This is a genomic window from Porcibacter vitabionis (genome assembly GCF_046263795.1).
Taxonomy (GTDB): domain Bacteria; phylum Bacillota; class Clostridia; order Lachnospirales; family Lachnospiraceae; genus Lachnocurva.
On record NZ_JBJYZD010000002.1, the window covers coordinates 288,357 to 346,027 of the forward strand.

Consider the following 57,671-nt stretch of genomic DNA (forward strand, 5'->3'; position numbering starts at 1 on the left):
CCATACTGGATACGGATCTTCTCGGCTGTATCGGTATCATAGACCTCAGCGATGGTCTCACGGATCGCCTTGCAGACTTCCTCAGCCTGATCTGCTGTTGCAGTCTTACCGGTTCCGATTGCCCAGATCGGCTCGTAAGCGATGACCATGGATGCAGCCTGTTCTGCTGTTACGCCCAAAAGATCAGACTTGATCTGAAGGCGGATCCAGTCAAGGGTCACACCTGCTTCTCTCTGCTCAAGAGACTCGCCGCAGCAGAGGATCGGAGTCAGGCCATGCTCGAAAGCCTTTAAAACCTTCTTGTTCAGGAATTCATCGGTCTCGTTGAAGTAGCCGCGTCTCTCGGAGTGACCGATGATGACATATTTAACGCCTGCATCAACCAGCATAGCCGGAGCGATCTCGCCGGTATAAGCGCCGCTCTCTTCTACATACATGTTCTCAGCACCGACTTTAACATTGCTTCCCTTTACTGCCTCTACAACAGGAACAATGTCAATGGCAGGTACACAGTAAACGACATCGACATCCGGATTCTGAACCAGAGGAGCCAGAAGCTCAACCAGAGCCTTTGCCTCAGACGGAGTCTTATTCATTTTCCAGTTACCGGCAATAATTTTCTTTCTTGCCATGATTATCTCCTTCGTGTTTTTTTCATGTATTTTCAATCATAGAGAGGGCTGGAAATTTCTTTTCAGCCCTTGAAATAAAAAATATCAGCGATCGTTTGCTGCTACGATACCAGGCAGTTCCTTACCCTCCAGGAATTCCAGAGATGCGCCGCCACCGGTAGAAATGTGAGTCATCTTGTCGCCGAAGCCAAGATTATTGACTGCAGCTGCGGAGTCACCACCGCCGATAATGGTTGTTGCATCAGAATCTGCCAGAGCCTTAGCTACAGCAATGGTTCCTGCTGCAAGGGACGGGTTCTCGGAAACACCCATAGGTCCGTTCCATACAACCGTCTTGGCATTGGCAACAGCCTCAGCATAGAGAGCCTGAGTCTTCGGTCCGATATCACATGCTTCACGATCCTTCGGAAGATTCGTAACATCATAAACTTCAGTCTCACAAGGTTCACTGATCGGATCAGGGAACTGGGCAACCGTTACAGAGTCAACCGGAAGAAGCAGCTTCTTACCAAGTTTTGCAGCCTTATCCATCATTTCCTTGCAGTAATCGATCTTGGAATCATCGCAAAGAGAAGTTCCGATCTCATAGCCCTTTGCCTTGATGAAGGTATAAGCCATACCACCACCGATGATCAGGGTATCACACTTATTGAGCAGGTTATCGATAACAGCCAGCTTGTCAGCTACCTTAGCGCCGCCAAGGATTGCAACGAAAGGACGAACCGGATTCTCAACTGCATTTCCAAGGAATTTTACTTCCTTCTCCATCAGATAGCCGATCACACAAGTCTTAACATACTTGGTGACTCCGACATTGGAGCAGTGAGCACGATGAGCGGTACCGAAAGCGTCATTTACGAATACATCAGCGATGGAAGCCAGATCCTTGGAGAAAGCATCTCCGTTCTTGGTCTCTTCCGGTCTGAAACGGGTGTTCTCAAGAAGAATAACGTCTCCGTCCTTCATCTCTTCTACAGCCTTGCGGACGTTGGCGCCGACAACTTCCGGGTCAGCAACAAACTTAACTTCCTTGCCAAGAAGCTCAGACAGACGCTTTGCTACAGGAGCAAGAGTCTTGGTCTTCTTATCCTCTTCGGTCTTGACCTTGCCAAGATGGGAGCAAAGGATGACCTTACCGCCATCGGCAATCAGCTTCTTAATGGTAGGAAGTGCGCCAACCAGACGGTTCTCATCGGTAATCTTGCCATCGATGATCGGTACGTTGAAATCGCAGCGGCAAAGGACTCTCTGGCCCTTTACGTTGATGTCATCAACTGTTTTCTTATTGAGTTTCATAATAAACCTCCAATTAACTTCTGGAACAAGAAAAGGCCCGGTCCTTTAAAGACCGGACCCTCTCTAGGTCTTCATTTACATCAAGAAGCTAAATTACTTGTTCAGGAACTTAGCGAAGTACTTGATGGTTCTGCACATGTTGGATGTGAAGGAGTTCTCGTTATCATACCAGGAAACAACCTGTACCTCAGTATTGCCATCGCCTACAGGAAGAACCATGGTCTGAGTAGCATCGAACAGAGAACCATAGGTCATGCCTACGATATCCTTAGATACGATCTGGTCTTCGTTGTAACCGAAGGACTCGTTGGTAGAAGCCTTCATCTTAGCGTTGATCTGGTCAACAGTTACATCACCCTTAACAACAGCGGTCAGGATGGTGGTAGAACCTGTAGGAACAGGTACACGCTGAGCGGAACCGATCAGCTTGCCGTTCAGCTCAGGAACAACAAGTCCGATTGCCTTTGCAGCACCGGTGGTGTTGGGAACGATGTTCTCAGCGCCGGCACGGCTACGACGGAAGTTACCCTTTCTCTGAGGTCCGTCAAGGATCATCTGGTCACCGGTGTAAGCATGGATGGTAACCATGATACCGGACTGGATCGGAGCCAGCTCATTCAGAGCCTTTGCCATAGGAGCCAGGCAGTTGGTTGTGCAGGATGCTGCAGAAATGATATTGTCATCAGCTGTCAGAGTCTCATGGTTGGTGTTGTAAACGATGGTAGGAAGATCATTTCCTGCAGGAGCGGAAATAACGACCTTCTTAGCGCCGGCATCGATATGAGCCTGTGCCTTAGCCTTAGAGGTATAGAAACCGGTGCACTCAAGAACTACATCGATGTCAAGCTTGCCCCAAGGAAGATTGTGAGCATCAGCTTCCTTGTAGATCTCGATCTCATGACCATCAACAATGATGGAGTGATCTGTGTTCTCTACTTTGTCAGCCTTAGCATAACGTCCCTGAGAAGAATCATACTTCAGAAGGTAAGCCAGCATCTCAGGAGAAGTCAGATCGTTGATTGCAACGATATCGAAACCTTCTGCCTGGAACATCTGACGGAATGCAAGACGTCCAATACGACCGAAACCATTAATCGCAACTCTTACTGCCATATTAGTTTCCTCCTAATACTTTTAATAATTACTATTAGAGCTTTACGCTCAAACCGTTACTATTGTAGCGGATACAAGGGCTAAATTCAAGGCTAAGTTCAAAAAAGCCTCGTTGCGGCTTGAAAAGCCCATAAACTACAGAATTGTTCCGCCTCCGGCAACAATGTCGCCGTCATAGAGAACGATGGCCTGGCCGGGAGTCGCCGCCCGAACCGGTTCCTCGAAGATCGCCTTATATTTCCCATCTCCCAGAGCCTCGATATGACAGGGACTTACTGCATGGGCATAACGGACCTTGGCCCCGTAGGCAATGCTTGTGTCCAATGTCTCATTCTCCATGGAATTGACCTGGTCGAAATAAACTTCCCGGGAGAAGACATCTTCTGCCTCTCCGATCACGACCTCATTGGTCTCGGGCCGGATCTCTGTTACAAAAACCGGATGGCCCATGGAAAGATTCAGGCCCTTCCTCTGACCGACCGTATAATGAGTGATGCCCTTGTGACGGCCCAGAACGATTCCATCCTTTGTCACGAAATTACCCGGTCCTGGGATCTGATCCGGCACTTCTCTTTCCAGATAGCCGGCGTAATCATGGTCCGGAATAAAGCAGATGTCCTGGCTGTCATGCTTATGGGCTGTCGGAAGACCTGCATCAAGAGCAATTCTTCTCACCTCATCCTTGTGATAGGACCCGATCGGCATCAGGGTCCGCTTCAACTGATCCTGAGTCAGATTATAAAGGGCATAGGTCTGGTCCTTGGACGCAGTTACCGAATTCTTAATCGCAAAACGCCCGTTTGACAGCTCCACCACCCTGGCATAATGCCCGGTCGCAATATAATCCGCCCCGATCTCAACTGCCCGTGTCAGAAGAGATTCCCATTTGACATAACGATTGCAGGCAATGCAGGGATTTGGTGTCCGGCCGTGCAGATACTCACTGGTAAAATAATCGATGACATACTTCTTAAAGTCATCTTTAAAATTCATAACATAATAGGGAATTCCGATATGATTGGCCACCCGTCTGGCATCATCCACCGCCGACAGGCCGCAGCAGCCGCCCTGGTCCTCCAGGATTGCCTGCTCTTCGGTCTGCCAGATCTGCATGGTGACACCGATGACACGATAACCTTGCTTTTTCAAGAGATAGGCAGCTACGGAAGAATCCACGCCTCCGGACATGCCGACCACTACGGTTTTCTGTTCTGACAAAGTATTTCCTCCAAATATAGACACATCTTTAGCGGTCCTTACGTTTCGAATCAGATAATAGCGTTATGGCTCTGATCTTTCAAAGCCCTGATCTTAGGTAACAAGACTGCATTTCATGGTCAATATTTTCTTAATCTATGAACAATTTCCTTCAATGCATCGACACATTGATCGATGTCTTCTTTCGTTGTTGTATCTGAAAGAGTCAGGCGAAGTTCCCCTAAGGCTTCTTCTTCAGAAAGTCCCAGAGCCAGTAGAACATGGGAAGGATCCAGTGACCCGGCCGTGCATGCGGAACCGCTGGATGCTTCGATTCCCATCATGTCCAGGGAAATGAGGATGGACTCCCCGCGAATTCCCGGGAATATTACATTTACATTATTGGGAAGTCTCTTCTTTGGATCCCCATTCAAACGGCAGCCCGGGATCTCTGAAAGCAGACGATCGGTCAGATGGTCACGAAGTTTTGTCTCCTCTTCCATCCGCTCGGTCAGAGTCTTCTCTGCCAGTTCACAGGCCTTTCCGAAACCGACGATGCCGGGGACATTCTCGGTACCGGCCCGACGATTCCGCTCCTGACCGCCGCCGTGGATCAGGGAACGAACCGGGATCCCCTCCCGGATATAGAGAAGGCCGATGCCCTTGGGACCATAGATCTTATGTCCGCTTGCTGAGAGAAAATCCACCGGGAGTTGGCTCAGATCCAAAGGGATCTGACCGAAAGCCTGAACGGCATCGCTATGGAAGAGAATACCATGTTCTCTTGCGATCCGGCCCAATTCCCGAATCGGCTCTATGGTTCCGATCTCATTATTGGCCGTCATAATACTGATCAGCACAGTTTGCGGCCGAAGGGCGGACAAAAGATCCTTCGGATCGACAAGCCCATAAGGATCCACCGACAGATAGGTCACTTCTGCTCCAAGCTCTTCCAGATAATGACAGGCCTTTAAAACAGCCGGATGTTCAATGGATGAAGTAATGATATGGGGATGCTTCTGTCCCTGAAGCAAAGCCCTGTGAAAGCAGTCCATGAGGACCCAGTTGTCGGACTCCGAGCCCCCGCTCGTGAAATAGATCGAAGTGGCAGGAACATGCAGAAGATCTGCCGCCTTTTGTCGTGCCAGGCTTACAGCCGCCTTCGCAGCATTCCCCATCTGGTAGACAGAAGACGGATTCCCGTAATCTTCCATGAGATAGGGCAGCATGGCTTGGACAACCTCAGCTTTCGGCCTGGTTGTCGCAGCATTATCCAAGTAGATCATGTCCTTCCCTTTCTATTATCTCTGATTTCCTTCGGTCTCTGTCTTTCCTTCGGTCTCTGTCTTTCCTTCGGTCTCTGTCTTTCCTTCTGTCTCTTTCCGTCGGTCTCTTTCCTTCGGAACTCGAAGCGTTCCTTCTTCGTTATTGTTATCTGCTCCGGAAACCTTGAAGTTTCTTTCGCACTCTCTGCAGGGCGTTATCGACAGATTTGACATCCCGGTCGAGGATCATAGCAATTGTCTTTCCCTTGTAGCCATCGAGATGGAGATAAAGGACCTGCCGTTCCAAAGGAGTCAGCCGCTCTTCCACTCTCTGCAAAAGGATCTTCATTTCTTCCGACTGAAGGATCATGTGTTCGGGGTCGGAAGTCTCTTCGCCGAGTTCCTCTCCCAAAGTCCGCCCTCCCTCTCCCGTCGAAGCATCGATCGAGAGATAGGAATTCAAAGGCTGATTTTTTCGACGGAATAATTTTTCTCTGGCATTTTGCATCTGCCGGTCAATACAAAGCCAGGCAAAGGGCGTAAAATTCTCATTTTTCTTTGGATCGTAGTCATTTACAGCCTGAAGCAGGCCGATCAGACCTTCCTGAATCAGATCCTGCTGTTCCGCCCCGGGAATATCTGAAGGAGATTTGGAAAGGCGGTTAGCGATCCGGCCTCGGAAACTGTCGAAAAGTTCCCGTTCTGCTTTTGCATCCCTTGCCTTGGCTTTTTTTGCAAGCCAGGTATCCCTTTCGTTTTCCGAAGTCATCATTTTATTTTCATTCGTCTCTGACGAACGATCTCATAAGTCAGAACAGCACAGGCAACTGACGCATTCAAGGAATCGATCTGTCCCTTCATGGGGATGGATGCGACCATGTCACAATTCTTCTTCACAAGACTGCCGACACCAGAACCTTCATTTCCGATCACAAGTCCGATGGGGCCGGTCAGATTCAAGTCATACATGTTCGTTCCGCCCATATCTGCGCAGACGAACCACATGCCGCGCTGCTTCAATTCTTCGATGGTCTGGTTGATATTTGTCACCTTGGCTACCGGGAGGAAATTCAGGGCGCCGGCCGAAGCCTTTGCTACCGTTGCCGTGAGTCCCGGGGACCTTCTCTGAGGAAGGATGACACCATGTGCACCGGCAACTTCAGCAGTCCGGATGATGGCACCAATATTATGGGGATCCTCGACTTCATCCAGGATGATGAAGAAAGGATCTTCATCCCGCTCCTTTGCCAAAGCAAACATATCATCAATGGTAGAATAAGAGTAGGCTGCCGTATAGGCGATGACACCCTGATGGTGGCCGGTTTTACTCATTTCATCGAGACGATCTTTATTTACAAAGTCTATCACGACTTTCTGCTTTTTGGCTTCCCTTACAATGGTCCGAACCGGGCCGTCTGTCAGACCGTCCTGAACAAAAAGCCGATCGATGGTTCTGCCGGAGCGGAAGGCTTCCAGCACGACATTTCTGCCCTCGATAACCGAATCGTCATCTCTCATATAAATTTTCCTTTCTTAAGGCCTGTCTCTACCAGGGAAAGGATCCTTTCATCCTCTCCTTTCAGATAGAGATAGCCGAGTAAAGCTTCAAATGCGGTTGCTTTCCGATAATCCATGACCGAGGCATTCTTGGCATGGGTATTGGACTTGGCATTCCGTCCCCGGCGGACAATATCCTTTTCTTCCTCCGTCAGATCCTCTTCCAAGAGGTCGATCACCTGAGCCTGAGATTGTGCTTTTACGATATGGGCCGACTGCTTGTGGAGTCTGGACGGAGACGTATTGCCTTGATCAACGATCAGTGTCCTTATAATGATCTCGTAGACGCCGTCCCCGAGAAAGGCCAGGGTCAGAGGGGAAAATGTAGACAGATCCCTCGAAGGAATCTCGAATCGTTTCCGGATCAAAGCATTTAAATCCTCTGCCACTTGACGCCCTCCCTGGTATCCTTGAGCTGAATGCCCATAGAAAGAAGTTTGTCACGGATCTCATCTGCCTTGGCAAAATCCTTGTTCTTTCGAGCCTCCTGGCGTTCTTGGATCAAAGATTCGATCTCAGAATCCAGATCGTCCTCCTTCTTATCGAGGATCAGTCCTAAGACATCGGAAAGCTGGTAGAAGACACTGTGAATCTTCGAGAGATAAGCCTTGGTCGATTGCTCATCCGTCTCCGTATTAATGAATTTTACGATGTCGAAGATCGCTGTGATTGCATCTGCCGTATTAAAGTCGTCATCCATGGCATCTTCGAAATTCTGCCGGCAATGATCAAGGGTCTTAAGCTTCAGATTCTCTTCATCCGTCATGGAATCTTCACTCGCATGAGCCAGACGATCCTGTAAGAGGCTTGCCGCCGTCGTGATCCGGGCAAGGCCTGCCTTGGCAGACTCCATGAGCTCTGCGCTGAAATTTAAAGCTTTCCGGTACTGGGTGGTCAGCATGAAGAAACGAAGCACCTGAAGGTCGTACTTCTCAGAGATCTCACGAACCGTGAAGAAATTGCCAAGCGATTTACTCATCTTCTCGTTATTGATCTTTAAGAAAGCATTGTGCATCCAGTAATGAGCAAAAGGCTTACCGTTGGCTGCTTCCGACTGGGCAATCTCATTTTCATGATGGGGGAAGATCAGATCCTCGCCTCCGGCATGGATATCGATCGTCTCACCCAGATAACGCTTACTCATAACAGAGCACTCGATGTGCCAGCCGGGACGGCCGTCACACCAGGGAGAGGGCCAGGAAGGCTCCCCCTCTTTTTTTGGCTTCCAGAGAACGAAATCCAAAGGATCTTCCTTCAGATCTCCCGTCACCTTAATATCCCGGTGACCGGCTTCCAGATCATCTATATTCTTATGAGAAAGCTTGCCATAACCCTGGAATTTCCGGGTTCTGAAATAAACCGTTCCATCTTCTGCAGGATAAGCATAACCCTTATCGATCAGGTTCTGGATCATACTGATCATACCGGAGATCTCCTGGGTCGCCTGCGGATTCTTGGTGGCAGGCAGAATATTCATGCCATCCATGTCTTTCCGGCACTCTTCGATATAATGTGTCGAAACTGCTTCCGCTGTTGTGCCCTCCTCAATGGCTTCCTTAATGATCTTGTCATCTACGTCTGTGAAATTCGAGACATAATTGACTTCATAGCCCTTATACATGAAATAGCGCCGTACCGTATCGAAAACGATCATGGGACGGGCATTGCCGATATGGATAAAATTATAAACGGTCGGTCCGCAGACATACATGCTGACCTTTCCGGGAACGATCGGCTTGAATTCCTCCTTGCTGCGGGTCAGTGTATTATAGATCTTAATCATTTCTTGTCTCCTTCTGTTGAAGTCAGTCGCAATTATTTGAAGTCGCTATTATTTGAAGTTGTAATTATTTGAAGTCACAATCATTTGTAAAGCTGAAATTACTGTTTTGAACAGCCGCTGCAGCCGCCGCAGCTTCTCCCATTATCAAAAACCGTCCGGCTGGCCTCTTCGAAACTTTCTAAGAGACAGACTGCCTGAGCGCTGATGCCGAGACCTTCCCCGGTAAAGCCCAGTCCTTCTTCGGTCGTTGCCTTGACATTGACCTGGTCCGGGAAAATACCAAGCACATTGGCAATATTTTCCTTCATGGTATCAATGTAAGGCCGAAGCTTGGGTGCCTGACAGATCACGGTACAGTCGACATTAGAAACCATGTAGCCTTCGTCATTTACCATCCGGCCAACTTCTTCGAGAAGCCGAATGGAATCCGCGCCTTCATATTTCGGATCCGTATCCGGAAAATGAAGACCGATATCTCCAAGTCCTGCTGCGCCTAAGATGGCATCCATCAAGGCATGCAGGAGGACATCTGCATCGGAATGTCCGAGCAGGCCCTTCTCATAAGGGATCTCCACGCCGCCGAGAATCAATTTTCGATCCTCTACCAGACGGTGGACATCATATCCTGTTCCTATTCGCATAAAAAACTCCTATCCTGCTTTCTTAAGGCAATAGCAAACCAGTCTTACTGAGCCTGTACCAGGCCGGTATTGCTGTTTGCATTCGTCATTGTTTCAAAGCAGGTCACATTCATACTGACTGATACGGAATTCTTAGAGATCGAGCCATCGCCGGCATTGATCGAAAGATCCGAGATAATACATCGATACGGGAAACTTGAAATTGCATTGACAAGACTCCGTGCCGATTGATAAGTAGCCGTATCAAAAGAAACCGCAGCTACCCGGCGGACCGTATCATCGGTCTGAGTCGGATCACTCCAGGTAATATTGATATTGCTTGCCTGGCCATTTAAGATATTACCCATGGCAAGGACTTCGGCCGGCATATTATTATAAGGCATCAAAGCACCATAGGAAACATTCTGATGCGACTCGAGATAGTCCTGCATTTTCTTTTCCTTGATGACTTTGGTCTGTTCCGTTGTAATCTCAGTCTCCAGCTCCGAAGTATCATACTCACTCATGGCATTCGAATACATGCGGAATACCAGTTCGTAGTAGACGACAGCAAGCAGAAGGACTGCGAAAATAATCAGGAGAGTTTTTGTCCGCCTGGAAAGAGTAATATTTTTCATACCTTTTTCTCCTTACTGATTGCTGTTCGATGCGGTCGTTTTCGATGACGTATCAGATGCACCTGCCTTGGAAGAATCGGTCGATGAATCCTTGGATCCATCGCCTGTTTCCTTTCCGGTCCCCTCTGCCTCATTGGCAAAACGGATCGTATAATTTGCAATGACGTGAACAGTATCCTGATCGGATGCCGCAGCTGTTGTAACAGTAGCATAAGAATTCCTGGGATCCTTCTGCAGAATGCCTAAGACATGGCTTACAACATCCAATGTCGTCGTTCCGGTCACCAGAGTGATCTGATTTCCACTGACAGAAATAGACTGAACGGAAACCGAGGGGAAGACATCTTCTTCAATCATATTCAAAAGATCCGGTCGGTCCAGACAAAGTCTCTCATCGTCTGTAAGAAAGGATCCGATCTTCTCATCATAGGCTTTCTGCACATCCTTGTAATTTGCCGACTCTTGTTTCAATTCTTGCAGAGTCTGTTCTTTATTGGCATAATCCGCCTGTTTCTCATTCACTTTCTGAATGGGAAGGAGGACTGCAAAACGAACAAAAACAGCAAGCAGGACCAGGAAAACAAGGAAGCCCTCGATCGCATGCCGATTCTGAACTGCTACCTCATTTCGGATAAAATTCATCGACTTCTTGGTCGGATATTTTGCTTTCTTCCTCAGAGTAATTTCTTTCTGCAGAAGCCGGTTTTTTGAATCAGCCATTGTTTAAAGTCCTTTCTTCACTCCAGGCAGATGCCAAGTGTCGCAGGTCCGTCCATCAGAGCTTCTGCCGAGAATCTCTGAAAACTCGAAAGGGGAAGCATCTTCAGGTTGACATTTGCCGCAATGGCCCGCATGAAGGGCTCGATGTGACCGCCACCCCCGAAATAATAGATCTCCTCCAGAGAATTATCCCTGTTCTGGAAGGAATAATAATTCAGGGACCGGCTGACATTGACTGCGATATCATCATAGACCGCTGTCAGGGCCGGATCCTCCTGGACATGATTGGTGTTCGTCCGAATATATTCCTGTGCCAGATGGGGATCCATACTATTCTGTTCGGAAAGCGCCCGGATCAGGGCATTAACGCCGGAATCGATCGTATTCTTGGTATCGAAAATGCCATTTCGATAGATATCAAGCGTTGTATCACTGTAGCCTATGGACAGAAGCGCCGTATCGTGCGATAGGAAGTCCGGATCCAGATGATTCATCAGAGCCATAATGGCCATATCCCTTGGCGCTGCCTTTACCAATTTCAAACCGGCCCGGCGGAACAGATCCGAATAACGGCTCATCAATTCGCGTGAAATGGCTGCTCCGAAGAGATCCATCTCACCATTCCCCGTCTCATCCTGCCGGGTATCGATCATGGAATAGTCGAAAATATAATCGGATTTATCGCCATTTATCATATCATGGAATTCATAAGGCAGGTTCAGAAGGAGCTGCTCTTCTGTCATCCGGGGCATAGTCACCCGCCGAAGATAAGAAACCGCATCCGGAATGACCAGTGCCGCCTTCCTGCTGTGGAATCCATAGCGGCGGACAGATTCCCGAATCACGTCCACCATGCCCTCCCAGGCCACAATGCTCCCATCCTGAATCATATTATCGGGGAGGTCGATTGCCTGAAAGCGCACCGATTCGCCATTCACGACCTCCGAAATCTTCAAACGGGAAGATCCGATCTCAAAACCGAGAAAACTCTTTGCCATAACATCTCCACTCTTTTGAAACTTATTTATGATAATACGTGATTTCTTTGTCCTGTTATTCTCTCACGATTCGTTTGACACCCTGTGAGTGCAAATCACGTGCAAATCATTCTTTATTATAGCAGAAATAGACCAAGATACCAACGAATTACATAGGGTCCAATCAGGAGCCCGATCATGGTAGCAAGACTGATGGCAGGTCCGAAGGGGATCTTCGACTTTCGAAGGATGCCGACAAAAAGAAGTCCGATCAGGCAGGCCAGGATCAGAGTAAAAAGGCCATTGGCAAAGCCCAGATAGAGATTGGTCATAAAAAGGAGCTTGATGTCACCTCCGCCCAGGCTTTCCTTCTTTAGAACCCGGTCCATAATCAGTGACAGACCAAGGAGAGCCAGAGCAAATGTAAATCCGGCCAGAAGATTCTTATAAGACGAACCAAGAAATTCGTTGAAGAAATAAGAAAAACGGGCGTCCTCACTCTGAAGCGTTTTCCGGACGGCATTCAGGATCTGAAAAGAAAGCCACCAGAGGATCCCGAACCACAGGAAGCCATCCGGGATCTCATAGATCTCGAGATCTACCAGGGACAGGCCGAGCAGAATGACAAATAAGCCAAGGCTTCGAAAGAGCCAGAGATTCAGATCTCCATAATAAAAAAGGAGGAAAAGGAAGGCTCCTCCTGAGAAGAGTTCCGTCAGCATATAACGGGGCGAGATCTTCTCTTTGCAATAACGACACTTTCCCCGAAGGAAGATCCAGCTCAATACCGGGATCAGGTCCAAGAAATGCAAGGGATGGTTACAGACTGCACAATGACTTCTTCCGGTCCACCACTTCTCCTGATGGGCGATCCGCCAGGCAACACAATTGATAAAGCTGCCGAAGACAGCCCCCAGAAAGAAAGTCAGAATACTGATATAAATTGTGATAAAGGTCGAGATGTGTAAGATATCCATTTTTTCCGTTTCTAATCTTACGCCTTCAGGCTTGCTCCCAATAAGTTCTTCTTTTTCTTCTTGGGATGCATCCGCCTCCAGCGTCGGAATTTTCTCCATTCGAATCTTCCGACAAAGAAAACGATCGCTGAAATGGCAATAAAATAGCCAAAGAAGCCAAGGAAAGGTATGCCGAAGATCCTGGGCTTCATCTGTGTGGTGCAAAGAATGGAGGATCCGACCAGAAGCCCTGCAATGCAGAGGCCGATCACCAGATTTCTTACAGCCCGGTCTACGACCTGAACGAAATGATCTGTTGTATCCAGATTCAGATTGACCCGGCTGTGCCCGCGCAGATATTCCCGCATGATCTCCGATGCCAGAGTCGGGATCTCAATGCTGTTGACGCCGGCCCGGTATAATTTCCTGGAATCTCTTGACAGTTCTTCCTTCCAGTTGGTCCGAATCTTCTTGAAATAATCCTCACTGACACGAGTATAAGCGATATTCATCATATTGATGTCAGGGCTAATGACGGAAAGAACTCCTTCTACATGCGTCAGGCCGCGGGCCAGCATAGTCATGCCATGTGGAAGGCTGATGTGATTATTCTTCATGATATCCATCAGACTTTCCATGGCTTCCGCCAGATCCACGGATCCCATGCCCTGAGATTCATATTCCCGGAGAAAATCCCGAAGATCCGCATATAACTGATCCCGATTGGGTTTATCCCAGAAATCACCGAGGTCCAACACCGCATCCGTTACTTTGGAAATATCATGCATGGCGATGCCTTCGACACCGCGGACCATAATCTTACGATCCTTTTCCGTCAGCCGACCCATCATGCCCATGTCGAGCCAGACGATCTTACCGTCCCGGATCTTGACATTGCCCGGATGTGGATCCGCATGGAAGAAACCGTCGTCCATGACCTGCTTGATAAAGCTGTTGACGAACTTCTTTCCGATCTCATCCAGGTCATAGCCCCCGGCCTTCAATGCATCGGCATCCGTAATGGACAGACCGTCGATGTATTCCATCACAAGGACATGACCCGTCGTATATTCACGATATAATTTGGGAACTGCGACATATTTTATGTCTTTATTCAGTCGGGCGAACTCCTCCATATTCGAGGCTTCCTTCAGGAAATCCATTTCCTGCTGGGCAACGGTCCACATTTCATCCAGAACCATATCCAAATCAACGATATTCCGAAGCGAAGGAACGGATGGAAGAATTTTGACTGCCCGATGGAGGAGACGGATATCCCGGGCCATGGTGTCATAGATGCCCTTGCGCTCGACCTTAACAATGACTTCCGATCCATTGCTTTTAAGAACAGCCTTATGGACCTGGGCAATGGAGGCAGAGCCGATGGGGTTCGGATCAATGGAAGAAAAGATCTCCCTCCAATCCATTCGATAAGAATGATTCAGCACCTCTTCGACCATGGAAAAAGGCATGGGCCTGACCTCTGTGTTCAACTTTAAAAGTTCATCACAGTAAGCCTTGGGCAGGATGTCCGAATGCAGGGACATGATCTGCCCAAGCTTAACATAGGTGGGGCCCAGATCCTCTAAGATCAATCGCAGTTTCTCGGGCGTTACGCCCTTTGCAACCTGATGGCGGCGGAGGACATCGGTGATCTCCCGCAGCCTGGACCGGGAATCCTTCTTGGCAGTGGATGTGGTATCTATTTCGATTGTCTCATTCGTTTCGTCTGCCAAAAGATCATCCTCCGGTCTTTAGTCTTCTGTCTTCTCTTCTTTTACTTCTTTCGAAGTTTCCTTCGTAGCTTCCGCCGCATCCGAAGGTTTTGCACCGGCATTCTTGAAGTTTTCCTTGCTCTGCTCCATGGTATGACGGAGCTCCTGATTCAAAGCCTTGCCCTGTTCTACGGTCAGCTCACCCTTCTGAACGAGATTGTCGAAGATTTCCTGGCTCTTTTCAGCGGTTGTTGCAACAGCTCCAACACCTGCCAGGAAAAATTTTTTGATGCCATCGGAAAGAAAATTGTTATCTGCCATAATAGACCTCCTTATTTCTAACCCATCTTATCTTAAATCTTAAAGGTTCTGAAAGAAATGAGCGATTCTCGGGATGAAGATCCAGAAGCCGATGATTGCTGCCATGATCGCAGAAAAGAGAACCGCGCCGGCAGCTGCATCTTTTGCGATCTTAGCCAGAGGCTTTCGTTCCTCCGTAACCAGATCCACCACAGCTTCAACCGCTGTATTCACGAGTTCCAATGAGATCACCAAGCCAAAGAGTATAAAACAGATCAGCCATTCGGACTTAGAAATATGGACCAATAGCCCGCAAAGCACCACACAGACCAGAGCAAAGAGGTGAATCTTAATATTTCTCTCACGCTTGATCGTGCATCCGATTCCCTGAAAAGCATAGCCGAAACTCTTATACAACGGATCCTTCTTCACTGAAACCTTCCTTTCTAGACAGGTCTATTTTACTCCATTTCTTTCCTTCCCGTCTATGGATTTTACAGGAACATAATGAATATAAGCACCTTTTTTATGCTCCTTCCTGGGTCCATAAAAAATCCGGATCTCTGAAAGATCCGGATGCTAAAGCTTTATGCATTATATGTCTGGTTTATTCTTGTCAAAAGCCCAGAGAGTCATTGATCAGGATAACATTAATTCTGCCTTCATGATGGGAATAGCGGGTGATCAAAAACTGACAGCAGATGGTGTCCGGCTGCTTACAGTCATAGCACTTGCCCGTCTTCTTACAAGGGGTATTGATTGGGAATCGCATGGCATTCGAAGGAGCCGCTACGTTTCTTGCCCGCTTCATTGCAGAATCCAGATCCGGACAGATCTTATTCATACTGACAAGGAAGATGACCTTACGGGGGCCATTCGCAATACAGGAAACCCGGTTTGCATTTCCATCGATATTGACAAGGATCCCGTCAGTTGTCATGGCATTGGCGCTGGACAGAAAGACATCGCAATCATAGGTTAAGAGAAGTGCTTCTCTCGGATCCATCTGATCCCGGTCGATGAAGTGATACTTTCCCTCTTTCAAAGCGTTAATGAGCCCGATTTCGCGTGATGTCATGCAGCCGCCCTGACCGATGGAACTTCCTTCCGGAATCAGAGAAAGGGCGATCCTTTTCGCTTCCTCCTTGTCCCTGGCATAGAAGCCGGTCATGTTGCGGGAGGAAAGTCCCTTGATTACCGTCTGTGCCAAAAGTTCATTTCTTTGATATAAATTCTGATCCATCTTATTCTTCCTTTCCTTGATACAATGCCATGAATAAAAGAACATCAAGCCAAAGCCTTGTCCATATCCTCAACAATTCGGCCATCGATCTTATTCATAGATGCCATATTCCGCATAATCTTTATCACTTCATTATGGGGCAGCCCTTCTTTATAAGGCCTTTTCTCACTCAGAGCCTGATAGATATCCACGCAGGCCATGAGCCGATCTTCGAAAGTCAGCTGATCCGCTGTCAGGCCTCGCGGATAACCCTGTCCATCCAGTTTTTCATGATGGTTCGATGCCCATTCCGTAATGTCTTCCAGCCCACGGATCTGACTTAAAATATGAAGCGTTCCGGCAGCGTGATTCTTCATCTGATCAAATTCCTTACTCTCTAATTTACCGGGTTTCTCAAGGATGTCATGAGAAATGAAGATCTTCCCGATGTCATGCAAGGCGCCGGCAAAGAAAAAGCGAAGAACCTTTTCCTCTGGCCAGCCGTAAAAGCGGGCCATCCGCTCCGCTTTCTCAGCTACCCCTTTGGAATGGTCACTGGTAAAGCTGGACTTATAGTCGATGATCCGTGTCATAAAGCCTGCAAGACCTCGGATCTCTGCTTCCGAAAAGTCTGTCATGGTGCAGGGGACATCCTGGAAGATAGACGACTTTAAGCCCATCCGATCGGCTTTATGAAAAGTATCGATCGAAAGGGCTTTATGAAAGAGGTCTGCCGCCTGCCGACAGAATTCTGTACCTTTGTTTTTATCTACATAATCCGAAACCTTCTGATAGGTTTCCCACGTCATATTTTGAAGAGGAAAATGAATATCCAGGTTGTCCGCCAGATGGATCAGGGCAGAGCCCAGACGAAATTCCCCTTCCTTCTTTCCAAAGGGGCCCTTCCCGTCCGCCCTCTCATGATGATAGAGAATGATGGTTGAGGAATCCGATGGAAAGGGGATATATTTTAACTGCTCCTCTCCCAGAATACAGTGGTCCCTGATGGAGCTGGAATGCTTGTCTTCTTTTCCCTCTTCCACTGCCTTCCGTGCCGACATATATTGATAAAGTGCATTATCATGCAAGATGGCACAACCGGTCAGAGTCAGAAGAGCATCTCCGGAAATGCCGGCCGCCTTTGCCATTCTCTCTGTCAGAAAAGCAACTCGCAAGCCATGTTCATCCGACCGGCCTGCAACCGATTGCTCAATCGCATCCAGACAATAGGAAAAAGCAGACAGCATATCCAAAAGATTTAATTGCATCCAATTACCTGATTTACTTTCCAAACAATCATGCCTTCGATGGCAGAAGTCCGGCTCTTCGAAGCGGTGCCCGAAGGGCTGCATAGAGGAGGACAACAACTACCAGGGAGACAATCGAATTCAACAGAGTTACACCAAAATTGATGGCAAGGGATACCTCGGCTGCCGGTTTCCCTAAGATCAGGATCTTATAGAAATACCGAAGCAAAGGATCAAAGACCGCATTGAATGCCAGTCCGGCAGCAGAAGCTAAGAATACAAAAAGGCTTACCTTCTTCGGATCCTTTTCACTTGCAATATGTCCGATCTTGTGAGCGATCAGACCAGTGATGACACCGATCAAGAGCTTGATCAGGAATGTGATCGGCGCTTCTACAATATAAACCGGATCGATCAAATCTGCAATAGTAAGACCAATGGCTCCACCGATACTGCCATAACCGGTTCCAAGAAGCAAAGCACCGAGAACGACAAATGCATTGCCCAGATGAACCGAAACCTTGCCGCCTCCAACCGTAGGAATCGGAATCGACAGATAGGTAAATACAACAAATGTAATGGCAGCAAAAATACCAGCATAGACCGTCTTTTGAATCTTTTCGTTTTTCATAATCTCTTTTCCTTTCTCACAGTCAAATCTTAAGAGGCTATCGTTCATGAACTGTTACAAAGGATTATAATCGATTCTGATAATATCGTTATACCCAGTTTCTGATAATTTTATATAACCAGATTGTATAACCAGGATGGACTTCTGTCCTGGCATTTTCAGCGCCGCGTATGATGAAGTCTTTTATAGCAATACATATCGTGGTCCGCCTTCTGAATACAGTGATCCAGTTGAGTCCGCAAACCGTCCTGCAAGAGGTTTGGATTCCATTTGGTAAGATCCGGATAGCTGAGCCCGATGCTGACAGAAATATGATTTCCCTTCAAATGATTGATGATCCGCGCCTTGGTTTCCGGTGCCTGCTCAGGCTGGTCGATGGCCAGGATCATAACAAATTCATCTCCGCCGTAACGATATGAGAAGCTGTCCTGACTTGCTTCTTCCCGAATGGCATCTGCCACCTGCTTCAGGACCTGATCGCCGAAGGCATGGCCCCGACTGTCATTTATGGACTTAAAGCCGTCAATATCAAGGAAGAGAACGGCAAGCTCTTTCTCTTGGATCTTCTGACCGACCCAAGGCAGAAGCTTGGACTCAAAGGCTGCCTTGGAATACAGACCGGTCAGGTCATCGCGGTCATAGACATTACGAAGGCGCGTCAGAGAAAGCTGCAGCTTCCGATTGGTATCCCATTCGGAAATGGCATGAAGGACAATATCCTGAAACTCATAGAAATACCATTCTTTGCTGATAAATCGCGGATTGAAAAGAACGATCAGGCCTGCGGTCTGATCCAGAATATGAAGCGGGATCAAAATAAAACTATTGCGATTACTGATGGAATCCAGATGGTGTTTTAATTCCACGGCATTTTGGAAGGTCTGATTCTGCATTTCTTCCATTCTTGATCCATTATTGACCCATCTTCTCTCGCAGGCTGCCATAACCCTAAGATGTTCCATTTCATAATGACCTCTGGGCAAAGCCTCACTTCCGATCCGGTCATCCGTAACAATATAGACCCCATCGAGGTCCAGCATGGAATATCTCCTCATGACCTGATGCATGAGGTCTTGTAAAGACAGGGAAGGATTCAAGGATCTTGCAATCAAAGCAAATACTTCATTTCGATCATTTGTATGGATGATATCCTCCACGTGCCAGGACAGATAAGAGCGGAAATACACATCCTGATTGGTCGGACAGCCACAGCTCTCCGCAAGAACGATCTCTGCAGGAATATGGATGTCTTTTATGGTCTTATTTTCTTGGATCATGCTATCCAGAGCCTGCATGGCCCGATAAGCGATCCGCTCCCGATTCAATGTGACCGTGGTGATCTGCGGCTGGTAATACATGGCCTTGTCCAGATTATCAAAACCTGTGACCAAAAAGTCTCTCGGACAATCATAGCCATGTTTCCGCATTTCCATGATGAGTCCGATGGCAATATTATCATTGGCGCAAATAAAGGCATCCGGAAGGGGCTGAATCAGATTCTTGCCGGACAGATCGAAGAATTCCCTTGCGGTCAAAGCTCCGGTTCTTGTGCTATAGTCCATCTCCGTGATCATATCGTCTGTGACTTCAATGCCATGTCTCTTACAGCAATCCCGGAAAGCCTGTTCTCTCTCGATGGACTCGGTTACTTTCTGACTGCTTCCGCTGAAATGGAAGGTCCTGCAATTATGAACATTCCACATATGCTCAAACAAGCCGCATATGGCATGATAGTTATCATTTCTGACACAGGGAATTCCATCGATGGAATTGCAGAGTGAAATGGCCGGAACCTTACTTTCTATGATCCTCTTCTGCAGATCCCGGATCACCTTCTCGTCTTCCATGTTGGTAAAATCAACGACGATTCCATCATAATCTTTGAAATTGGCCAGGGAGAAGATGGAATACTCCCCTTCGTTGAATTTCTTATCCCTGCTCCAGTTCCCCCAGCAATGAAATTGAATGAGGGAATAATCCCTGTCATGCTCTTTCATATATTGCAGAATGCCATTGCTCCAGGCGGAGACGATAAAACGTCTCCAACCATCTGTCAGCAGCAATATCCGTTTCATATTTGCCCCCTGTTATTCGGAAATTCTAAAAAATTGCTATCTATCATTATAGCATTACCGTTTAATTGTTTGAGTCTTTATTCGAAACGTTGCCTGCGGCCTGATTCGAATGGCTGTCGTCCTGATTCAATGTCTGGCCGGCCGTCTGGTTTGCGGAGGAATTCGATGTTGTATTCGATGCATGATTCCGATTCTGATCAGAAGTGGCGTCTGCGTCTTGGCCGAAGGGGAAGGCAGATTTTGCTTGAGAATTCAGGCCTTTGACACTCGGATCAACTTTACCAGATTGTACATAGCCATTCATGTTACAATCAATAAAAGTGAGGTCATGAATACTTCCGCTATTTGTATTAAATAGATACTGACCCGTCACCTTATAAAAGTACAGATTTTCTAAAATCCCCCGATCCTTACATTCTTTGCCAAAAAGATTCTGATTTTGGCCATTTTCGCCCTTTCTAATCCAATTCTTCAAATAGTGCTGGTTACCATTATAATGGCATCTAAAGGTCATCTTAGTCGTATCAAGCTTTTGGAATTTGGACTGGTAGATATGGGGATCATTTTTATAGGGCTCATCTCGAATACCGAATTTATTTGTAAATTCCTGTTCAAAGTCAATGTCCATTTCCTGCTTTATGATGTATGTACTACTTGTTAATAAACCGGCTGTATTATTTACAGACTCATAAAACAGATTATAGAACTGCCTTGCACTCCGAATAGTCAGGGAATTATTAGGTAAATCCTTTGTAGAGGCAACTACCGCATTGGCGGAATAGAGATTAACATAGAAAGAAGCGTACTTCGTTTTCGACTTCGTTTTCGTTGTCTCATCAGAATTCTCCACATAAACATTCAATGTGTTTGTTGTTTTTACATTTTCATAAAATTGATAAAGATTGAGATTGTTATCATCCGGTTCCTTTATTCGGTATAATTTATAGTCATCCTGATTCAGTCCTATCTTACCGCCATCACTATTCACTGTCGCATCTTTTAACGATAGACTTTGGATATGTTTACCATCGGCACTTTCTGTACCAATAAAGGTGTTGGTATCGGATAGCGTTGTTCCATTCGGAGCCTTAATTGTGTTGTCTCTATTATGATCCACCTTCAGAACCAAGGCGTAGCCGTCTTCTACCACATAACCATCCGTAGGGAACTTGTCGCCTTCCAGTTTTGTAAATGGCTGTACATGATACTGATTAGGGTCCTTACTCATATTTTCCCAAAAGCCATTATAATAGACATCTGGCTTCTTATTATTGTCCTTTTTTATATACTCGTAATATATAAGTCCAACAGTTGCCGGTTCCTTCTCAATCGGCCAATCACCAACGTGGCCTATTTCAGATTCATCTTTTGATGCGTTTACTGTATTGTGCTGAAATAAATCTGACAACTGTCTTGTCGTGCAGTAAGGGTATTTATCCCCCAGAGATTTATCTACTGGAGCAGCTGTCGATTTTTCAGAAACAACAAATGGATTCTTTTCACCTGTTGTTGCCTGACCTAAACTGCTTTGAATTTTAATGTCATTGTCATACGCACTAGTGTTCTGCATACTATCATCCCAGATGACAGATATCTGATCACTGTTAATTCCTTTCAGAACAGAACAATTCTGAACTTTCACTTGTCCGCCTTTAGAATTTGTTTCTCCAATAAACTGTCCATAATCAGCCCATTTATTATTTAAATCAGTTGATGTCTCTTCTGCTAAATTAATAATCAAGCCAGTCGAATAACATCCTTCTACGGATGATGTTCTGCTTATAAAGCCTATGAAACCACCGCAAGATCCATTTGTCTTTCCGTTTTGTTTATTGGCACCGACGGAACATGTAGAATAGGAATATGTAACGGAGGTAGAGCCCTTGGCATTTCCAATCAAGCCTCCGACATTGCCATTTTGGACTGAAATATTGGGATGCTTTTCATCATAGTCTCCACCATTCACAGTTCTGCCGGAAGAATAGCATCGCAGTACATGAGCTCCATTATCTATGGATCCGATCAAGCCTCCTAAATTTGTCGCACTTATGATTTCTTTTTGATCCTGTCCAGAAGTATTGTCGCCAGCTATTCCGGAAACCGAAGCATAACAATCTGTAATATTGGCTTTAGATGAATTTGTAATGGCTCCAATCAAGCCGCCGGCTTTGATTCCTTGGTTTGATTTGAAGTCCTCTGTCACATTTTCGATGGATACCTTATTAACATTTAACGATTTTCCATCAAACTGGCCAATCAAAGATCCAGCTCCGATTGGCTGCTGCTTATTCCAATTTTGCGTAGTTGTATCGATCTTTTCCTTAACATTTGTGCCAATCTGCCCATCTGGCAGGACATTATTGGTCAGATAGAAGTTTTTCAAGGAGAGATTCGTAAGAGACAGGCTATCTGCCCCCATTTTTGCAAACAGGCCATAATATCCTGTCGGATCACTGATCATGAAATCCGAGAGAACCGGTGCCTGATTCTGCTTCTGATTCTGCTTAGAAGCGTCTGTACTCTCAACAGAACCACTAACGTTCGAAATCGTGCTGCTTTGGATGCCTGTGAAATTGGTCGTAACTACAGTAAGTGCGTTACTATCAAAGCCATACTCGTTGGTCGCCTCATCCTTCAATTTTTCAAAGTAGTCTTTTGTATCAGCCGCATCTGTTTGGTTTCCCTTATTTCCATTTGCATTCTGCTGCCCTGCAGCCTGAACGTCTGTTGTCTGACTCGATGCCGGCTGATCTCCCTTATGCCAGATGATATCGCTTAGAATCTTGACGTCCGTAATCTGATTGGAAACCATCGGATTGGTGTTAAGGGACACTACCGTTGTAGAGTTTGATGAAGCGGTCTGATTCGATTCAGAAATGGCCAGGTTCTGAAGGTGTCTGGCATTCGTGATACGGGCACTTGTATCGCTGGAGCCTTCGGCATAGGTACTGTTAAATCTCTCTGATGTAGCTTTGAATTTCTTTGTTTTATTAGTACTTGAACCGGAAATCTTATTTGCCGTGATTGTTACGCTTGCCCGCAGATTGTCACCGGCATGAAACTTCTCATTTGTATTCCCTGTATTCCCGTTGCTAGGAGAAGAGCTAGAATTATCAGATACTTTCCATTCAATATGAGAAGAATCCGTAATGCTATAGCCCTTTTCTACCGGGCTATCCAAGATATAATACCGAGTCTGGGACAAATCAGAAGTGTTTACTATTTTTACTGGCTCTGTTTTTAAGACACCCTGAACATTAGAAGCATCCGAACGAAGATCCTTCAAAGTTATTTTGATATTATTCTGATCTATCGTATATTTTTTGGTGATAGAACTCGGCACCGTCACGATCAGATAAAGACGGTTCTCATTTTTGACTTCAACAGTAACTTTCTGATTCTTCTGAAAAGCATCATCGGTAAGAGATGCACCACCATAATAACCAAGGGCGACCTTCTTGGATCCACTACTGAGAGAAACTGAGAATCTCTCTCTCAAATTTTTACTATCAGTACGGTTTGTATTGCTTCCAGAGTTTTGCTTGATCTTATCATCCAGTGCTGTTACCGTGTTCTCGTAAGTCAGCTTTACATCCCCATCCGTATAGAAGACATCATAAACCTGTCCCTGAATGGCATCATATTCAATGATATAAGCCCCTTTTCGGACTGTCTCATCGATGGCGCCCGTCGGAAGGAGCTGTGCCATGGCATTGCCAGTTAGATTCTTCTTGGAATTTACAATCAAATAATAAAATTCATGTTTCTTGCCATTTGTTGAAGAAGTTTCAGTGGAAGAGCTGTTATCATCTTTTACAAACGGATCTACTTTCGCGATCTTATCCCCAATATATGTCCCCAGATAGTTGGTCTTCGTTTCTGTGGAAGTCGTAGCAGACCCGTCATCCGCTTTCATCTTACCATACTTGTCGTAGATCTCTCCCCAGTCGCCGGTGGAGACACTATCCGATAGATGGTTCTGGGCTGCCATATAGATCTCGCGGGCAGCATTATCCATTTCGGTCAGCTTCAGCTTTCTCTGATAGCGGATGACATTCACAGCGACAAGAGCACCGAGAATGATAATAATCGAAACTGTCAGAAGCATCTCTGCTAATGTAAAGCCCTTATTATTCAACAGTTTTCTATTAACATTTCTCATAGTAAATCCTTCTAGCGCGAATCGATCCGAATGATCCCACATTTAATCAATCGAACGAATCTTCCAGTAGAGAGCGAATGGTCACCGTCTGCGATGCATAAATGTGACTTTCCTTCTGGTCCAGGATGGCAACCGTAAATGTATAGACGCCATTGGCATAAGAAACATAACCGGATTTCGTACTTCCTTCCTGATCCACCAGTTTTGCATGCAGTTTCAAGGACTGGGTCTTAGCTGCCAGAACAGGGTAGGTTTTTTGAAGCGTACCATCTTCCTCACAAACGACCCGCTCGATCTCAGAGTCCGAAGCGTCCGTTGCCGAGCCAGTATTCCGAAAATACATATAATAATCGCCGTAATTCCGGTTCTCCGATTGGAAAATGTAAACCGATTTCGAGCTTCCTGAACTACTGCCTGCCTGACTGTCATCTGAAATCGAAACCTTTTTTGGACCTTTGGCCCGATAGAGATCAGAAGAAATCGTATTGATGGCGGTCGAAAGCATGGTCTCAGATTCCGACTGCAGACGGACCCGTTGATATACCCGTAATGCTGCCTGGACACCGGAAACCACAGCCATCGTCGCCAGAAGCAGAATCAGGACAGAAACCAAGACTTCCCCCAGCGACACGCCCTTTCTGCTTTTTAGTTTTCGAAATAAAATATTTCTCATATGCATACGACTTCTAAGATTTATCTCTGGAATTTCTATCTTGAATTTCTATCTAAAATTTCTATCTGAGATTACTATCTGAAATTTCTATCTTGAATTTCTTTATGGAATTCTATTTCATAAAATAGCGATAGGTCTTTCCATCTGAGCCTACAGTAGTTACAGAAACTTTATTATTAGTTTGTAACTCAATCTGCTGATCCGGATCCGCTGTTGATGTTTCCGAATCTTTCTGCGTCGTGGAATCAATGCCATGTAATGTACCAGAGACAGTCACCTGTCCCTCTGCCGTTTGTACATTAGATGTACTACCTGTACTACTTGTTCCACTATTGCCCTTTTGATAAGCCTCCAACTCATTCTTTACGTTCATATTTTGGTGATAGGTCTTTTTCCCTTTTGATACGATTCGTATCGAAACAGTCAGCATGGAGGCAAAAAGCAGGGAGCCAAGTGCCACCACAAGGACAGCGACCAGGACTTCGCCCAGAGATTCCCCATGTTCGGATCTCAGCTTAGACAGCAAGTGTTGGCCATCCTTCTTTTTCTGTTTTATCAGCTTTCTTTGTTTCATAATAATCTGTCCTCTGCAAAAGCTCTATTCTGAAGATCAGTCCGAAGTTTTTAACAGATTTTCGTCTGAAGTAATGAGAGGCTGTCCCCAACTGACCTGAATTTTCATGGAACGAACATATGTGACCGATTTTTCCGTAGAGTTTCCAGATCCTGTGGCATCCACTTTTGGACTTGTGTTATAGGTGATACTCACATCCGACAAGGGATAAAGGATCCAAAGCTCCGGTCGGTTCGCATCGGATGCCGTCTTACCGCTATTACCACTATTACCGCTATTACCGCTATTACCACTATTTTCCTTACAATAGAGATGGATCTTGATCTGAAAAGAGGAATCCATGCAGACATCTGCATAGACGGTCGGAAAATTTTTATCGATATCCAGGTTGATCTCTAGTGGTCCACCATCCTTGGTCGTCTGAACAGTGTATTTATTGGCAAGAGCCGTATCTGACTTTCCTGAGCTGTTCGTCCCGGATCCGGTCGAACCAGATCCATTCGCTCCGCTTAAGACCTGGTCCCAATCTGTAATTGGGAATTCTGTCTGCCAGGGATCTAAATCCGTCGAAATGGCAGGCGGGACTTTTGATGAATCTTTGGCAGTTGCCGTTTTCCCACAAGCGAAATAAGGCCAATAATGTGCAATGACCTTCTCTGTCATATTCTTTCTTAAAGAGGTAAAAAGAGGATCCGAATTCGTGCTTGAAGTGTCCTTTATGGGTTTGGGTTGAAATGTCTGCGGTACATAAGCATTATCTTTTGAAGAGGAAAGAGACGTACTCCCGTCATCCTGCTCTACCAATGTGAAATCCCATGATTGTTCAAAACTTACCGAGGATTCTCCATCGGAAGCGGCGCCGGAATTTCCGCTTTGATTTACCTGACTTCCGCTCTGATCGCTTTCGCTCTGATTGCTTCCGTTCTGCGACGAAATCCCGCTCTTCATCTGTTCCGTGATCAGATCTCGTGCCGAAATCAAGGCATATCTCCTCCGATTGGCATCGGTATCAGGTCCGGACGTGCGACGGCTGGTTACCGTAGCTCCGGTTAAAACAACCGAACCGACCACTGCGCAGACAAGGAAAAAAAGCAGAGCGATCATCAGACTGGCACCCTGCTCCGACTTGATTTTATTTCGAATCCTGTTCTTGATTTTGTATCTTGTCATCATAAGTCTCATCCGACATTTCCCGAAAGGCATATTGATAATCGTTATTAGTATAGCACGAGATCAGTTCGGAAACAATGCAGGCTAGAGATCTGTCTTTTCCGCTTTCGATACAAATCTGCTTCCAATAATCTTATCCGGCTTTCCCGCCTTGGCCAGATAGAGATTCTCATCTGCAAGCTCTAACATTTCACGAATCTCAACCAACCCCTTCGTATGACCGTATGTAAAACCAATGGAAAGAGAGATCTTCCGGATGCCCTTCCAATTCCGGCATTTGTTACTCAGCTGGCCAAGTCTGTCTTGAAAGTCACTAAAATCCTTTGTTTCCGAAACGATCAGGAATTCATCTCCACCATAGCGATAACAGTGGTCCGTCTCCCGATCAAAGATCTTCTGCATAAAATGCCCGGTTGCAATCAGGGCCTTATCTCCTACGGCATGACCAAAGACATCATTAAATTGCTTAAATAAATCCAGATCGATCATGGCAAAACAGAGATCTTTACCGATATATCCATCGAAATCTTCCCGAAGACTCATTCGATTGGAAAGCCCCGTCAAACCATCTTTCCGGCTATCCAGATAAAACTCCATCTTCTGCTTTTCAATCAGATACTTGTTCTGTTCCAAAAGGACAAAATTCTTATAGCGGATTCGGTTGATGAAAAGGCAGATCACATGCAAAGCGATGATATCTACGATATCCTGCCAGGCGGTATTATGATGACTGATCTCGAGGATCAGAACAATGCTAAGCAGGTTGATGATCATATTCCGAATCTGACTTCTCATATCAAGATAGAGAAGCAGATAGACAATTACGGTGGTCAGGATATATTCAAAGAAAAAGCCGCTGTGTTTTTGCGTGGCAAGACAGGTCGTAGCCGCCAAGACCATATTGATCGCATTAAACCAATAGAAGATCCGGTGTGAAGTCTTGCTCTCATCTTCACGAAAGGCTCTGGCCCTCCGGTTCAAAAGAATAAGAGAAAACAGATTGAAAACAAGCAGCACCGCATAGACAAAAGTTGCATTGATATAAGAGACAACCAGCCCTTCGGAAAAAGGCGCATAGGTCCCGACGAAGCCGATCAGAGAAATAGTGACCAGCATGATGGCTGCTGCATGACCAAAGACCAGGTTGTTGCGAAATAACTCCGTCTGAAACCAGGAATTTTTCTCAAACTGATTCCATTTCATGTTTAATACATCATCCGAGAAATGATTCTTTATTTTATTTGTCTCTATCTTCATACCGGTTCGTCCTAATCTCCACAGAATCCTATGTCAATGTTCTACGCCTTACCTGCCAGAAAGTCTCCTTGATCTCTGTACCGGATTTCTGCCGTTTCATATACTTCTCGATATTAGTTTCATCCGGATAATATTTCAAGGCTGTCGAAGGGTCCCTATGACTGCCCGAATAGATGCGGCCATTTACCATGCCCTTTTCATCTATGGTAAATCGGATCATATACCAGTCCCAGCCGGCAGTTTTCTTAAGCTTCTGATCGGGATGCTTGCAATGAAGAACCATACCGCCCTTTCCAAAACAGTATCGCAGCTCATCTTGCAGAGTGATATCTTTCGATTGCTTGTCTGAGGACAGCCAGTTTCCGGAAATGCTGCCGGTAAAGCCGTGGACAATGACATTCTGATCCGAGTCCAGATAGAGATTTAATTCATCGGACGAGTTATATTTCAGCCGTCTCTTGGGATCCGAACTCTGCACCAGGACATAGAGGCTTCCGTTTGCCGTATCCCTTGTAAGATCCAGATCTCCTTCTTCCATCTTGGTTTCCAATGTCCGATAGATGGATCTCGCATTGTTTGCATCCAGATTTCTCCGGGACTCCTCGCCGTAGTTTCGAATCAGAGGGATACTGACCAGGACCAGGACCATAATGATTCCGAGAACGCAAATCAATTCGACCGGGACAAAGCCCTCTCGGTTCCCCCGGCTCCGTGTCCTGTTCTTCTGCTTGATCCCGGTCTCTTTCTTCATCCTCTATTCTCCTTCAGAGAAAAACGAAACATCAATCATAATGACTTTTACAATTCTTCCTGATCCTTACTGTTCATATAGATGAAAGACAGATCATCCAGATAAGAACTCCGGTTTGCAGTCTCCGGATCGCTGTAGGAAGCCTTGATGATCGCAGTGCAATTTCCACTCCACTGGCCGGCCTTTCGAAGCGACTCAATAGAAAAATGAATCTTTCGGGCTACATTTCTCACATCCTCTTTCTGATAATACTTCATCAGAATGTAGAAAAGACTATCATGAGTCCTTCCAATCACAGAGCCACGGCCGACACAGTCTTGCAGTCGCTCTCCTACAGACCTTAAAAGGCTGTTTCCGGATTCATCTCCATAGAGTTTTTGGATCTCCTGATATTCCGGAATGTTCACTTCAAGGAGGGCGAAATCCACCCTGCTCTGCCAATGTTCATTTAGGAAAGAAATCATTCCATCCGCCAGACTTCTGGAATTGGCAAGACCGGTGATCGGATCAATCGCGGCTGACTGTTCTTGTTGATCCGTGAATCGCTGTGTCATTGCGGCATCAAACATAATGCCCATCAAGCCTACGATCTTGCCATCCCGATAGATCGGGATCTTATTCACAAGGATATTCCGATTGGTGCCATTGATGATGCACTTTCCCTCTTTCATAAAGACTCTTTTGCCGCTTTTCAGGATCTCTTCTTCATCCTTCTTAAAAGGTTTGGGATCAATATGCCATCGCAGGTCTTCATCTGTTTTTCCAATCAGCTCCCTGTCGGTCGAAAATCCGAAATAACGGAGGAAGCTCTGGCTGACTCCGGCAAATCTCCTCTTTTCATCCTTCCAGAAAAACAAAGCTCCGGCACCCTGCTCCAGATTCTTCCAGAGGATCTCCGGCGTAATGCCCTCTTTTTTCTGGCCATAGATCACATCGCTCAGAGAGGATGCAAGCTTTATAATGTCCGATTCATGGAGATCCACCTCCAAGGTGACATGAACGGCACGTTTGAAATCCGACCTCTGCATGGGCGCGATCAGATGAAGGAACCAATGGTATTCGCCCGAAGATGTGAGGCTTCGGAACAACCCTGTCAGGGCATGCTTTGGATTATTCTTAAGTCTTGCCTGCAGAGTACTTACATCCAGAAAATCTGCCATCCGATCCTGATCCGGCAGATAGCAGTAATCCATCCTCCAGGCATCCATAACCGATGCCAGATCATTTAATTCCACCCCAAGGCTCATGGGCTGCTCCGCCATCGACGACTTTACTCCCAGTACAGTATTCTTCTCCAGGTCGTAGATCGCGACATCACTTGCCATAAAATAGAAATCGCTCATGGTCTCTATCTCGACCTGCTGAAAACTCTCTAAATTGATATCGATATACTGGATATGGATCGTATAGAGTTCATGTCTGCCCTCAATTGCTTCGACAGATCCGGTCAGCTGCATATAATGGTCGCCGGAGGGATAAGCAGTCACTTGAGGGCCGGAAAATCTCCTTAGCTGCTGATCCGCATACTGTCTGTGGAAGACATGGATCGGGTCGCCGGGCGTATTGATCTTCTTCTCCCAGTCTCTGACATCCAGAACATGGTCCCGATGCAAGACTTCCAGATAAGCATCATTGGCAAAGAGAATCTTCATCTCATCGCCGTCATCGTCCACAACACAAAGTGTCTTATCTGTCAGATAGTCGATCCGGCTGAGTTTGGTAAAATATGCTCTCCACTTGGAAGGTTCCAGCACCAGACCCTTTTCCTGCAGATGACTGAACATGGAAGAAATTTCCATGGGTTTTCCGAAATAATAGCCCTGGATTTTCTCACAACCGATTTTCCGTAAGAAGAGATATTGCTCTTTGGTCTCAACTCCCTCTGCAAGGGTGGAGATATCCAGTTCCTTGGCCATCTTGACAAAGGAAGTAATGATTCTCTTAGACTTGTCATCGAATTTCCGAAGAAAAGACATATCAAGTTTCAGCTCATCAAAGGAATAATTATTCAGAATTCCAAGGGATGAGTAGCCGCTTCCGAAATCATCCATCCAGACCTTATAACCCATTTCATGAAAACGCCGGATGAAAGGGTCGACTTTGTCCAGATTCTTCACAAAGGCACTCTCCGTGATCTCTAAACAAGTGAACTCTCTTGGCACTTCATACTTCGAGGAGATCCGGTCGATGGCCTCCGGAAGGTCATCATGCAGGAAGTCCTTTCGGGACAGATTCACGGAAACCGGAATCAGGTTCTCTCCCTTTTTCCATCTTTTGGAAATCTCAGCACATACCTCTTCAAAGACATAGAGATCCAGTTTGTAGATCTTCCCGGTCTCTTCCAGGGTTGGAATAAACTCGCCCGGCGAAATCATTCCATACGACGGATCCATCCAACGAACCAGAGCCTCCATACTGCAGACCGTTTTCGTCATGGTCCGGACAACCGGCTGATACCAGACCTGAATCCATTTCTCTTCTACTGCCTTATCAAAATTGGTCACGATATAGGACTTTAAAGAAGACTTCTTCAGCAGACTTTGATCAAACCATACGAAGGAAGAATGCGATATCTGCTGGATGGATTCACTCGCCAGTCTTGCTCTGTCACAAGCCTCCGTAAAACGAGTTCCATCCTTCTCATAGCGGTAGATACCTGTCTTAATGTTCAGACTTCCTCCCTGCTGTGCATTCTGAAAATCCCGGTAGAGAGCCTGCAGCCTGGATTCGATGTCATCCGCTTCGGAATAGACGACAAAGTGGTCACTTTCAAAACGGGAGGCCTGCTCTCTTTTGAAATACCGGCCAATTTGTTTGGCAAGTTCACAGATCTGCAGATCCCCCGCTTTCAGTCCGTGACGGCTGTTATAACTCTTGAGGCCACAGAGATCGAAATAGAGTACAACCGGAACCTTCCCCATCTCCCAGAGATTCTCTATTCCAGCAACAGAATCTGTGAGAAAGCGCTGCATATTCTGCAGACCGGTCAGGCTGTCAAAATGCCTGACATATTCACTGCTGTCATTACTGGAATACTGACCGGAAAGCTTGGTCAGGACCGCCTCCTTCTTCTGATTCGTCTCCTTGTCTGCGGTCTCATCGGAATAGGTAATGAAGGCGAGTTTCGTTTTACCAACCGTAGTATATTTTCCCTTTGCATGGATCAAATGATATTCTGTCTGATCGTCCCTCTTATTCCGAAAGAGGATATCATAGGAATCACCGTCGGTAGCGAAATGATAGGAAGCGCTCTCCATTCTGGCTAAGTCTTCCGGATGGATGTGGCGATAGAGGTCATGGTTCAAGCCGTAGACCGCTTCATCACAACTATGATAGCCGAAAAGTTCCAGATAGGATTTCGATACCAGAAGAGGCTGAATCTTATGATTCAGATACTGATAAACAGCGAGAGGAATCGGCATATTCTCCAGAAAAGATCTCGTTTCCGGTGAAAATTCATAAGTTGTCATTACAATTCCTCCGTTCGAAACCCATCCTCAGGTAGTAGTTTTTCTTGTCCTTATACATATGCCGATCGGCAACCCGAATGGCTTTCTCAATCTTGGCAGAGTCCTTGCAGTAAAAACTTCCAAAGGAGAAATGATAGATGTCGCTCTTTTTCAGCTCTGCCTGCAGGTTCTTTTGCATTTCCAGAAATTCGTCCTGGTCTATATTGGGATAAATGACTACAAATTCATCGCCGCCGGCCCGATAGACATGCTCACGGCCGAAATAACGGACCAGAAGTTCTGCTGAGAACTTAAGAGCCCGGTCGCCGGCCTCATGACCGTGCTTGTCGTTGATGAGTTTCAGTCCGTTGACGTCTGAATAAATCAGCCCGACCGGATTGTGCTTGACGCTGAGTGCATCGATTTTCTCAATCATGGCATTCCGGTTATGAACATTGGTCAGGGTATCAATATGGCTGAGCCGGTTCAGATCCTCCATCAGACGCTGATTTACGATTTTCGCCCCGATGAAGTAAGAGATCGACTGGAGAACGAGCTGGGTATTGATGAGATCGTCGGAATTGTAATTGTCTGCGCCCAGATAGCCGATCAGATGACCGCGATTATAGAAAGGTGCCGCAACCAGGCGATGGATGCCCTGTCGCTTCAGATTCTCGTAGTCCACCGGATCCTCATGCTTCAATTCTTCGATATCACGGATCAGTACCTGGGAATCCCTCTCCAGGTAGTTCTCCCAGCCGCCGATGTAATCCTGATAATCCAGTTTCTGCAAAGTATCGATCTCCGGCTCAACGCCCGGCGCACACCACTCAAAGGTATTGGAGACGGTCCGGCCGTCGGTCTCCAGGACATAGATGCGGTCCGGATGAATGAAGCGGCTCAATTCTGCCAGGGCATGATCGATACTTGTCCTGTAATCTTCATCATTATTCAAAAGCTTTGTGATCTTTAAGATTGCATTGTCCGTTGTCGTCTCCCGACGCACCTTATGAATAAAGGCATCTACATTGGTGAAGATAAAAGCGACCCGATCTTCACCGACCGCCAGTCCGACCGTAAAATCCAGCCAGTGCCCTGTTTCCTCGGAATAGAAGCATCCATGAAAGGGCTCTTTCTTCTCCCATACCATCTGACAATAGCGAAGCCAGCGACTGCCTGACGGATAGATCTCCAGAAATCTGTGATTTACAAGGTCTTCTCTCCTGTAGCCGGCCATCTGACAATATTCATCATTTACAAAAAGATAGACCGTGTCGACAATAACTTTATGTGCCGGATCAAAAATCAACTTGTAGATCGCATAAGGTACCGGAATATCTGTTGCAAGATCCGGAAAAAATTCCCTGGCAGCATCCATACAGAACCTCCTGTCTTAGCGTCTTGTAACAACCAGATAAAATATATCAGTCCATTCTGCTAATTAAAGTATAGCACTTGTTTCACCCAATCACCATTTGAAAAAAGGGAGGAAAAGTCAGGATTTTGCATTGTCAAAACCGCCATTGATCTCACCCGCAAAGGCGGATGGCACAAAAGCCCCGTTGACTATACCACAATTTTCTCTGCTGCAAAAATAGCAAGGACACCACAAATCAGACTTAAAAGGACATAAGCCAGAGCTACATTCATTGTACCCTTTGCCAGAAGTCCTTCTGTTTCCAGTGCAAAAGATGAAAACGTCGTAAAGCCTCCGCAGATACCGACCTTGATAAATAAAACAAGTTCCGGATCCATGGCATTTTTATCCGCCAGTGCTGCGACGATCCCAATAAGAAAACATCCAACCACATTGATGAAAAAAGTCTTTAATGGGAAGCCATTCTCAGGGCTCATAGGCAGAAGCCCGATCAGATATCGGCTGACTGCACCGATTGCTCCACCTGCTGCAACAATCAAACACTTTATCATCTGGCTTATCCTCCTATAGGTCTGTTATTTGAATCTATTTGTTAGAATCTTTTTGTTAAAATCTTTTTCCGAAATGCGCTTCAAGCCCGATTATCGTAAAATAGAAGGATTTTGAAAAATAAGATAGTCTGGACACGAAAAAGCACTCGAATTATCGTGATAGAGAAGAACTTCTAAGAATCCGATAGCGAAAAGACACATTCACTATCTTAAAAATGAATATGGATCTATATTACGATAATTTACCACAGGACAGAGCCTGGCACTATCCTAAAATTGAAAAATGATTTGTATGACGATAATTGTCCACAAGACAGGGCCTGTCTGTCGACGATACGAATGACCTGCTCTACCGCAATGGACTGCAAGTGTCAGGTTAGGATTGCCCAGGCGAATGCCTTGGCAGTTCGGATGTCGGAATCTCTGAAATGATTGCCCGAATTCCATTCCAGGGTGGTCTGAATACCTTCCTGACTTAGCAAGTCATAGGCTTCTTTGATTTTCACTCCAACCGACGCCATTACCGGATTCCTGGCTTTCTCTTCTTTATCTCCAAGACTAAGATAAACAGACTCAGTCATAGGCTTATGATTTTTCATATAGTCTATGAATCCCGGAAACCAGACGGAGGGCGATGCTGCCGCTGCAGATTGAAAGACATGGGTCTGGTAAACTGCCCAGAGCGAAAAGAGACCGGCGAGGGAATAGCCCCCGATGATATAGGTCTTCTCAGGGTCTTGGCAGAGTTTTAGAACCTCCTTCAAAGTTTCCGGGGCTTTGCCCCCGAAGTCCTCATTTTTGAATACAGCGGGACTCGGCCATGGAGATAGATCGCTATTCCAGTCAGAAACTTTTAAAGCGATAAGACAGAAATCCGCTTCCGTCCTCTTTCGAATCTCATGAACCTCAGACTCCATTCCTTCCAGATCATGGTCATCGACCATCTGAATCAAACAGAGTTTTGCATTCGGATCACCATAAACATACTTTTCCATATGAATTCCCTTTTCTATGATGCTGGTCCAAACTGAAAAAAAGTCGCCCAAACTTATGACCTGAATCACAAGTCGGGCGGCAAATGTTAATCTTTCTCTTTGGGTGGCTGCTCCATCAATCTTGTTCTGTCTCTGCTGTAATCCGGAACATCCTTCATCTGTTCCTTCTGGATGATGGTAAGCGTATGGTAGAAATCTTCAATTTCCTTCTCAGACATACTGCCTTCCACCCGGTCCATCACCTGATCTACATAAGAGGTACTGACATTGTAATAGTCGATATACTTTTTCGTGACCTGAAGATAATATTCCCTGCGGTCCAGTTTGGAGCGGATCTTCTTCAGATATCCTTTACGAATCAAACTGTTGACCTTATAGGCAGCATTCGGGGAAGAAATTTGAATAAAGTTAGCAAATTCATTGATCGTCGGATTCTTCATGGCATAGATCACTTCCATGCAGAAGGTCTCAACGGTCGTAAGGGTTGCTTCCCGATGATCAAAATTTCGGAAGACTTCCCGATAAAAATGAAGCTTGTAATTTGTGTATACTTCTGTAAAAAGATCCTTCGTCTTCCTTGCCTTCCCAGCAAGGTCTTCATTTTGCAATTCCATATGCCCCTCTTTAAACTAGTGTGTTCTGAAACGAATTTCGCAAAGGCATGCCCCAATTTCTCATACGCATGCCCGGTTTCACATAAGCATGCCCCGACTTCTCAAAGCTATACCCGGTTTCACATACATATGCCCGGTTTTTCATAGCAATGCCCGGTTTCATTTTGTATCCTTGCATAAATTGCTTATATAAGAAGATATTATCACATACAGAATCGCGGTGCAAACAGGCGAAGGCAGGCTGGGGCAGAGTCAAAAGGTTCACTGGCAGGCAGGTTTGGACCAGAGTTAAAAGGTACACTGGCAGACATGCCGGGACCAGAGCCAGAAGAACTTCATCGGCTTTCCTGTTTCGGATCCGTAATGGCAAAAGACAGCTCTGCCGTCACAGCCGTCTTACCGTCGACGGTCGCAACCGCTTTTCCAAAGCCGATTGGCCCTCTCCGGTCAATGATCTCACAATGCATTTCTATGACATCGCCGGGAATGATCGGACGGCGGAATCTGGCCTGCTTCACGCCTCCAAAGAAAACCAGTTTGCCTTTGTTCTCTTCTTCTGTCAAAAGTGCGACCGCTCCGGTCTGAGCAAGTGCTTCCAGAACCAGAACTCCCGGCATGACTGCCTGAACCGGAAAGTGGCCTAAAAACTGCATCTCATTCACGGACACACACTTTCTGCCATCTGCATATTGTCCCGGCTCACAGGCTGTGATCCGATCCACCAAAAGAAAGGGGTATCGATGCGGAAGGATTTTCTTGATCTCATCTGAATTTAATTGCATGTCTTGCCTCTTTCTCACAGATCCCCGGCCCGGCAAAAGACCAGGCTGACATTATGTCCTCCGAAACCAAAGGAATTCGACAGTGCATAACGAATCTCGGCAGAATACCCTTGATTCGGAACCAGATTCAAGTCACATTCCGGATCCGGAACCTGATAATGAATGGTCGGAGGCAAAAAGCCCCTCTCAACAGCTTCCACAGTGATCACAGCTTCCACTGCCGCACTGGCACCCAAGAGATGGCCGGTCATGGATTTGGTAGAACTTACGGCCACCCGCATGGGATTCTCTTTAAAGATCCGACGAATCGCAGCTGTCTCACAGGAGTCATTCATTTTCGTCGAAGTACCATGCGCATTGATATAATCAATATCTTCCGGCCCAATGCCTGCATCCTCCATGGCAAGACGCATGCATTGCTCTGCCCCCTTCCCTTCCGGAGAAGGAGCCGTAATATGGTAGGCATCGCAATTGGCTCCATAGCCGACGATTTCCGCATAGATGTGCGCACCACGATTCCTGGCATGTTCATACTCTTCCAGGATCAGGGCGCCTGCGCCTTCTCCCATGACAAATCCGCTTCTCTCTGCATCGAAGGGAATAGAGGCGCGGCTCGGATCCGTTTCGGTCGTCAGAGCTTTCAGAGAAGTAAAACCTCCCATGCTAAGCTGGGTAATGGCTGCTTCCGCACCTCCCGCGATCATGATATCTCCGTAGCCGTCCCGAATGTGCCGGAAGGAATCGCCGATGGCATTGGCAGCACTGGCACAGGCGGAAAGCACGGAAGTACACATACCATGCAAGCCATACTTGATAGCAATGTGGCCTGCCGCCATATTGGCAATCGCCATGGGAATAAAAAACGGAGACACCCGATCATAACCCTTCTCCATGCCCCGCACTTTCTCATTCTCGATCGTCCCGATGCCGCCGATCCCGCTGGACATGATGACACCCCAGCGGTCTCTTTTTTCCTCCAGATCTAAAAGGCCGGAATCCGACATGGCCTGTTCCGCCGCAACCATGGCAAACTGCGTATAGCGATCCATTCTCCGGCTCTCCCTCTTGTCCAGGTAAGCTTCCATGTTCAGATCCTTCACCTCCCCGGCAAGCTTGACCTTCTGTTCGGAAGGATCATAGAGAGTGATTGGCCCGATACCGCACCTGCCTTTTTCGACACTCTTCCAGACTTCTTCTTTATCATTTCCGATCGGACAAACAACTCCAAGGCCCGTAATCACCACTCTTCGTCTCATGATTCTCTCCTATATTTTTCTAAAAGTTCTAAAAGACCACTCAGCACCCCATGCCGCCATCGACGCCCAGGACCTGTCCTGTGATGTAAGACGCCTCGCGGGAAGCCAAAAAGGCCACCGGGGATGCAACTTCCTCTGCCCTTCCGGCCCTGCCCATGGGAATTTGACTAAGCATTGCTTTCTTCACATCATCCAGAAGATCTCTTGTCATCTCGGTATCGATCATGCCGGGTGCGATCGCATTGACGGTAATATTCCGACCGGCAAGCTCTTTTGCCAGTGACTTCGTCATACCGATCAAGCCGGCTTTCGCGGCCGAGTAATTCAATTGGCCTATATTTCCATGGAGACCGACGATGCTCGAGATGTTGACAATCCGGCCATATCTCTGCTTCAGCATGACCTTCGAAGCTTTCTTCATGCAATAGAAAGGACCGTAGAGGTCAACATGAATGACCCGATCGAAGTCGTCTTCCTTCATCATAAGGAGGAGCTTGTCCCTTGTAATTCCGGCATTATTGATGAGAATGTCGATCCTTCCGGAAAGTTTCAAGGCTTCTTCGAACATCCGGTCGCAGTCCTTAGGGTCTGAGACATCCGCCCGGACTAGAAGCGTTTTAGCACCTTTAGCCTGGCAAAGTCGCTCCGTCTCTTTTGCCGCCTCTGCGTTTGCGGAATAATGAATGACGACATCGCTGCCTTTCCCTGCCAGAGCACATGCAATTGCCCGGCCGATCCCGCCGCTTCCTCCCGTCACAAGAGCTGTCTGATGTTCTAAGTCCATTTTCATCCTCCAAAAACAACCAAATGGTTTCCGATTTCATTGCCCTATCCTGTCACAGGCTGGCATTCCCCTGACTGCCCGAAATTTCTTACAAAGCTTTCAGGTCCTCTGCCCGATCTAATGTCACAGTCTCGATCCCCTTGACCGTCCGGCTGACAAAGCCGGAAAGAACATGACCGGGGCCGATTTCTATGATCCTTTCTACTCCGGCAGCCTTCAGCCACTCGATGGTCTGAGCCATGCGGACACTGGTCATGACCTGCTTCTCCAGAAGCTTTCCGATCACTTGCCCGTCTGCCTTACAGCAAAGGGAAGGATCCGTGAAAGGATCCGCTATCCTCTTTCCTTCCCCATCCGAGGGGCCACCCAGAGTATTGAATAAAACCGGAATCGTCATGCGGCCGAAGGAAATGGTCTTAAAATAATCATGGAGTTCATAAGATGCAGGCTCCATCAGAGAAGTATGGAAAGCGGAGCTTACTTTCAGCTCCATACATCTTCTGGCGCCATATTCCATGGCAATCTTTTCTGCAAAAGTCACGGCATCCGAAAGCCCGGAGATCACATTCTGCCCCTTGGCATTAAAATTCGATACCTCGACAATGCTCCCGGTCTCTTTAGAAGCCTTATTTACAGCTTCTTCGGTTTTCTCCGCCGGAAGTCCGAGGATGGCGCACATTTTGGTATCTAAGCCCTGTCCGGCTCTGGTCATGGCCTGACCACGGAAAGCCGTGATCCGGATCAGATCCTTGGTAGAAAAGACGCCGGCTGCATGTAAGGCACTATATTCACCAAGACTAAGCCCTGCGACATAGGCCGGCCGGATCCCTCTTCCAGAAAGCACAGCCGACATTCCGGCAGCAAAGGCTGCCAATGCAGGCTGGGTATAAGCAGTCAAAGACAACTTTTCTTCCGGACCAATGAACATCAAATCCTTTAGATTGAAATCAACTTCGGCATCCGCTTCATCGATCACTTCGGCAAATTCCGGAAAAGTCTCATACAAATCCTTTCCCATGCCGGCATACTGGCTGCCCTGGCCGGCGTACAAAAATGCAGTCTTCATGACTTTCTCCTTTTCCTCCAGACTTTCCCTCCGGAAATTTCACTAACCTTATGATTCCTAAGCACTTTAGCAATCCTGACATCTCAAGAGATCTCCGGCAGTTCCAATTTCTTCACAACTTCTTCGGCATCCTTCATAAGCCCTGCAAAGATCTCTGCCACCGGCCGAATCTCCTTCAGCTGTCCGCAGACCTGGCCGGCCATCAGAGATCCTTCGTCAATATTCCCATCAAAAACTGCCTTCCGAAGGGATCCCAATGTGAATTTCTCCAGTTCCATCCGGTCAGCACCGGCCTTTTCTTTCCGGATATATTGACGCGCCATCTTGTTCTTTAGGATCCGTGTCGGAGAATTGACCGTTCTTCCGGTAACAAGGGTGCTATTGTCTCCGGCCTTGAGAAGAGCCGCCTTATAATTCGGATGGATGGGACATTCCTTACTGACCAAAAGACAGGTTCCCATCTGAACCCCGCAGGCACCGAGTGCAAAAGCCGCTGCTAATTGTCTTCCATCGGCGATCCCGCCCGCAGCGACCACCGGAACCTCTGCGGGAAGTGCATCCCGCATCTGGGGAAGAAGCGTCATGGTTGTCATTTCTCCGACGTGACCACCGCTCTCAGTCCCCTCTGCGATGATACCGTCCACGCCGGAGCCGACCAGCCGCTTGGCCAGAAGGACACTGGCCGAGACCGGAAAGATCCGGCAGCCGCTCTCCTTCCAATGGTCGATGTATTTCCCGGGGTTCCCGGCACCTGTCGTAAGAAAGGGGATATGCTCTCTTGCCACAAGTTCCGCCATTTGGTCCGTATCCGGATTCATTAACATCAGGTTGACCCCGAAAGGCCGATCCGTCAGAGACCGGCAGATGTGGATGTTTTCCTCGAGCTGTTCCACATTCATGCCGCCGGAGCCGATGATCCCGAGAGCGCCTGCATTGGAGCATGCTGCGGCGAACTCACCCGTCGCGATATTCGCCATGCCCCCTTGAATAAAGGGATATTTCGTACCAAGGATTTCATTCAGGAATTTCATTTGTTCTCCTTTTTCTAAATGTAGACCGGCCATGACAAAAGCTTAGAACTCCAGGAAGCATCCGCCCCAGGTCAGACCGGCACCAAAGCCGACACAGAAGATCTTCGTACCGGGTTTCAAGAGTCCTTCTTCTTTCATGTCCGAAAGTGCCAATGGAATGCTTGCGCCGGAAGTATTCCCGTAAGATGGAAGATTCAAGAAGAATTTTTCTTTGGGAAGGCCCATCTTTTTTCGGACATAATCGATGATCCTCACATTGGCCTGGTGGCAGACAATATAATCGATATCCTCTGCCAGGATCCCGGACTGTAATTCCATTTCCCGAATTTCATCCGAAAGAGCTCTTACTGCAAAACGGAAGACCTTCCTCCCATCCATTTGGAGAAATCCCTCCCGGAGGATTTGGTCGGATTCCTCTTTTGAAATCTGCAAAGGATTGGAAGGAACCAGCCTGTCTCCTTTCGAATTCATCGGAGGAAGCTGATTTCTCCCGACGGTATGGGCATATAAGGCAGATCGATCTCCCTTTGCAGCAGTATGACTATAGAAGGCTTTCTCCTCGGATCGATGAATCACTGCTGCAGCTGCTCCATCGCCGAAGAGGACACTGACCGACCGCTCGGAGAAATCCAGCATCTTCGATAACTGTTCGCCTCCAATGAGAAGGGCATAGGGCTTTTGGCCCATGCAGGCATTTCCTTCCTTCATCAATGCGTTGACCAGTTGAAGGCCATAGACAAAGCCGGAACAGGCGGCATTGATATCAAAGGCGGGAATGCCTCCCGGAATTCCGACAAGTTCCTGGACGGCACAGGCCATGGAGGGAACCATATAATCGGTCGTACAGGTTGCAAAAATGACAAGCCCGATTTGATCCGGATGGATCCCGGCATCTTTTATGGCTCTCCTTGCAGCCAGAACCCCGAGATCTGTCAGGCTCTCCTGATCCTTACAAAAAAAGCGGGCTTCAATGCCGGTCCTGCTTTTGATCCATTCGTCTGATGTATCAATATATTGTTTCAGGTCGTCATTTTTCACCCGAAGCTTCGGCAGGGCTTTGCCGAGACCGATGATTTCTATTCCCTTCATTGATTGATCCTTCCGATATCTCTGTACTTCTGATAGCGCTTTTCCAGCAGATCTTCCGTTGACATGCTTGTTAATTCGTTCAATTTGTCTATCAAAGCGGTCTTCATTGTCCGACACATTTGAGGTAAGTCTTTTTGTGCACCCCCGGCCGGTTCCGGAAGGATTCGGTCTGCAATCCCTTGTTTTAGAAGATCCTCTGCCGTCATCTTCATGACTTCGCTCGCTTCCGCGGCTTTCGAAGCATCCTTCCAGAGAATGCTGGCAAAGCCCTCGGGGGACAGGACGGAATAGACTGCATTTTCCAGCATCCAGATCTCATCCCCGACGCCGATGGCCAGTGCTCCGCCGCTATTTCCTTCCCCGGTGACGATAGAAATGACAGGAACTCTTAAAGAACTCATGGCAGCCAGATTCTCAGCAATTGCCACGCTCTGCCCATGTTCCTCTGCCTCTTTCCCGGGATAGGCACCCGGTGTATCGATAAAGGTCACAACAGGACGCCCGAAACGTTCTGCTTCCTTCATCAGACGAAGTGCTTTCCGATAGCCTTCCGGTTCCGGCATTCCGAAATTACAGGTCAGATTATCCTTCAGATCCTTCCCCTTCCGATGTCCGATCACCGTGACCGCTCTTCCTTCCAGAAGGGCGATACCGCCTAAAATGGCCGGGTCTTCTTTTCCTAACCGGTCTCCGGAGAGTTCCATAAAATCATCAAAGATCCCGTCAATATAGTCTGTGATCTTAGGCCTGGATTTGTCTCTTACGATGGCAATGCGATCGTAAACCGATAATGTGGGACATGTGCCGGCCGGATGGATTGGAAGGAAGGAAGAATTGGCAGATCCGGTCTGCATTTTATTAGAACTGATTTCTTTCTCTTTGGAATTGGTCTCTTTAGAATTAGTCTGCTGCTCGTTGGAATTGGTCTGTTTCTCTTTGGAATTGGTCTGCATTTCTTTGGAAGCATAGCCATGCATTTTGAGGATCTGAGTAATGACTTCTCTCTCATCCTTCCTCGGAACGATCCTGTCCACAAAGCCATGCTCCAGCTGAAACTCTGCCCGCTGAAAGCCCTTCGGCAGTTTTTCCCCGATGGTCTGTTCAATGACCCGGGGTCCGGCAAAACCGATCAGGGCGCCGGGCTCCGCCAGGATGAGATCACCAAGGCTTGCGAAACTTGCGCTGACGCCTCCTGTGGTCGGATGCGTCAGAACAGAGATATAAAGGCCTCCATGGTCGCGGAGTTTCTGTACTGCAGCACTGGTTTTTGCCATCTGCATGAGGGAAAACATTCCTTCCTGCATTCTGGCTCCGCCGCTGGCGGAGAAAATGATCAGCGGAAGTTTTCTTCGGTCCGCTTCTTCGATGGCAAGGGTCAATTTCTCACCCTCAACAGACCCCATACTGCCCATCAGAAAAAAGCAGCTGAGTTCCGCACCTACAGCAGGGATCCCATGGATCGTGCCAATACCGGAAACGCAGGCGGATGGCCGGTCGGCAGTCTTCCTGTTTTCAGAAAGTTTCTCTTCATATCCGGGAAAATGCAGAGGATCCCCGGACTGAAGATCCGTGGCAAATTCCTCTGTGAACCTCCCATTGTCGAAGATAGCCAGGAGATGGCTCCCAATCGAATGATGGGCCGTCCTCTTCAGGCGCATCCTCCGGTAGCCGAGAAGTGTTTCTCTCTTGTCTGTGAAATTTTTGGGGTTATTATTCAAATCTAAGACGACCGTAGTCATTACCATATCCTTTTTCCTTAACTGATAAATATAGACCGAGGCCTTATTAGCATCTTCTCCCAAGCGGCGAAGAAATCGTAATTTTTAAGGGCCTAAGCCTTCTTACCATCTTCTCCCAACCGGCGAAGAAATCGTAATTTTTAAGGTCCTAAGCCTTCTTACTCTCTTCTCCCCAGCGGATAATGGCATCGGTGTTCTTCTCCAGGAAAGCGGTGTCTACATTTCCAACCAGGAAATCATTATGAAATAAAATGAGATAGAGAAAGTTGATATTGGTTTCGATGCCGTCGACCGTCATTTCCTCCAGGGCCACCCGCATCTTTCGAATCGCCTCCAGGCGGCCGGGTGCATGAACGATCACTTTTGCAATCATAGAATCGTAATAGGGACTGACTTTGCAGCCGGAATAGAGAGCGCTTTCGACCCGGACACCCTTGCCGCCCGGGAAATGCAAGAAGGGGATTTGACCGGGACAGGGGGCGAAATGTTTCGCCGGATCTTCTGCATTGATCCGGCATTCAATGGCATGTCCGTTCAGATGGATGTCACTTTGCTTATAGGAAAGCGGCAGTCCTGCAGCGATCCGGATCTGCTCCCGGATCAGATCCACGCCTGTAACTGCTTCTGTCACGGGATGTTCCACCTGGATCCGTGTATTCATTTCAATGAAATAGAAATGCATATCGCGGTCCAAGACGAACTCGACGGTCCCTGCACTGACATAATGAACGGCTTTTGCGGCTTTTATGGCAGCCCGATGAATGGCATCTCTCTGTTTATCCGAAAGAATCCGTGCCGGGGACTCCTCCAAAAGCTTCTGATTTCTCCGCTGCATGGAACAGTCTCTCTCGCCGAGATGGATGATATTGCCCTGATTGTCACCGAGGATCTGTACTTCGATATGGTGGGGATGCTGGATCAATTTCTCGAGATAGAGAGAACCATCACCGAAAGCCGCCTGTGCTTCTGCCTCTGCACTCTCATAGGCGGTCTGTATTTCCGTCTCATCAAAAGCGGTCCGCATGCCACGGCCGCCGCCACCGGAAGTAGCCTTTAAGAGGACCGGATAGCCAACCTTCTTTGCGACTTCGGCCGCTTCCTGCCAGTTTTTTAAGATGCCGTCGGAGCCGGGAACCACCGGAACACCGTGCTTTTTCATCATGGCCCGGGCACTCTGTTTGTCCCCCATCTCTCGGATCATTTGGGCAGAAGGACCGATGAAGATCAGGCCGTTCTCTTCACATTTTTTCGCGAAGTCATAATTTTCGGATAGGAATCCGTAGCCCGGATGGATGGCCTCACAATGATATGCTTTTGCGGCTTCAATCAGGGCTTCCTGATTGAGATAACTCTGTGCTGCCGGAGCAGGACCGATGCAGACGGATTCAGTTGAAAACTGAACCGGTAGAGACTTCCGGTCCTCCGTTGAACAGGCAACCACAGTTTCGATCCCCATTTCCTGGCAGCATCTTAAAATTCGCATAGCGATTTCGCCGCGATTGGCGATCAGCACTTTCTTGAACATACTAAAGCTCCTCAAGAGTCATAAGAACCGCATCATATTCCGCATACTTAGCGTCTTCGGCCTGGATCTCATGAACGATGCCGTCGCAAGGCGCCGGGATCTCATTCATCATCTTCATAGCTTCGACAAGGCCGACAATATCGCCCTTCTTCACTTCCTGCCCTTCTTCGACAAAGGGCTTTGCTCCGGGTTTGGAAGCCCGATAGAAGACACCGGCCAAAGGAGCTTTCACTTCTACAAGCTTATGATCACTGCCTGCGCTTTGATCTGTCTCATGATCTGTGGCATTTACACTGCCTTCTGTGGCAGATTCCGGATCGACGGAAAAAACTGCAGTTTCCTGACCGCCGGAGAAAATAGTGGCAGATGGAAAGCCGGAGGGGCAATCTGTGGAGGGTTTCCCGGAAATCCGGGGCTCGCCGTGCGTCTCCTGTGAGAAGATGACCGGCTCATTCTTAAGTTCCAGCACTCCATCTGCATGTTTATAGCGAAAGTAAGTCAGACCCGATTTTGCAAAGCTTTCCATTAATTTCTGCAAATCTTCGATAGGATACATGAAAACCTCCAAAATCTTTTCTTGTCCTTATTGAAATCGTTAAAAATTGAAAACGTTAAAAACCTTGAAAACCTTAAAAACGTTTAAAACCTTGAAAACAATGAAATCTTCAGTTGGCCTTATGGGCATCGATATAATCAACAACACTCTGAACAGTATGGAGCTTCTGAACTTCATCATCAGGAACCTTGATTCCAAAATTCTCTTCCACTGCCATCATAAGCTCCACGACATCCAGAGAATCTGCTTTCAGATCCTGAAAGAAGTCGGATTCCGGCTTGATCTCATCTCCGTCATAGCTCAAGGTGTCAACAATGATCTCTTTCAGCTTTTCAAATGTATCCATGTGAATTCTCCTCTTCTTTTATCTCCAGTTATTTAGTTAAATATATTTATATAACTCGATGCTTACTATACTTCTATTGAAATCCCTTGTCAATATATTTCAATTATTTTATATAAATATTTTTAGCTGTCTCATAGAGATAAAAAAAACCGGCAGAGTTTCTTCCTCTGCCGGGACCAGACTTTATACTTCTGACATTACTCTCCCCATACTTCTTCGGCGATCTCCCTGACCAGTTTCAACTTCGCCCACTGTTCCTCCTCGGTCAGCTTATTTCCGATCTCACATGACGCAAACCCGCATTGAGGGCTGAGATAGAGACGATCGAGCGGTATATATTTCTCTGCTTCGCGGATCCGGGCGATCACCTGGTCCTTGTCCTCCAGTTTCGGAGATTTCGTTGTGATGAGACCGAGTACGACCTTTTTGTCACCGGTCACCTTCGAAAGCGGTGCGAATCCGCCGGAGCGCTCATCATCATATTCCAGATAGAAAGCATTCACATTTTCCCTGGCAAAAAGGAAAGAAGCTACATCATCATAAGCGCCGCTGCTTGCAAAAGTAGAATGGTAATTGCCTCGGCAAATGTGGGTATTGATGACCAAATCGTCCGGCTTCCCCTCGATGGCAAGATTATTGATCAAGAGATACTGCTCCTTGATCTCCTCCAGGCCTTTTTCGTCCGTCAGGAAGAAAGATTTCGCAGCAGGGCTGACCAGCATACCCCATGTACAATCATCAAACTGAATATTCCGACACCCTGCATCATAGAGCTGGCGGATGACCGTGCGGTAGCCGGCTACCAGGTCTTCGATCAATTCCCGGTCGGAATCATAATACTTCTCCGTATTCTCCCTGGCAAAAGGCATAATGAGCTGGGCCAGGAACTGAGCAGGTGCCGGAATGGTCTGCTTTGCGACCGTATGTTCATCTTCCAGCGCCTTCACAAAACGAAAATGTTCGACGAAGGGATGTTCCTTTTGCAAAGAAATCTTGCCCGTTAAGAAAGTATCGTCGATCATGGCCTGCTCGCCCTGGAAAGGCAGACCCGTTTTGGTCTTCTGGTGGCTGACCCCTTCAAATCCCCACATGAAGTCCAAGTGCCATGTCGCCCTCCGGAATTCCCCATCCGTGATGACATGATAGCCCAGAGCCTTCTGCTTTGACACAAGGTCCAGTATTGCCTCATCTTCCGCTTTTTTCAGCTCTTCCTGACTGATCTTTCCGGATTCAAATTGTTTTCTTTTGGTCTTCAGTTTCTCCGGGCGGAGGAAACTGCCTACATAGTCATAGCGAAATGGTGTCTGTAAATTGCTCATATATCTTCTCCTTTTGATTCTGTTTGATCCTTATTGGTCGAGCCGGCTGCGGCTATTGCCTCGCCGGTTACTTGATAAATTTAGGCCAATGCTTTCGTTATGTAAAATATCTGTAATTTATCGCCTGCTATAGGCTTTATCTATATTTATCGAAAACATTGCATATGAACAGATTTGTTTACCGGTATAGGATTGACGCTTTCTGATAACTAAAATATAATTGTATTGGAATCTGAAATTTCACCGGTTCTCATTTAAGAATCAAAGTGAAGGTTCTCGGTGGATAAGAAAAAAGGAGGTAAGAGTCATGTTATTTTATCGTTGTGAGTCATGTGGCAATTTTGTAACATTCCTTACAGAAAAGACAGCCTGTACACCGATCTGCTGTGGCAAGCCGATGACGGAACTTGTTCCGAACACCACGGATGCAGCCCAGGAAAAACACGTACCGGTTGTTTCTGTCGCTGGCAGTTCTGTAACGGTTAAAGTTGGATCTGTAGCTCATCCTATGCTTCCTGAGCATTACATCGAGTTCATTGTTCTGGAAACAGAGAACGGATTCCAGAAGAAGGACCTGAAGCCCGGTGATGCACCGGAAGCACATTTTGAACTGGCAGCCGGCGAAAAGGCTATCAATGCATACGCTTACTGCAATCTCCATGGTCTCTGGAAGGCAGAGATCTGACCAGTTTTCAGCTATGCTGATCTATCTGCTCCGGAGATCGGGAATACGAAGTTTTCGGACAAGGACAATTGACAATATATGTTGAGGAGGGAAAAATCATGGCAAATAAATACGCCGGTACACAGACCGAAAAGAACCTGGAGGCCGCATTCGCAGGGGAATCTCAGGCAAGAAACAAATATACTTATTTTGCTTCCAAGGCGAAAAAAGAAGGTTATGAGCAGATTGCTGCCCTCTTCCTTCATACAGCTGATAATGAAAAAGAGCATGCCAAGTTATGGTTCAAGGAGCTGGAAGGCATCGGCGATACGGAAGAAAATCTGGAGGCCGCTGCAGAGGGCGAGAATTATGAGTGGACCGACATGTATAAAGGATTTGCTGAAACTGCAGATGCGGAAGGTTTCCATGAGCTTGCTGCAAAATTCCGTTTGGTAGCTGAAATCGAGAAAACACATGAGGAACGCTATCGTGCCCTGCTTCATAATGTCAAGACAAAGGAAGTCTTTGAAAAGAGTGAAGTTAAGATCTGGGAATGCCGGAACTGCGGTCATATCGTAATCGGCACCAAAGCTCCGGAAGTATGCCCGGTATGCAAGCATCCGCAGAGCTTCTTCGAATTGCAGGCAAAGAATTATTAAGAGTCCACACATAAGCACAAACAGGTGTCAAAAGTCTGAATAAGACATAAACAATCATTCCTATATAAAAAAGCCGGGGTCCTTTAATGACCCCGGCAAATTTTATGCTCTTCTCTTCTTTTTAGAATTGGAAAGCATCATTGCGGCAAATTTTATGCTCTTCTCTTCTTTTCAGAAATCATCATTGCGGCAAATCCAATAATAACAAGTGCTATTGGCATGCCGGCAGCTTTTCCTTCCCCAGTCTTGGGCGAAGTCTTTGTTCCTTTCCCGGTTACCGGGCTTGCTAAAATAGCAAACGGCGACAGGGATGTCGTCTTTACGGTAAGACCTTCCTTCGTCACTTCCGGTTTCAGCGTTTCTAAGCTTCCATCGTCTTTCAGATGATAAACCAGGAAAGTATAACCCTTTTCGGATGTCCCTTTCGGGAAATCCAATGTGACTTCGATTTGTCCATTCACGGAAAGTTTTTCCTTGTCTTGATCTGTCAGATATACTTCAACCACGCTGAGACTTCCATTCGAAGGAATCTTGATACCTTTCTCTTTCAGAGCCTTCTTTATGCGTTCTGAAGCTTTTTCATAGATATCGCCGGAAGTGACAGCAATGGCTTTCACATCCGAAAGAGCTACTTCTTCGCCCTTTTGATTTTTCACTATCGTATCCGAAGATAGCTGTATTCCTTTGAGGCCGGACAATTTTTCATTCGATTCGTTTACCATCGGAATGGTCAACATTTCCACTTTTGTCTTAGACGGCTCCTCCGGAGCGGGCTTGGTGAAGTCGGTCTTAAGTCCCTTCGTTTCAACTCCCGTCAGAGCCAGATCCTTGGATGGCAAACCTCCAACCAGGCAGGCGTTCTCCTTACCGATGGTCTTGATTGCAAGATCGGTAAGTTCCAGAAGACCGTTCATACGGATCGTCCCATCTGCATTCCGGCTGACAGGAGTCTTAGAAAACGTATGCTTTGTCAAATCAAAGCCGGTCGCATCCGACTTGAACCATGCGTCACTTACCTCTTTCGAAGCATCGTGAGCGGCTTTTGCATCCTTCCAGAAGAAGTTGGATGCCTGATAGATCTTCTTAATATCCTGACTTCCCTTGGGCTTGATGGTCTCTGCAATGTCTGTTCCCTTGCGATAAGAAATAATTCCCCTGGCAGAGAAGTCCGTGTTTTTCGCATCCGTTGTATAGAGTGCAACATTTGAGCCGCCGTTATTGAAAGATATGCTGTTCTCGATCTCTATATCCGGGCAGCTGTTCGAATCGATTCCCTTGGCCTTGTTATTAAAAGCAACAGAGTTTACCAATCTGTGGTGACCGCTCAAGCTGGATCCACCCATCTTGAAGCCGTTGCCGTTTCCTTCGTCTGTGCCGTCTAGGCCATAACCATTTCCATATGCAAGGCAGTTTTTGATCGTAACAGAACCGATGGAACCGGTCTCCGGCTTTGCAAAGAGATCCCATCCGTCATCTGCATTGTTATAAGCAATACAGCCGTCAAAAATATTTCCCTCTCCAATGGTAAGCTTTGCTGCAAAACCATCGGCATCCTCATATCCTGCATCCGCATTTGCATAAGATGTGCAATTCAGGATCAGATTATGGGCCGGCCACTCTTCTTTTGCCTGCTGGTCGCCGATTCTGGAAATCTGGATACCGGTATTTCCATTATGATATGCATGAATCCGGTCTAAGGTATTAAAGGATCCGCTGACATGGATGCCATCCTTACCGTTCGGGGCATTTGTGACATCAAAGCCGGACAGATACCAGTAATCACCCGCGATCTCCAGGCCAATCGTATCCTTTGCCTGAGAGAAATCCAAGACCGGTCTGGATTCTTTAGAAGGATCTGCGATCATTTTGATCGGCTGATCCTTCGTGCCGTTCGTTCCGAGAGGGATCATAAGGCCACTCTTTAAATCATAATGGCCCGGAAGCAGAACGATCGTTTGACCGGGTGCTGCATATTTCACAGCATCATAGATGCTTGCCGGACTCTTCTTCGTACCCCTTCCCTTTCCGTCAGGACCGACATAGATCAGATCTCCGTCGTATTTGTAATATGAAACAGAAATCTTCGCCGTGTTCTCCTTGTAATTCGAAAGGACCGAGAATTTGTCCGGCTGATAGCCTTCATTCGGCTGGCTTACCGCCGTGAAAGTATTCTTGCCCGCTTCCACTTTGACAGGAAAACGAGAAACCTCGCCTTTATGAACCTCTCCAAAAGCTACTGCCTCACCAGAAGAATTCTTCACCGTCACCTTACCGTCATAATTACTGAGCAGGCGAAGGGTATAATCCGAACCATTCGAAGAAGCAGGGGAAACAATATTGAAAGAAGGGGTGATCTTCTTCATCTCGATTTTCTCAGCAGGAGCATCCTCTTTCGGATCACGTGTTGTAAGAGAAATATTCTTCGCCGTTACATCGCAATTTCTGGAAGCGAAAATACCGGCATAGACATAGTCGGGATCCAGCTTTTCCAGAGCCTTTGTATCATAATACTTCTGGGTCTTAGTCTTCCCGGACGGGTCTGTATAGGAGACAAAGTAACCCGTGTTATTCTTCTGGATCTGCAGTTTGAAACTTGTGTACTGTGCCAGATCCGGTCCGGCTCCGGCAGAGGAAGTATCACGATTTCCGACGATATTATAGGTCCCTGCAGGCTGACCGCTCTGTCCGGCCGCAGTCTCAAGCGTAGACATCTTACTGGTAAAATCTCTGTTCACGACCGTCGTATCGTTATTATTCAAAGCTGCCAGATTTTCCTTCGTGACACCGGACTTCTCCTGGGATCCTACGCCAAGCTTCATGGTGTATTGAGGAAATGCGGTATTATCTGTCGCACTTTCCTTGTCCTTATCATAGTTGTAAAGGACTTTGGTAACGCTGGCCATATAGGAATTGTTCCAGAAAACCGAGGCATCGCCATTTTCCCCAATATCATCCGAAGCCATGAGGCCAAAACCTTCCTGACCGTTGGAGTACTTCCAGGTGTTGACGTTCACATCCGCAGACAGCGTAAAGTTCTGGTCTGACGGTACTTTGGTATAGTAGAAAGAAAGACCATCCGTCGAGGCAGGAACCAGTTTTCCCTTTCCATTGATGTCGTAGACACGAGCAGAATCATCGCTAATCTTCTGATAACCACAATCCTTGGATGAGCCGGAGACTCCCTGACCAAATGCGGAGTATAACCAGGTAGCCTTCCACTGATCGTTAACCTGATGTCTCATCGGATCCGATACCGATTGATCATTTCCTCTTTCCGCAGTTACCTGGAAATAATAGTCCTTGCCAGTTTGCGGCACAGTCAATACGACAGAGTTTCCCTTGGAACTCTGGCCCTCTGTATAAGTCTTTCCATCCGTAGAATAAGAAACAAGGTATCTCTCAGCTTCTTTTACGCTGTCAAAAGTCACTTCAACCTTGCCGCCGCCCTTGTCCGTAACTGCTGTAATGGAAGGCTTGGAAAGAGGGAGAACAAAACCCTTCAAGGTGACACTCTCTCCCCGCTTATCTTCCATTTTTTCTCTTTTCAGAACCGGCTCGAAGGTATAGTCGCCTGATCTTAATGGCTGATAGCTTATGGATCCGGACTCTCCATTTGCCTTCGTTGTAAGCGTATCAATGATCTTTCCATCCAGAGAAACATTGACATCCAGCTTCTCTGCTCCCTGATCACCGATCGAAGCGGTATAGTTTATTGTTACTTTGTCTCCATTTACAGTAGGGCTTTCCAATTTCGGGGCAGCCACTTTGTCCCAGTTAATGGAGGGACTACCCTTGGTCAGGCTGATCCCATAAACTTTCGGCTTACTTCCATCGAGATAGAAATAATAGGTCTTTTGAGCTGTCAGCCGGAAAGAATAGTGGTCTTCTGTCAGAAGGCTTCCATCCGAATTAAAGTCTTTTTTCGTATCTTCCTCGACAAAATGCCATTTTTTATTCGCTGCCGTTCCTATGGCAAAATAAATCGTACTGTCCGCATTCGCCTTAATTTTAAAAGCAGAGCCACTTGTTGGAATTGCACCGTTATTTGGCTTGGCGTTATTTTTACACTGTATATAGTTGTCATAAGATACGCCGTCGATAGGCTGTTTGCCCTGTTTTACAGACATATCTTCCAGGACGCTAATCGATGCGATCTCATCATCCCCGTATGTCACTCCCTGTTTCAGGCCCTGTGACAGATCCACTGCGGTCTTCTTGTAGGCATTGTCCTCTGCCTTAACCGTGCTCGCAGTGAACATCTGCATCCCTGGTGGCATAACCGCCGGCACGGTTCCTGCTGTAAGCATGGCTGCCAGCAGGACTGCCGAAGCCTTCTTAAGCGACGGATACCTTCGGAACCAACTTTGATTCATTCTCTTTCTTCCCCCTTTTCTAAATGAAACGGCATATGCGAAAGCTTCCTCGTCTTGTCCCAAGTCCGGGAGTGTATCCCCTTACCCAGATTGACCGAAAATACATGTGTTTAGTGTAACCGCTTACATTTTTGGTCAAAAAAATACTTCAAATCTTAAAAAAGGCAACAAGCTTTTGCATCCTTCCTGATCAGCCGATCAGGCCTGTTAACAAAATGTAGTCTAGCATTTCATAAAGGAAAATAAAAGATAAGACTGTAAATTTTATATTTTGTACGGTTTTGTATATAAGATTTTGTGCAAATTTACAAGTGGACCACTTGTGCTTAAGATCAAATGAAAGTGGTTACATATTTAGCTCTTCATCATTCGATACCATATATATAAAGCTTAGAATTTGACCGATTGACCTTCTTTCAATACATTTTAACCTTTATATTGACTTGAATGGAATTCATCATTATAATGAATCCAATTCAATCTATAAGGTATTCTGTTTTTTCAAATACATAAAGCAGAGAAGAAAATATTATGAATGATAGGATTTGCGAAAAAATACTTGAATCTTATTCCGGTTATTACGATATCGATCGCAACGAGGAATTCGGTTCCACCGGATCTGCCTCGGAAAATCCGGCGCCAGATTCTCTGGTCGCCAGAATGGATCTCCATATCAAAGAATCTTCTTACGTTCTTCTAAAGAGAAATGTACTCTGGGAGGCCGGCAGCCATGAATACGCCTACCTCTTCAGGGTAAAGACCTTAACTTCGGATGATTATCAAAAGCTTGAGACATATGTCCTTTCGAACGGGATGAAGAGAATCAATCCGGGTCCCGGACACAAGTGCTCCATCCTCAGTATGATTATTATTGCTGATCATGCTGACAGTGGGGCAATCTCCCGAATCCGGCGCTGCCGGATTCATAAAAGTTTCAGATTTGCTCTGGATGGCTGGATGGATTTCCGTACCGGATTGGCTGTTTTATCTACCGGAAAGGCTTATTCCAATATGTCCGGTCATGAGAACCGCGGATTTCTAAAAAAGATTTTAAAGAATGCTCTTTAATATCGAGCTTAGCGGATGCGAAAATTTCCTGGGTTTACCAATGAAATGAATTTCAAATCCGTAATATGTAATATTGCAAAAATCCACACATCTACTGTAGTGTGCGTTTTTGAATCATACATTGTAGTACTAAGGAGGATTAACAAATGAACGCTGCATTACTATTGTTGATCGGCATAGCGGTCCTTGTTATGGGATACCTGTTCTATGGCAGATGGCTGGCAAAGACCTGGGGTATCGATCCCAGCCGTCCCACGCCGGCTCATGAATTTGAGGACGATGTAGACTATGTCCCGGCGAAGACACCTGTGCTTCTCGGACATCATTTCTCATCCATCGCAGGAGCAGGTCCTATCACAGGTCCTGTTCAGGCTGCAGTCTTCGGATGGGTGCCGGTTATGCTCTGGATCCTTGTCGGAGGTATTTTTTTCGGTGGTGTCCACGATTTCGGAGCCCTCTTTGCATCACTAAGGCATAAAGGTCAGTCCATCGGTGAGATCATCGCAGATACTATGGGATACAAGATGAAGAAGCTCTTCTGTATCTTTACTTATCTCACACTTCTTCTCGTGGTCGCAGCCTTTTCTTCCATGGTTGCCGGAACATTCACTGCTACCTATACAAAGTCCGGTGTACTTGACAAGGCTGCCAGCGCAACAAACGCTTCCACAGCCATGATCTCATTACTCTTTATCGTGATGGCCATCATCTTCGGCTTCATGATCTATAGAAGAAATGCACCTCTTCTGGTATCAACAATCGTTGGAATCATCGGAATCGTCGCAGTTATCGTTATCGGTCTAAATTTCCACCCCTTCTATTTCAACGAGAAGGTATGGATGATCGTTATCGGAGTCTACATTGCCGTGGCTTCCGTCGTGCCGGTCTGGATTCTTCTTCAGCCGAGAGATTATCTGAGCTCGTTTTTACTTTATTTTATGATGGCTGTAGCGGTAATCGGAATCTTCGCATCCCACAAGGATATGTCCATGATGCCTGCTTTCACCGGTTTCTACAATAAGACGCAGGGCTATCTCTTCCCGGCACTCTTTGTTACGATCGCTTGCGGAGCAATTTCAGGTTTCCATTCACTCGTCTCTTCAGGCACGACATCGAAGCAGCTGGATAACGAAAAACATGCTCTGCCCGTCGCCTATGGTTCCATGCTGATCGAGTGCGTGCTCGGTCTCTGCACCATCTGCGCAGTCGGTTATTACTGGAGCAAATATTCATCGGGCCAGGTTACAAACCCCATGCAGGTTTTCTCCATGTCCATAGCCGCCATGATAAGCACCATCCCCGGACTGAAGGGTACTCAGGCAGTATGCCAGAGCCTTCTCATCCTCGCGATCTCAGTATTCTGCCTGACATCTCTTGATACTTCCACCAGACTTGCCAGATACACATTCCAGGAATTCTGGCTGACAGACGGTGAGACCGTAAATGATGTAACAGGATATAAGAAGATTCTTACGAACCCTGTGCTTGGAACAGTAATAACCGTTGTGCTTGGCGTCGGTCTCGGTATGACAGGATATCTGAACATCTGGCCTCTCTTCGGAGCATCCAACCAGCTCCTTGCTGCTGTAGGTCTCCTGGCAGTTGCTACATGGCTTGGTAAAGTCGGCAAGAACAACAAGATGTTCTATATCCCCATGGTATTCATGATGTGCGTCACAGTTACATCACTGATCCAGACCATTTTAAAGAATCATGCAGCACTCGTTGCAGGAAATCCTGTCGGAGGTGCCGGCTGGTGTATCGCCAGATCCGTGATTGCAGCCTTCCTTGTGGTTCTTTCCCTTGTCCTTGCTGTAAACAGTATCAAGACCATGATTGCTCAGTTCCAAGCTAAGAAAGCTGCAAACTGACTGATCACAAACGAACAGATACATAATAAAAAAGTTCCGCTGCGGCGGAACTTTTTTTAATCCAATCAATACAAATGATTATCTACTCCGGATCCATCATTCGGCGGAAGACACGCCAGAAGAATTCCGCAGCGCATGATGAGATTTTTTCTCCTGATACATCAGATCATCGATGTGACGGAAAAACGGATCCACCCCCGGATAGGTATCCGGATGCGTGTGCCCGACTTCTTGCTCAATGTCATTCCCAGAAGAACGATAGAAAGAATCGCCACATATGTATTTAAAATAAGCCAGCCCGGTATACTCATACTACCCTTCTACTCTCCCGATTGCATTCACCTGATTGCACTTTTGTACTGTTTATATCTATTGATAATACCACGATTCCTTTAAATCATCTACTGAGAAGCATGTTTACTTGACACTCCTTGTCGATTTCTTCTTTCATTTTTTTCAGGCAGTCCGCAAGCGTGGTGTTTTTCAGTTCTTGCTCGGCCTTTTCCTCTATTTCGCGAAAAACATCCGTAAGCACCGGTTGAATATGACGACCTACAATACATTCATCATTCGGATTCTGATGAATGTCAAACACATGAACTTGCTCCGTCTCAGCAATGGCCTGATATATCCTTAGCAGCGAAAGCTCCTCCGGTTCCACGAGCAGTGTAAATCCGCTTATTCCCTGACGGCTTTCGATGATGCCCTTCTTCTTCAGCAAGCCAGTGATCTTACGGATATAGCTTGCGTTTGTGCCGACGCTTTTCGCTATCTGATCTGAGGTTATAGGCGTCTTGGCTCCGGCAATCATAATCAGCGTATGAATAGCTGATGAGAACCGTGTATCCATTATTCTCCCCTTTCATACGAGATGATGTACTGCACATTTTCCGGAAGTGCGATACCTGGATCAGCTTCAACAAATCGACCCTTATGTCCTTCTTCCTGCATAGTCAAATCAAAATGTGCCAATGCGATACCGACATCCACCTTCTGAATATCACCAATTGGACTGTCCTTCATGGACTTATCTTCATAGAAATGAACCGTATCCCCAATGACAACAGCCCTCCAAGGCTGTTTGTTAGCCGCAGAGGGAGCCCATCTTGCCATCTCCAGAGAATCGGCATAAATACCAGCGGATGAAGCAGTCAGCGGATTCCCATACTGCTTATCGAAAAACAACTGCTCAAAAGGAATCCGTTCATCGGCCTTCAGACCTTTTCGCATCAGGGTTTCACGGATCGATTTTTTCTGCGCAGGGTAACCGACCGGACTTGCAACAGGGAGGACTTCATCGTTCTGAACATTCATCGCTTTTTCAAATGCTGCTCTGCTGAGAGATGCAGCAAGCATTACGGTTCCCAGACCGAGAGATTCTGCATAAAGGCACATCTGCTCAAAGCTGTATCCAAAGCCGATCTCATAATTCTTGCAGCGTTTCACCTTTGCGGCAAGATACAGATCTGTTCCTACAATCACCGGACTGGAAAGCCCATACTCTTTAGCATCAAGCAGGCGAAATTCAACAGGAAAACCAAATGGATTCGTCTGAGATTGAATGTACTGTTCGAGGGCCAGCCTGTCTTCATTCTTAAGAGGTTTTCCGTCGAAGGTCCTCACGCTTTTTCTTTTACGAATCATATCTTTTGCAGAGAATGTCATAATAATCGTTCCTTTCGTACTTGTATCAGATACTAATACAATTTAATGACTCAATGCTCACTTGTCAATATCCGAACATAAAAAAAACGGGTCTAAGCCGCTGATTTTTAAATCATTGTCTTAGACCCAGTTCTGATTTTTAGCTATGGCCCATTCACGGAAATGGGAATTGAAGGCGCAGCGCTGGCCACGATGCCTGGTCTCCTTATGCCTCTTCAATGGCACCGACTGGGCATCCGCTCATGGCATCTGCTGCAGCTGCCTCATTTTCTGCAGCAACCTCTTCTGCGATTGCTTCAGCTACCCCTTCATCCGTCATATGGAATACTTCAGGGCATGTTCCTGTGCAAAGGCCACATC

At 46.8% G+C, this 57,671-nt stretch carries 51 protein-coding genes (2 of these 51 cut by a window edge); 4 read left to right on the forward strand and 47 right to left on the reverse strand.

From position 1 onward, the window contains the following. From tpiA to ACKX2L_RS03170, 43 genes are all read right to left on the reverse strand, one after another. A protein-coding gene (gene tpiA, locus ACKX2L_RS02960) for a triose-phosphate isomerase (protein WP_497549990.1) crosses the window boundary here: on the reverse strand, nt 1-632 show its 5' portion. It extends 121 nt beyond the left edge of the window; the window shows 632 of its 753 coding nt (coding positions 1-632); the start codon lies at nt 630-632; its stop codon lies beyond the left edge, outside the window. A gap of 84 nt (nt 633-716) precedes the next feature. Then, on the reverse strand, nt 717-1,928 hold the full coding sequence (locus ACKX2L_RS02965; protein ID WP_497549989.1) for a phosphoglycerate kinase: 1,212 nt from the start codon (nt 1,926-1,928) through the stop codon (nt 717-719). A gap of 93 nt (nt 1,929-2,021) precedes the next feature. Beyond that, nucleotides 2,022-3,041: a type I glyceraldehyde-3-phosphate dehydrogenase gene (gap, locus tag ACKX2L_RS02970; RefSeq protein WP_497549988.1), complete on the reverse strand. Its 1,020-nt coding sequence runs from the start codon at nt 3,039-3,041 to the stop codon at nt 2,022-2,024. 135 nt (nt 3,042-3,176) lie between these two features. Next, nucleotides 3,177-4,229 carry a tRNA 2-thiouridine(34) synthase MnmA gene (gene mnmA, locus ACKX2L_RS02975; RefSeq protein ID WP_497550176.1) on the reverse strand — a complete coding sequence of 351 codons (1,053 nt, stop codon included), beginning with the start codon at nt 4,227-4,229 and terminating at the stop codon, nt 3,177-3,179. 149 nt (nt 4,230-4,378) lie between these two features. Continuing rightward, nucleotides 4,379-5,524, reverse strand: a complete 1,146-nt coding sequence (locus ACKX2L_RS02980; protein ID WP_497549987.1) for a cysteine desulfurase family protein — start codon at nt 5,522-5,524, stop codon at nt 4,379-4,381. Nucleotides 5,525-5,669: 145 nt separating this feature from the next. Further along, nucleotides 5,670-6,275 (reverse strand): sigma-70 family RNA polymerase sigma factor, encoded by a 606-nt coding sequence (locus ACKX2L_RS02985; protein WP_497549986.1) that lies wholly within the window; start codon nt 6,273-6,275, stop codon nt 5,670-5,672. Further along, complete coding sequence (rlmB, locus tag ACKX2L_RS02990) at nt 6,272-7,021, reverse strand: 23S rRNA (guanosine(2251)-2'-O)-methyltransferase RlmB (RefSeq protein WP_497549985.1); 750 nt, start codon at nt 7,019-7,021, stop codon at nt 6,272-6,274. The genes ACKX2L_RS02985 and rlmB overlap by 4 nt, the downstream gene beginning before the upstream one ends. After that, the gene (locus ACKX2L_RS02995; protein ID WP_497549984.1) at nt 7,018-7,449 is read right to left on the reverse strand and encodes a Mini-ribonuclease 3; all 432 of its coding nucleotides are present in this window, start codon (nt 7,447-7,449) and stop codon (nt 7,018-7,020) included. Before ACKX2L_RS02995 ends, rlmB begins: the two co-directional genes overlap by 4 nt. Beyond that, nucleotides 7,434-8,840, reverse strand: a complete 1,407-nt coding sequence (cysS, locus tag ACKX2L_RS03000) for a cysteine--tRNA ligase (RefSeq protein WP_497550175.1) — start codon at nt 8,838-8,840, stop codon at nt 7,434-7,436. The genes ACKX2L_RS02995 and cysS overlap by 16 nt, the downstream gene beginning before the upstream one ends. 101 nt (nt 8,841-8,941) lie before the next feature. Further along, a complete protein-coding gene (ispF, locus tag ACKX2L_RS03005; protein ID WP_497552573.1) occupies nt 8,942-9,484 on the reverse strand; it encodes a 2-C-methyl-D-erythritol 2,4-cyclodiphosphate synthase in 543 nt (180 codons plus the stop codon). Between the two features lie 44 nt (nt 9,485-9,528). After that, complete coding sequence (locus ACKX2L_RS03010) at nt 9,529-10,101, reverse strand: hypothetical protein (protein WP_497549982.1); 573 nt, start codon at nt 10,099-10,101, stop codon at nt 9,529-9,531. A 12-nt stretch (nt 10,102-10,113) separates the two neighbouring features. Then, nucleotides 10,114-10,821, reverse strand: coding sequence for a hypothetical protein (locus ACKX2L_RS03015; protein ID WP_497549981.1), 708 nt, complete (start codon nt 10,819-10,821; stop codon nt 10,114-10,116). 17 nt (nt 10,822-10,838) lie between these two features. Beyond that, nucleotides 10,839-11,819: a pilus assembly protein PilM gene (gene pilM, locus ACKX2L_RS03020; RefSeq protein WP_497552574.1), complete on the reverse strand. Its 981-nt coding sequence runs from the start codon at nt 11,817-11,819 to the stop codon at nt 10,839-10,841. Nucleotides 11,820-11,935: 116 nt separating this feature from the next. Continuing rightward, nucleotides 11,936-12,874 (reverse strand): prepilin peptidase, encoded by a 939-nt coding sequence (locus ACKX2L_RS03025; protein ID WP_497552575.1) that lies wholly within the window; start codon nt 12,872-12,874, stop codon nt 11,936-11,938. Next, complete coding sequence (locus ACKX2L_RS03030; RefSeq protein WP_497549978.1) at nt 12,793-14,490, reverse strand: lipopolysaccharide core heptose(II) kinase RfaY; 1,698 nt, start codon at nt 14,488-14,490, stop codon at nt 12,793-12,795. The genes ACKX2L_RS03025 and ACKX2L_RS03030 overlap by 82 nt, the downstream gene beginning before the upstream one ends. A gap of 18 nt (nt 14,491-14,508) precedes the next feature. Continuing rightward, complete coding sequence (locus ACKX2L_RS03035) at nt 14,509-14,790, reverse strand: phasin family protein (protein WP_497552576.1); 282 nt, start codon at nt 14,788-14,790, stop codon at nt 14,509-14,511. A gap of 39 nt (nt 14,791-14,829) precedes the next feature. Then, nucleotides 14,830-15,201, reverse strand: coding sequence for a diacylglycerol kinase family protein (locus ACKX2L_RS03040; protein ID WP_497552577.1), 372 nt, complete (start codon nt 15,199-15,201; stop codon nt 14,830-14,832). 184 nt (nt 15,202-15,385) lie between these two features. After that, nucleotides 15,386-16,012: a lactate utilization protein gene (locus ACKX2L_RS03045; RefSeq protein ID WP_497549975.1), complete on the reverse strand. Its 627-nt coding sequence runs from the start codon at nt 16,010-16,012 to the stop codon at nt 15,386-15,388. 44 nt (nt 16,013-16,056) lie between these two features. Then, complete coding sequence (locus tag ACKX2L_RS03050) at nt 16,057-17,259, reverse strand: HD-GYP domain-containing protein (RefSeq protein ID WP_497552578.1); 1,203 nt, start codon at nt 17,257-17,259, stop codon at nt 16,057-16,059. A 28-nt stretch (nt 17,260-17,287) separates the two neighbouring features. Further along, entirely contained in the window at nt 17,288-17,869 is a 582-nt protein-coding gene (locus tag ACKX2L_RS03055) for an ECF transporter S component (protein WP_497549973.1), read from the reverse strand. Between the two features lie 158 nt (nt 17,870-18,027). After that, nucleotides 18,028-19,944, reverse strand: coding sequence for a substrate-binding domain-containing protein (locus ACKX2L_RS03060; RefSeq protein ID WP_497552579.1), 1,917 nt, complete (start codon nt 19,942-19,944; stop codon nt 18,028-18,030). Nucleotides 19,945-20,005: 61 nt separating this feature from the next. Continuing rightward, the gene (locus ACKX2L_RS03065; protein WP_497552580.1) at nt 20,006-24,106 is read right to left on the reverse strand and encodes a type II secretion system protein; all 4,101 of its coding nucleotides are present in this window, start codon (nt 24,104-24,106) and stop codon (nt 20,006-20,008) included. Nucleotides 24,107-24,152: 46 nt separating this feature from the next. Continuing rightward, on the reverse strand, nt 24,153-24,779 hold the full coding sequence (locus tag ACKX2L_RS03070) for a hypothetical protein (protein ID WP_497552581.1): 627 nt from the start codon (nt 24,777-24,779) through the stop codon (nt 24,153-24,155). A gap of 112 nt (nt 24,780-24,891) precedes the next feature. Further along, nucleotides 24,892-25,353 (reverse strand): hypothetical protein, encoded by a 462-nt coding sequence (locus ACKX2L_RS03075; protein ID WP_497552582.1) that lies wholly within the window; start codon nt 25,351-25,353, stop codon nt 24,892-24,894. Between the two features lie 36 nt (nt 25,354-25,389). Further along, on the reverse strand, nt 25,390-26,523 hold the full coding sequence (locus ACKX2L_RS03080) for a hypothetical protein (RefSeq protein ID WP_497552583.1): 1,134 nt from the start codon (nt 26,521-26,523) through the stop codon (nt 25,390-25,392). Between the two features lie 84 nt (nt 26,524-26,607). Then, on the reverse strand, nt 26,608-27,780 hold the full coding sequence (locus ACKX2L_RS03085) for a GGDEF domain-containing protein (protein WP_497552584.1): 1,173 nt from the start codon (nt 27,778-27,780) through the stop codon (nt 26,608-26,610). A 28-nt stretch (nt 27,781-27,808) separates the two neighbouring features. Then, nucleotides 27,809-28,531: a hypothetical protein gene (locus tag ACKX2L_RS03090; protein WP_497552585.1), complete on the reverse strand. Its 723-nt coding sequence runs from the start codon at nt 28,529-28,531 to the stop codon at nt 27,809-27,811. Between the two features lie 47 nt (nt 28,532-28,578). After that, complete coding sequence (locus tag ACKX2L_RS03095) at nt 28,579-32,001, reverse strand: EAL domain-containing protein (protein ID WP_497552586.1); 3,423 nt, start codon at nt 31,999-32,001, stop codon at nt 28,579-28,581. After that, nucleotides 31,988-33,358, reverse strand: a complete 1,371-nt coding sequence (locus ACKX2L_RS03100; protein WP_497552587.1) for a GGDEF domain-containing protein — start codon at nt 33,356-33,358, stop codon at nt 31,988-31,990. The genes ACKX2L_RS03095 and ACKX2L_RS03100 overlap by 14 nt, the downstream gene beginning before the upstream one ends. A 188-nt stretch (nt 33,359-33,546) precedes the next feature. Then, complete coding sequence (gene crcB, locus ACKX2L_RS03105) at nt 33,547-33,909, reverse strand: fluoride efflux transporter CrcB (RefSeq protein ID WP_497549963.1); 363 nt, start codon at nt 33,907-33,909, stop codon at nt 33,547-33,549. 371 nt (nt 33,910-34,280) lie between these two features. Beyond that, the gene (locus ACKX2L_RS03110; protein WP_497549962.1) at nt 34,281-34,904 is read right to left on the reverse strand and encodes an alpha/beta hydrolase; all 624 of its coding nucleotides are present in this window, start codon (nt 34,902-34,904) and stop codon (nt 34,281-34,283) included. 86 nt (nt 34,905-34,990) lie between these two features. Then, a complete protein-coding gene (locus ACKX2L_RS03115) occupies nt 34,991-35,518 on the reverse strand; it encodes a MarR family winged helix-turn-helix transcriptional regulator (protein ID WP_497549961.1) in 528 nt (175 codons plus the stop codon). Between the two features lie 335 nt (nt 35,519-35,853). Further along, complete coding sequence (fabZ, locus tag ACKX2L_RS03120) at nt 35,854-36,300, reverse strand: 3-hydroxyacyl-ACP dehydratase FabZ (protein WP_497549960.1); 447 nt, start codon at nt 36,298-36,300, stop codon at nt 35,854-35,856. Nucleotides 36,301-36,314: 14 nt separating this feature from the next. Further along, complete coding sequence (fabF, locus tag ACKX2L_RS03125; protein WP_497550174.1) at nt 36,315-37,559, reverse strand: beta-ketoacyl-ACP synthase II; 1,245 nt, start codon at nt 37,557-37,559, stop codon at nt 36,315-36,317. Nucleotides 37,560-37,596: 37 nt separating this feature from the next. Beyond that, nucleotides 37,597-38,340, reverse strand: coding sequence for a 3-oxoacyl-[acyl-carrier-protein] reductase (gene fabG, locus ACKX2L_RS03130; RefSeq protein WP_497549959.1), 744 nt, complete (start codon nt 38,338-38,340; stop codon nt 37,597-37,599). An 88-nt stretch (nt 38,341-38,428) separates the two neighbouring features. Then, on the reverse strand, nt 38,429-39,406 hold the full coding sequence (locus ACKX2L_RS03135) for an ACP S-malonyltransferase (RefSeq protein WP_497549958.1): 978 nt from the start codon (nt 39,404-39,406) through the stop codon (nt 38,429-38,431). Between the two features lie 83 nt (nt 39,407-39,489). Beyond that, nucleotides 39,490-40,437 carry a nitronate monooxygenase gene (locus ACKX2L_RS03140; protein ID WP_497549957.1) on the reverse strand — a complete coding sequence of 316 codons (948 nt, stop codon included), beginning with the start codon at nt 40,435-40,437 and terminating at the stop codon, nt 39,490-39,492. A gap of 42 nt (nt 40,438-40,479) precedes the next feature. After that, nucleotides 40,480-41,526 (reverse strand): beta-ketoacyl-ACP synthase III, encoded by a 1,047-nt coding sequence (locus tag ACKX2L_RS03145; protein ID WP_497549956.1) that lies wholly within the window; start codon nt 41,524-41,526, stop codon nt 40,480-40,482. After that, nucleotides 41,523-43,271: an acetyl-CoA carboxylase carboxyltransferase subunit alpha gene (locus ACKX2L_RS03150; RefSeq protein WP_497549955.1), complete on the reverse strand. Its 1,749-nt coding sequence runs from the start codon at nt 43,269-43,271 to the stop codon at nt 41,523-41,525. Before ACKX2L_RS03150 ends, ACKX2L_RS03145 begins: the two co-directional genes overlap by 4 nt. A 142-nt stretch (nt 43,272-43,413) precedes the next feature. Then, a complete protein-coding gene (gene accC, locus ACKX2L_RS03155) occupies nt 43,414-44,790 on the reverse strand; it encodes an acetyl-CoA carboxylase biotin carboxylase subunit (RefSeq protein ID WP_497552588.1) in 1,377 nt (458 codons plus the stop codon). 1 nt (nt 44,791) lies between these two features. Beyond that, nucleotides 44,792-45,346: an acetyl-CoA carboxylase biotin carboxyl carrier protein gene (locus tag ACKX2L_RS03160; protein ID WP_497552589.1), complete on the reverse strand. Its 555-nt coding sequence runs from the start codon at nt 45,344-45,346 to the stop codon at nt 44,792-44,794. Nucleotides 45,347-45,455: 109 nt separating this feature from the next. Then, the gene (acpP, locus tag ACKX2L_RS03165; RefSeq protein ID WP_497549952.1) at nt 45,456-45,692 is read right to left on the reverse strand and encodes an acyl carrier protein; all 237 of its coding nucleotides are present in this window, start codon (nt 45,690-45,692) and stop codon (nt 45,456-45,458) included. A 197-nt stretch (nt 45,693-45,889) separates the two neighbouring features. Continuing rightward, on the reverse strand, nt 45,890-47,011 hold the full coding sequence (locus ACKX2L_RS03170) for a 5-methyltetrahydropteroyltriglutamate--homocysteine S-methyltransferase (protein ID WP_497552590.1): 1,122 nt from the start codon (nt 47,009-47,011) through the stop codon (nt 45,890-45,892). 307 nt (nt 47,012-47,318) lie between these two features. On the opposite strand from ACKX2L_RS03170, the gene ACKX2L_RS03175 reads away from it, so the two are divergent. Then, entirely contained in the window at nt 47,319-47,696 is a 378-nt protein-coding gene (locus ACKX2L_RS03175; RefSeq protein WP_497552591.1) for a desulfoferrodoxin family protein, read from the forward strand. 95 nt (nt 47,697-47,791) lie between these two features. Then, a complete protein-coding gene (rbr, locus tag ACKX2L_RS03180; protein ID WP_497550173.1) occupies nt 47,792-48,334 on the forward strand; it encodes a rubrerythrin in 543 nt (180 codons plus the stop codon). Between the two features lie 152 nt (nt 48,335-48,486). On the opposite strand, the gene ACKX2L_RS03185 is transcribed toward rbr, so the two are convergent. Beyond that, nucleotides 48,487-52,707 (reverse strand): right-handed parallel beta-helix repeat-containing protein, encoded by a 4,221-nt coding sequence (locus ACKX2L_RS03185; RefSeq protein WP_497552592.1) that lies wholly within the window; start codon nt 52,705-52,707, stop codon nt 48,487-48,489. A 531-nt stretch (nt 52,708-53,238) separates the two neighbouring features. On the opposite strand from ACKX2L_RS03185, the gene ACKX2L_RS03190 reads away from it, so the two are divergent. Both ACKX2L_RS03190 and ACKX2L_RS03195 read left to right on the forward strand, forming a co-directional pair. Beyond that, a complete protein-coding gene (locus tag ACKX2L_RS03190; RefSeq protein ID WP_497552593.1) occupies nt 53,239-53,775 on the forward strand; it encodes a DUF8052 family protein in 537 nt (178 codons plus the stop codon). A 146-nt stretch (nt 53,776-53,921) separates the two neighbouring features. Next, nucleotides 53,922-55,646: a carbon starvation CstA family protein gene (locus ACKX2L_RS03195; protein WP_497552594.1), complete on the forward strand. Its 1,725-nt coding sequence runs from the start codon at nt 53,922-53,924 to the stop codon at nt 55,644-55,646. 397 nt (nt 55,647-56,043) lie between these two features. Here ACKX2L_RS03195 and ACKX2L_RS03200 read toward each other — a convergent pair whose 3' ends face one another. The 3 genes from ACKX2L_RS03200 to ACKX2L_RS03210 all read right to left on the reverse strand — a co-directional run. Next, entirely contained in the window at nt 56,044-56,496 is a 453-nt protein-coding gene (locus tag ACKX2L_RS03200) for an Rrf2 family transcriptional regulator (protein ID WP_497552595.1), read from the reverse strand. Then, on the reverse strand, nt 56,496-57,311 hold the full coding sequence (locus ACKX2L_RS03205; protein WP_497552596.1) for a nitroreductase family protein: 816 nt from the start codon (nt 57,309-57,311) through the stop codon (nt 56,496-56,498). Before ACKX2L_RS03205 ends, ACKX2L_RS03200 begins: the two co-directional genes overlap by 1 nt. A 205-nt stretch (nt 57,312-57,516) precedes the next feature. Continuing rightward, on the reverse strand, nt 57,517-57,671 hold the 3' portion of the coding sequence (locus tag ACKX2L_RS03210) for a ferredoxin (RefSeq protein ID WP_497549944.1). It continues 31 nt past the right edge of the window; only the last 155 of its 186 coding nucleotides appear in the window; the start codon falls outside the window, past its right edge — the gene reads right to left on this strand; it ends in the stop codon at nt 57,517-57,519.

Coding starts and splice junctions, on each gene's coding strand:
- ACKX2L_RS02965 (WP_497549989.1), bottom strand. CDS start 1,928: ATGAAACTCAATAAGAAAACAGTTGATGACATCAACGTAAAGGGCCAG.
- gap (WP_497549988.1), bottom strand. CDS start 3,041: ATGGCAGTAAGAGTTGCGATTAATGGTTTCGGTCGTATTGGACGTCTT.
- mnmA (WP_497550176.1), bottom strand. CDS start 4,229: ATGTCCGGAGGCGTGGATTCTTCCGTAGCTGCCTATCTCTTGAAAAAG.
- ACKX2L_RS02980 (WP_497549987.1), bottom strand. CDS start 5,524: ATGATCTACTTGGATAATGCTGCGACAACCAGGCCGAAAGCTGAGGTT.
- ACKX2L_RS02985 (WP_497549986.1), bottom strand. CDS start 6,275: ATGATGACTTCGGAAAACGAAAGGGATACCTGGCTTGCAAAAAAAGCC.
- rlmB (WP_497549985.1), bottom strand. CDS start 7,021: ATGAGAGATGACGATTCGGTTATCGAGGGCAGAAATGTCGTGCTGGAA.
- ispF (WP_497552573.1), bottom strand. CDS start 9,484: ATGCGAATAGGAACAGGATATGATGTCCACCGTCTGGTAGAGGATCGA.
- ACKX2L_RS03010 (WP_497549982.1), bottom strand. CDS start 10,101: ATGAAAAATATTACTCTTTCCAGGCGGACAAAAACTCTCCTGATTATT.
- ACKX2L_RS03015 (WP_497549981.1), bottom strand. CDS start 10,821: ATGGCTGATTCAAAAAACCGGCTTCTGCAGAAAGAAATTACTCTGAGG.
- pilM (WP_497552574.1), bottom strand. CDS start 11,819: ATGGCAAAGAGTTTTCTCGGTTTTGAGATCGGATCTTCCCGTTTGAAG.
- ACKX2L_RS03025 (WP_497552575.1), bottom strand. CDS start 12,874: ATGGAGAAAATTCCGACGCTGGAGGCGGATGCATCCCAAGAAGAAAAA.
- ACKX2L_RS03035 (WP_497552576.1), bottom strand. CDS start 14,790: ATGGCAGATAACAATTTTCTTTCCGATGGCATCAAAAAATTTTTCCTG.
- ACKX2L_RS03045 (WP_497549975.1), bottom strand. CDS start 16,012: ATGGATCAGAATTTATATCAAAGAAATGAACTTTTGGCACAGACGGTA.
- ACKX2L_RS03050 (WP_497552578.1), bottom strand. CDS start 17,259: ATGCAATTAAATCTTTTGGATATGCTGTCTGCTTTTTCCTATTGTCTG.
- ACKX2L_RS03055 (WP_497549973.1), bottom strand. CDS start 17,869: ATGAAAAACGAAAAGATTCAAAAGACGGTCTATGCTGGTATTTTTGCT.
- ACKX2L_RS03060 (WP_497552579.1), bottom strand. CDS start 19,944: ATGAAACGGATATTGCTGCTGACAGATGGTTGGAGACGTTTTATCGTC.
- ACKX2L_RS03065 (WP_497552580.1), bottom strand. CDS start 24,106: ATGAGAAATGTTAATAGAAAACTGTTGAATAATAAGGGCTTTACATTA.
- ACKX2L_RS03070 (WP_497552581.1), bottom strand. CDS start 24,779: ATGAGAAATATTTTATTTCGAAAACTAAAAAGCAGAAAGGGCGTGTCG.
- ACKX2L_RS03075 (WP_497552582.1), bottom strand. CDS start 25,353: ATGAAACAAAGAAAGCTGATAAAACAGAAAAAGAAGGATGGCCAACAC.
- ACKX2L_RS03080 (WP_497552583.1), bottom strand. CDS start 26,523: ATGACAAGATACAAAATCAAGAACAGGATTCGAAATAAAATCAAGTCG.
- ACKX2L_RS03085 (WP_497552584.1), bottom strand. CDS start 27,780: ATGAAGATAGAGACAAATAAAATAAAGAATCATTTCTCGGATGATGTA.
- ACKX2L_RS03090 (WP_497552585.1), bottom strand. CDS start 28,531: ATGAAGAAAGAGACCGGGATCAAGCAGAAGAACAGGACACGGAGCCGG.
- ACKX2L_RS03095 (WP_497552586.1), bottom strand. CDS start 32,001: ATGACAACTTATGAATTTTCACCGGAAACGAGATCTTTTCTGGAGAAT.
- ACKX2L_RS03100 (WP_497552587.1), bottom strand. CDS start 33,358: ATGGATGCTGCCAGGGAATTTTTTCCGGATCTTGCAACAGATATTCCG.
- crcB (WP_497549963.1), bottom strand. CDS start 33,909: ATGATAAAGTGTTTGATTGTTGCAGCAGGTGGAGCAATCGGTGCAGTC.
- ACKX2L_RS03110 (WP_497549962.1), bottom strand. CDS start 34,904: ATGGAAAAGTATGTTTATGGTGATCCGAATGCAAAACTCTGTTTGATT.
- ACKX2L_RS03115 (WP_497549961.1), bottom strand. CDS start 35,518: ATGGAATTGCAAAATGAAGACCTTGCTGGGAAGGCAAGGAAGACGAAG.
- fabZ (WP_497549960.1), bottom strand. CDS start 36,300: ATGCAATTAAATTCAGATGAGATCAAGAAAATCCTTCCGCATCGATAC.
- fabG (WP_497549959.1), bottom strand. CDS start 38,340: ATGGACTTAGAACATCAGACAGCTCTTGTGACGGGAGGAAGCGGCGGG.
- ACKX2L_RS03135 (WP_497549958.1), bottom strand. CDS start 39,406: ATGAAGACTGCATTTTTGTACGCCGGCCAGGGCAGCCAGTATGCCGGC.
- ACKX2L_RS03140 (WP_497549957.1), bottom strand. CDS start 40,437: ATGAAATTCCTGAATGAAATCCTTGGTACGAAATATCCCTTTATTCAA.
- ACKX2L_RS03145 (WP_497549956.1), bottom strand. CDS start 41,526: ATGAAGGGAATAGAAATCATCGGTCTCGGCAAAGCCCTGCCGAAGCTT.
- ACKX2L_RS03150 (WP_497549955.1), bottom strand. CDS start 43,271: ATGGTAATGACTACGGTCGTCTTAGATTTGAATAATAACCCCAAAAAT.
- accC (WP_497552588.1), bottom strand. CDS start 44,790: ATGTTCAAGAAAGTGCTGATCGCCAATCGCGGCGAAATCGCTATGCGA.
- ACKX2L_RS03160 (WP_497552589.1), bottom strand. CDS start 45,346: ATGTATCCTATCGAAGATTTGCAGAAATTAATGGAAAGCTTTGCAAAA.
- acpP (WP_497549952.1), bottom strand. CDS start 45,692: ATGGATACATTTGAAAAGCTGAAAGAGATCATTGTTGACACCTTGAGC.
- ACKX2L_RS03170 (WP_497552590.1), bottom strand. CDS start 47,011: ATGAGCAATTTACAGACACCATTTCGCTATGACTATGTAGGCAGTTTC.
- ACKX2L_RS03175 (WP_497552591.1), top strand. CDS start 47,319: ATGTTATTTTATCGTTGTGAGTCATGTGGCAATTTTGTAACATTCCTT.
- ACKX2L_RS03185 (WP_497552592.1), bottom strand. CDS start 52,707: ATGAATCAAAGTTGGTTCCGAAGGTATCCGTCGCTTAAGAAGGCTTCG.
- ACKX2L_RS03190 (WP_497552593.1), top strand. CDS start 53,239: ATGAATGATAGGATTTGCGAAAAAATACTTGAATCTTATTCCGGTTAT.
- ACKX2L_RS03195 (WP_497552594.1), top strand. CDS start 53,922: ATGAACGCTGCATTACTATTGTTGATCGGCATAGCGGTCCTTGTTATG.
- ACKX2L_RS03200 (WP_497552595.1), bottom strand. CDS start 56,496: ATGGATACACGGTTCTCATCAGCTATTCATACGCTGATTATGATTGCC.
- ACKX2L_RS03205 (WP_497552596.1), bottom strand. CDS start 57,311: ATGACATTCTCTGCAAAAGATATGATTCGTAAAAGAAAAAGCGTGAGG.